This is a genomic window from Pseudoalteromonas sp. PPB1 (assembly GCF_015356275.1).
Taxonomy (GTDB): domain Bacteria; phylum Pseudomonadota; class Gammaproteobacteria; order Enterobacterales; family Alteromonadaceae; genus Pseudoalteromonas; species Pseudoalteromonas rubra_D.
In genome coordinates, this window is sequence record NZ_JACEQV010000012.1 from 1 (window position 1) to 57,671 (window position 57,671).

The following is a 57,671-nucleotide window of genomic DNA, read 5'->3' on the forward strand; positions in this document are numbered from 1 at the left end:
AAGCGAACATGAATATCCACAAATGTCTCCTTGGTTAACATAAAGTTCCCGCACAAATGTACGGATAATACCAAGTGGATCAGTTTTCGATGATCGTTAGTGGATCAGTTTTGCATGATCGGTGACAGGGTCGGCCCCGGCCGATGATAGTGTGTGGGGCGGACGGCGAGTCTTTCCCATGTGAAAGTAGGACATTGCCAAGCTCCAAATAAAAGAAACCCGTTGCAGAAATGCAGCGGGTTTTTTGCTATGTGCGATTTAAAAAGCGCCGATGAGCTGTAGCTGTAGATAGAATAGCATCGCCTATTCACCATGAAGCTGGGTTGGATAGTAAAACTTGTACTGAACAACCTTTGGGGACACTTCCCTGTGGAGGGCTCCCGGCTCGGCGTCCATGCCTCGCGTTCATTGCGCTGCGAAGCGGTGCTTCGGTCACCGTTCACCCATGTGAAAGTAGGACATTGCCAAGCTCCAAATTAGAGGTCGACGAAAGACATTCGTACCTCCTTGTACATCAAAGCCCGATTCGAAAGAGTCGGGCTTTTTTTCGTCTGGAGTAGTTTAAAGAAGCTGTAGATAGAATAGCATCGCCTATTCATCCATGAAGCTGGGTTGGATATAGTAAAGCTCGTACTGAACAACCTTTGGGGACACTTCCCTGTGGAGGGCTCCCGGCTCGGCGTCCATGCCTCGCGTTCATTGCGCTGCGAAGCTGTGCTTCGGTCACAATTCACCCTGACAATCATATCGAGGTTCATCATGCTAGAAAGCGTGCGCTCACTGGAAGGTACAATGAACTAAGTATTCACCCTGATGTATTTTTTGTTTTAGTCCGCCAGTGAGTTGCTGTGCAACTAACTCTGGGCTACCAGCAACCGAGTGGAGCGTACAGTCACGTGATTTCAAATAGCTTGGCATTTGGCTACTGTCTATATCCCACACGATTGGCTCTCCCAGCTTTTCCAAATGGCGATACAGTAATTTAGGTATCGTGTTTTTAAGGCTCTCCTGGGGTTCCAGGGTGGAAAAAATAAATTGAGTGTCCTTGCCAGATAATATTCGGATCGAATCAAAAAGTAGATTGACATCCTGTTCGCTTAAATACATTAAAACCCCCTCGCAGATAAACAGCGTTAAGCGTTCTGGGCTAAATGCGCTAAATTCAGCGAGTGCGGTATTTAACTTTTGTTGAGCAAAATCCACAGCTAAAAAATGGATATTCTGGCTCTGAGCAATTCCCTTTTTAAATGCTTTGACCTTGAGAGCTTGAGTGGAAGGGTGATCAATTTCAATAAAGTTAACTTCAGGGTAGGCTTTCTGAAGACGCCAACATAGCGAGTCAAACCCTGCGCCTAACACCACAACTTGAGTGACGCCATTTGAGATAGCATTCAGCGTTAGTTGCTCAATATGCCGCTTGCGCAGAACATAGTGCAGAGAAATACCCGGTAGCAACAGGCGCTCCTTTAATTTTGACAGTTTGCAAAACCACCAACTATCGAGTTGTTTGAGTCTGTGGCGGCCATGCTGGCTGCCTTGCAGTATCTGGCGTGATACGGAAATCACGTTCTCGTCGACTAAGTTTCCGTGTGGAGAGTTTTTAGCGGCAAATAAAAGGCCCTGAGCGACGGTAAAAGCGGTAGAGCTGGCTTCATTGTCTTTCATTATCTGGCCTCACTATAAAAAACAATGCTGTTTTCTGTTAAGCCGATACAGCCTGCCTGAGCCTGGCGTTCCAAAAATGCCTGGCTTTCATCACGCTTAATCCCCGAGATGACGGAAAACGCATGCCCACCCATTCTGACAACACGTTGATGCGGCTTTCGCAGCATAGGTTGTGCGGTTTTTGCCAGTTGCTCCAGAAAAAACGCTAATCTTTCTTCGTGCGAGGCATGTGCATAAATGAGCGCTCTGCGGCCGACATCTCGAAGTTTTTGCTCCATCACTTGGAGAACCACTTTCATATAGCTCTGATCTTGATTCACCTGGTGCCAGAAGTCTTGTTTCTTTAGTACCAACAGATCTGTGTTTACGATGGCTGTAGCGTTGACTGTGCGTGCCTGTTCATCGAACAAACACGATTCACCAAATAGCTCTCCGGCCGTTAAGGTGGCAAGGTCAAAGCTCTGTTGTTCGGTTGTTGTATCCATAGCGATGCTGATGGCGCCACTGCTAATAAGGTAAGCTTCATTCGCATTTTCATCAGCAGCATTAAAAATAGGTGTGCCAGCGCTGATCAGTAAGTACTCATAGCACTGTGAGAATAATTCCGTTAGTTTTGAGTGTGTTCTTGCACCACCAAATGCCCATTGGGTGATCTGTTCCATGGTGCAGTGCATAGGCACCATAGAAACCGAAATATGCTCATGACGAATTTGCGCCCCCAGGGCTTTCAGGCCCATGCGTTTGTAAAGTGCCAGCGTTTCTATATTCGCCGTCGTGATTATATCTGTGACGCCTTTTACTTCGCCGATATCACAGCTCAGCTTGAACAGAGCTCGAAATAAATCGCGACGATTTCTCCATCTGGCATCAATCGCAAACATACCAGAATTAGCCAGTAAGGGGTGGGGTAAGCCTTGTGACTGAGCTTGTTCAATCAGTTGCATCCGGTATTGGTTAAAGTCGTACATTTGATCTGCTGGCAGCCGCAGCGCGCCATCGATAACCACACGTATTGTGCCAACCGGTATCTCACCATCATAGGCAATAATATTATAACTATCAGGCATACCATCAAACATATCCATGATGATTTGTTGTGGATTAGCCTGCATGTAGGCGTATTCCTCCACGTAGACCCGATACCTGAGCTGGTATACATGATTAAGCTCAACCGGTGTAGTAGCGACTTTGACTTTGATAGACATCGAACGAGACTTTATATTATTTATTGCAAAACCGTATTGTAACCTTTATTTATTAAAATTATAAAACGATTAATGAAATAGTCGTGGGAAGGTGAAAGTTTAGTGACCTGATCGCAATGACTGCCGGGTATATTACTCTTGTAGACACAGTTGCGAAGTATGCTTTTTAATTGCGCACTTTCGAAGTCAGCAAGACCTGACAAATTGGAGTTGAAAATTTTACTGAAGGATTTAGTTGAAAAGTGAGGGTTATAATGTTTATTGGAAGCAATGGGTCATTCCCCCAACAAAGCAAGTTAGCAAAGGTATTCTGAATTAACCACATTGCTTTGATATACTAAATTGTCATCTAATATTTAATCGGTTTCTTGAGCTGACATTGCGAGTTCTTCCCGGCTCCGGTGGCCGGGAAGATGGTATTACTGACTATTTGGTTTTGGGTACCACTTTAAAGATCCCGCTGCCATCTATACCCAGGTAGAGATCACCGTTCGGATGCGTGGCAATACTACGAACGCGTCCGGCACCTTCAAAGAGTTTACTGTGACCAATCACCTTATTGCCATCGAGCTCAACTAATACCAGGTGAGCAAACTTCATTGCGCCCACAACCAGGTGACCTTGCCAGTGAGGGTATTTATCACTGGTAATGAACTCCATTCCCGAGGGGGCGATTGAAGGTACCCAAACCCAGTCGGGTTGCTGCATACCGGTGCGAGAGGTCTCATCGGTGATCTTGGTACCATTATAGTTGATCCCATAGGTGATGACGGGCCAACCGTAATTGCGTCCTGGCTTGATAATGTTTATTTCATCACCGCCGCGGGGGCCATGTTCATGTGTCCAAATCTCGCCGGTTTCAGGGTGCATAGCCATGCCCTGTGGGTTTCTGTGGCCAAATGAGTAAACACTTTTCCGTGCATCTTTTTGTTTTGCAAATGGGTTTGATTCCGGGATGGTGCCATCAGCATTAATCCGGTGTATTTTGCCTGCATCATGATCCAAACGTTGGGGATGCACGTCCCGGTTACCCCGGTCGCCGATTGAGAAATACAGGTAGCCGTCTTTATCGAATTCAATACGAGAACCAAAATGGAACGCACGTTCGGTATTTGGGTAGCCATCAAATATTAATTGCTTGTCGACCAGTTTCATGTCTTTCAGTCGGGCACGCATGATAGAAGTGTTACTGCCTTTTTCTTTGCCTTCAAAGCCCGAATAAGAAAAGTAGATCCAGCCATTTTTATCGTAGTTTGGATCGATCTCGATATCCAGCAGGCCGCCCTGACGCTCAGCATGTACCTCAGGGACGCCTTCAATGGGCTTGTCGATTAGTTTTCCTTCTTTGATCAGGCGGAGCTGACCTGATCTGTCGGTAACCAGCAGTTCTTTGTCATTTAGCCAGGCCATCCCCCAGGGGATCTGAATGCCTCTGGCTACCAGCTCCAGCTGATAGTTGTCCGCGCTCTTTGCCAGCTCAATGGTTTGCGGCTCCACAGCCTGAACGCTTTGAGCAGAGATAAATAATAAGCTTAACGCAATCTTGTTTAGTGTTTTCTTCATGCTTGTTCAACTTAAGTCCACAGAAAGATACTCACAGATTAGCGTGTTTTGGTAAAAAATGTCGGCAGGTGCGGTAAGTGACAGGTGTCCGTTTGAGCTAGGAGTATGGGGGAATTTTGCTCACTTAAATCAATTAAGTAGAAATGTTCGCTAGAGCTGTCCACGGCCCCACCATTCCTAACTTTTCTTTAACTTTACCTGTAAAAGTTAGAATTTGTACTTATATAACTTTATGATTATTATGTTTATTTGTTTTTCCTCTGTGTCTTTGTTTGCGTTTGTATAAAAACAGCTTGACTGCATTTTCACTACAACTTTTACAAACGGAAACGCGAATTCCGAAGTCTTTAACATGCCTTACATTCTTACGAATTTCTTTAATTTGAACGTGTCAGCGTTGTCATATAGGCTTGCGCGAATTTTTTAGATTTCCCCTGGAATGTGTATCTATGTCATTTAGTCGTCGACATACTGCTTTGCTTTCGAGCGCCTTACTGATTGGCTCTTCACCTGTTTTCGCCAACACCACAGAACTGGATAGACTCAAACATGAGCTGACTCACCTGGAACAAAAAGTGGCTCAGCTTGAGGCACAATCTGACAGTGCCATTACACGCACAGAAGCACCTGAAAAAGGTGTCCAGGTCGGCGGAGCAATTCGTTTTAACTATGGTATGAATTCTTATGATCAGGACAGTGAACGCCGCGGCGGTGACATAGATTTTGATTTGGTTCGTATTAATTTATCCGGAGAAGTCGCAGAAGTTGGGATTAATGCTGAGGTGCGTTTTCATGACTATATGCGCGTCGTTAAGTTCGCTTACCTGGACTATGACATCACGCCACAGTGGCAGGCTCAGTTGGGCTTAGCGCCGGTCCCGTTTGGCAATACACCGGTTGCGTCACACAGTTATTTTATGACGCCAAATTACTTTGTGGGTCTGGAAGAGGACTATGACTTAGGTCTGGTGTTTAAGCGCGCTATGCAGGACAACTGGCAGCTTGATCTGGCGTTTTTCAAGAATGATGACCATGGGGGGATTGACGGGTCGGCAGAAGATCGTCAAGACCGCTATTCAATAGATCTCGTTGGCCTGCGCGGAGCGGGTGAAGGGGTCTATGATGCGCCCGGTCAAAAACTGGCTGAGTACAATACACTGGTAGGTCGCTATGCATATCAGTTTGAGCATGCGCTTGGGCAAACCCAGGTTGGCGTGTCTGCGCTGCATGGTGGTCTGGATAATGGTATTTCCCGTGCTGGCGACTATCAGGCCTGGGCAGTGCATGCGTCCAATCGGTATGAGCAATGGTATTTCCACATTCAACATACTGAATATGATTATCAGGTTGATGAGTCAACGCAAATGGTTGTGGCGGCAAATGCCATGTATGACACCATAGCGGCAAAATCTTCCTCAACCACTTTGGGCGTGTCTTACGATTTGTCGGTGGCATTGGGGCCCATCGAAGATCTGACTCTGTATAATGATTTTGGTCTGATGCACGATAAGTCCGATGGCAGTGCTAACACCTGGATGAATATTACCGGCGTGTCTGTCGCTGCGGGTCCTATTTTTGCCTATTTCGATTTGGTGCACGCTCAAAATCAGCCTTTTGTTGGTGGCACGCTTGTGGGCGACAGTGACGACTTTGAGCGCCGTTTTAACGTCAACCTGGGCTATTATTTCTAATCCGGACACCATGAAACCTCTGAGCATTTTGCTCAGAGGTTTGGCCGGGTAGGCTGTATTAAAGCTTGCAGTGATCCTGCGAGCAAAGTAGTTTTGAACATTCCTGCGAGCAGTTCACCAGCGACGTAACCACACATAATACGCCTGCAGAAATAGACGCAGCTTGCTGACCGCCAGCAACCTGAGGTGTAGCGTTTTTTGCCAATCCAGCGTGCTTGTCTGATAAACGTTTTAATTGGGTCTTTTTAACCTTTAATTTCATAATTATTCCTTGTTGATATGGGTATTTCATAGTCGTGGGCAGCGTCTTTTTGTGGGTTGATTGTATGCGCCGCCCACAGTATTTAAGCGCATTGAATTTAATTGGTCAAACGTTTTTGCTAAATAAATATTTATGTAATAAATACAGATGTATAGTGTTTTTCGAGTCTGTATTTTTGATTGGGTTTGGTCTGTTTTTAAAGTGATTGGGAAGAAGGTTTCCCATGTGTTTAATTGCTCAAAGGCGAAAGATGTGGATATGTGGTTAGTAGAGTGATGTCTGTTGCGTGAAATAGGTTGGATTATCATGGCGCCGCATTTTGCACGGCGCCTGAAGTTAACTAGCTATCTAACCCAAACGGATCATCAATAGACAGCGCTGGTTGGGTAAACCACTTTGGCCCGTTTGATGTCATATAGAAATGATCCTCCAGTCGGATGCCAAACTCACCCGGTAGGACCAGCATGGGTTCATTAGAAAAGCACATACCGGCTGCCAGTGGCTGCGGATTGTCTTTTACCAGGTAAGGCCACTCATGAATATCCAGTCCAATCCCGTGTCCGGTGCGGTGTGGGCAGCCAGGTAGTTGATAATCTGGCCCCAGTCCTTGTTTGGCTAGATAGCTGCGGGCTGCAAAATCGACATCGCCACACGGAGTACCAATTTGCGCAGCTTCGAATGCGGCGAGCTGGGCATTTTTTTCGTGTTGCCACATGGTGCGTTGATGCGCTGTTGGCTCACCGAATACATAGGTTCGGGTAATATCACTCAGATAACCATGTAGCTTACAACCGGTATCTATCAAAACGACATCACCTTGTTTCAGTGTTTGTGGATCTTTCACGCCGTGAGGGAAGGAGGTGGCTGTGCCAAACAGCACAATACAAAAATAGTTGCCTGTGGCGCCTACTTTACGGTGCGCTTCGTCAATGAAGGCTTCTACTTCTGTTGTGGTGATCCCTTCGTGAAGTATTGAGGCTGCCGCTTTGTGTACAGCCAGTGTCATGTCCATGGCCCGCTGGATCAGGGCAAGTTCACTAGCAGATTTATGCATACGACAATGTGCTGTGACACATTTGGCATTGATCAGATTAAGTGCAGGCCCAGCCTGGCGTATACCATCGGCAATAAAAAAGGCCGCGCTTTCATCAATACCAAGTGTGGCATCAGGTGCTACGTTCAGGTCGTTCAGCACCTTGACGAGCAAACTGTAAGGCGACTGTTCTTCCTGCCAGGTATGCATGGGACCTTCAATGACCTGATAGTCTTTGATTGAGCCAACTTCGAAAAAGGGCACAATGAACTGGACGTCGCCTTGTGCTGGTAAAACAGCCCCGACCATACGCTCGCTTGGGTACCACTGCAAGCCAGTAAAGTACTTCAGGTTAGTACCCGCATTAAGATAGATTGCGGCAATCTTATGCTCGCGCATGTAGGCTTGTGCTGTTGAAATACGTTGCTGGTATTCTTCTGGTTCAATTGCAGCTACGTCCCGGGTCATGTCTGTCAGTGCAGCCAGTGCCGCTTCACGATTTTGGTAACCTATGCCTTTCATAGTGATTCCTGTTTGTTATTCGTTATTGAAAACGCGCAATACTGTACGGGCCAATATCCAGCGTTGTGGGTTGGTTTGCAATGCATTGTGCGATGAGCTCACTGGTGATTGCGGCCTGAGTAAGACCCAGGTGCTGGTGTCCCAGTGCAAAATAGATGTTTGGATGATCCGGCGCCTGTCCTATAACAGGTAAGGAATCAGGGAGTGAAGGTCTGGGACCCATCCAATGTTCGCCTTGCTCTAAAGTGTCGCTGCCTTCAAGCAAAGCCCGGGCATGTGTCAGTAACATATCCGCGCGCTCATAGTTGGGTTGGGTGTCCAGCCCGGCAAACTCCACCGTGCCTGCGAGGCGCAGACCCCCTTGCATGGGTGTCATAATAAATTGTCTGTCCGCCGAGGCAACCGGGCGGCTGAGATTGCTGGTGACGGGTAGCATATTGTGATAGCCCCGCTCTGCTTCGATAGGAAGCTTGTAGCCCAACTGTGCACACAGTGTTTTACTCCATGCCCCGGTGGCCACTACAAGCCGTTCAAAGGTATGGCAGCCATGTGATTGCGTGGTTACTTTTATCTTTGCAAGCTGAGCCTGTTTTGTATCCGTATTAAGTGGCGCTATCTTTTCAACTTTGGCTTTAACAAAGGTGCCACCAAGCGCGGTAAACTGTTGGAACAGGGCCTGGCTCAGCTGGTAAGGGTCCGGTGTGTGGCCAACTTGAGTAAAATAGAGTGCGTACTGAATACGCTGATCCAGGCCGGGTTCAAGGGCAAAAAGTTGTGTGCGATCCAAAAGCTCAACGGCAACGCCTTGTTGTTGGTATTTCTTCTGTAAAGCGCGGATCTGCTCAATCTTATCATGTTCAAAGGTCAGCAAGCTGCCACGCATGCTGATGTTGTTTTCGAAATCTTCTTGCAAGAGCTGCTTAAATGCGGGCAGGGCGGCTTCGTTCAGAGCGCGCAGTGCCCGAGTATGGCGTTTAAACCGGCTCGGTAACATATTGAGGCAAAAGCGGCTAAACCAGGGAAATGCTTTAATCAGGTATTTATGATCTATTCGTAACGGACTGAGCCTATCCAGCAGCATCATGGGTAAGCGGGGCAGCAGGGCTTTGTCTGCCAGCGGAAATACTTGCTCCGTTGCGAAATGGCCGGCATTACCCCGCGAACACTGCTCGCCAATACCTGCCGGGTCGTAAAGCGTGACGCTGTGTCCCTGACGGGCCAGTTGTAAGGCGTTACACAGGCCAACGACTCCGGCTCCCACAACTGCAATTTGAAGTGAATGTGTCATTTTTATTCTCGTTTGTCAGATTGCATTTTACCTACCAGATGCCCCCGCGAAGCATATAAAAAAATTAACCCTATAAATTTCATTGGTTTACTAATTTTATTGCCCCAATTTTTGACATTCTGATCATTTTCTTAAATTTGGATATTGATTATTGTATACAATATACCTATGATGGCAAGCACAAACTAAGTAGAGGACTTATCATGAAAGTAGATTGGCAGGGTGTTTATCCCGCAGTAACGACCCAGTTTAATGACGACGAAAGCATTAACTTTGAAACCACCAAAACCATGATTAACACCCTGATTGAAGAGGGTGTGCATGGCATCATCGTGCTGGGAACAGTCGGTGAAAACTGTTCACTACGTGCTGAAGAAAAGCGTGAAGTATTGCGTGCAGCGAAAGAAGTGGTTGGCGGGCGAGTCCCTGTGATTTCTGGTGTGGCCGAAACCACAACTGCACTGGCCGTTGAGTTTGTGCGTGATGCAGAGGAAATCGGGATCGATGGTTATATGGTGCTGCCTGGTATGGTCTACCGTTCGACAGAGCGTGAGGCTATTCATCACTATCAGCAGGTAGCTCGCAACACAAACCTGCCTGTCATGATTTATAACAACCCGGTGACCTATGGCGTGGATGTATCTATCGAAGGCATGAAAGTGCTGGCAGAGGAAGCCAACATTGTTTCAGTAAAAGAAGCGACTGAAGACACGCGCCGGATCAGTGAATTATTTTCTGCCTTTGGCGACCGTTACGTGGTGTTCGGTGGTGTGGATGACATTGCGCTTGAAAGCTTGATGCTGGGTGCGACAGGCTGGATCTCAGGTCTGACAAATGTATTCCCACGTGAGTCTGTCGCGATTTATAAGCTGGCCCAGCAAGGTCGTTACGAAGAAGCCCGAGAGCTGTGGCGCTGGTTCTTGCCTTTGTTGCGCCTGGATACGATCCCAACTCTGGTACAGTGCATCAAGTATGCAGAACAGCTGGCTGGTCGCGGCAGCGAAGTAACACGTTCACCGCGTTTGCCACTGACAGAGGAAGAGAAAACTTATGTGCGCCGTTTGTACGATGACGCGCTCACAAACCGGATTGATTTAAGCAAGTTTAATCTGGATTAAGCCTATGAATAAGGGAACATTCTTCTGCATTGACGGGCATACCTGTGGCAACCCGGTACGACTGGTAACCAGTGGACATCCGCAGCTTGAGGGCGCGACTATGAGCGACAAGCGTCAGCACTTTCTGGCTGAGTTTGACTGGGTGCGCCGTGCGCTGATGTTTGAGCCGCGTGGCCACGACATGATGTCCGGGTCATTCCTGTATCCACCTACCACTGAAGATGGTGATGTGGCTATTTTGTTCATTGAAACATCTGGCTGTCTACCCATGTGTGGTCACGGCACCATAGGCACAGTGACCTTTGCGCTACAACAAGGCCTGGTGACACCAAAAGAGCCGGGGCGGCTGCGGCTCGATACGCCTGCGGGTCGCGTGGATGCTTATTATTCAATGCGCGATGGCCGGGTGGAATGGGTCAAGCTATTTAATGTTCCCGCATTTCTGGCACATCGGAATGAGGTGATCTCAGTCCCCGGTATTGGGGAGCTGCAGGTCGATATTGCCTATGGGGGAAACTTTTACATTATTGTTGAGCCTCAGAGGAATTTTAAAGGCACACATGCTACGAGCGCAGCTGAGTTATTGGCAATGAGTCCTAAAGTACGTGATGCCGTCAATGCACAGCTTGCTTGCGTACACCCTTTAGACCCGACTGTATGTGGCGCGTCTCACGTACTTTGGACCGGCGACCCCAAACAGGCCGACTCCAGCGCCGCCAATGCGGTGTTCTATGGTGACAAAGCAATAGACCGCTCACCCTGTGGAACGGGTACCAGCGCACGGATGGCGCAGTTGTTTGCGAAAGGCGCATTGCAAAGTGGCGAGGATTTTGTCCATGAAAGCTACATCGGCAGCCAATTTATTGGCCGGATTGAAGGCACGACAGAAATAGCTGGTCACAGTGCCATATTACCCAGCATACAGGGTTGGGCCCGTATAACAGGCCATAACTGTATCACTGTAGATGACGACGACCCGTACGCGTTTGGGTTTCAGGTGCTTTAACAAAGTGAGGCAGTCAACTTGCCTCATCATCTTATTTGTCTTAAGGAGACAGCCATGACTTTGACAGGACAGAGTTTTATTGCCGGGCAATGGCGCGGTAACGCAGACAATGGGCAATTTTTTGCGTTTTGCCCGCAAACCAATGAGAGACATCATCAGCCCTTTTTCAATGCAGAGGCCGGCGACCTGGATGCCGGTATTTTGGCCGCGCAACGTGCATTCAAGACTTACCGGCGTGTGCCTTATTCGCAGCGTGCGGCTTTTTTGCGCAAAATTGGAGAAGAAATCCTGGCGCTGGGTGATGGCCTGATCGAAACCACCATGCTGGAAACCGGACTGCCAAGAGCGCGTCTTGAAGGTGAGCGAATGCGCACGGTAAATCAGTTGAATGCTTTCGCAGCTGCACTGGAAGCAGATCTTGCGCCATTGGCACTGACACGTCAGGATGCTCCTGATCCGGATCGTGCGCCTTTGCCTAAGCCTGCAACCGAGCTACGTTACTTGCCCGTTGGTGTGGTGGCTGTATTTGGCGCATCTAATTTCCCTTATGCTTTTTCTACCTTAGGGGGGGACACCGCAGCAGCGCTGGCTTCAGGCTGCCCTGTTATTGTGAAAAGCCACACTGCACATCCAGGTACCAGTGAGTTGATGACACGGGCGATCGAACAGGCGATCCGTCACTGCCAAATGCCTGATGGAGTGTTTTCGATGATCCAGGGCACGGATTATGCCTTATCTCACCAGTTGGTGGGTGCAGCAGATGTGAAAGCAGTGGGTTTCACGGGGTCTTTGAATGTGGCTAAAGCACTGCTGGACACCATTCATCAGCGCGAAGAAGTGATCCCGTTATACGGTGAACTGGGCAGTGTAAACCCGCAGGTGATCCTGCCTGACTATGCACAGGAGCAGGGGAGTGAGCTTGCAAAATCTCTGGTGCAGTCGCTGTTGATGGGTAATGGTCAGTTCTGTACCAGCCCGGGTTTATGGCTAATACCACAAGGGCAGGTTGAGTTTGAATCCGTCGCGATGAACGCAATCCAGGCTGCACCATCAGATACTTTGCTGACGCCCCGTATTCTGGACAGCTTTAACAAAGCCATGGTTGAGCTGAAACACAATGCCCATGTTGATTTACTGGCAAGTGGTGAGCAGAGCCAGGCGTTCCATGCCAACGCGCATTTATTTGCTTGTGAGGCAGAGGATTTCATTCACGATGCCAGTTTGCATGAAGAAGTTTTTGGCCCTAGTGCCCTGATTGTGCGCTACCGTGATGAAGCGCAATTACTGCGTGTGGTGGAACAGTTAGAAGGTCAGCTGACAGCCAGTGTGCACGCTACCAAAGCGGAAATGGCAGTTCAGGAAACACTGCTGGACGAGTTGAGCTATAAAGTGGGTCGCCTCATTTTCGGCCAGATGCCAACCGGTGTGGAAGTGTGTGGCTCGATGAATCATGGCGGACCTTATCCGTCATCAACGGATGTGCGTTCGACGTCGGTCGGGACACAGGCCATGACGCGATTCTTACGCCCACTATGTGTACAGAGTTAAGCAAACTCAGAAGATAGAACTTCTGTAACCCCGTGGAGTGCGGTTGCACAGGCTTGTTCCTTGGCATGTGCAACCGCCTATTTGATCATGATATGATTTCATAGACTGTGAACCTGTTCCCTCACAACGTGCAATTTATGGCAATGCACGTATAATGTATCCCAATGATAATAATTAATTAACCCTATGGCGATTGTACATAAAACCCGAACTCAATTGGTTGCGGAAGCGATCCGAGAAAAAATCCTGTGTGGTGAAATCAAAGCCGGTGAACCATTGCGTCAGGCTGCCCTTGCTGAGGAATTGAACGTTAGCCGTATCCCGGTCAGAGAAGCGCTATTGCAACTGGAAGCCGAAGGCCTGGTAAATTTTGAAGCGCACAAAGGGGCCACTGTCACTCGGTTGAGTGCTGAACAAATTGATGAGATCTTTGATTTGCGCGCCATACTGGAAGCAGAGCTACTGAGCCACTCTATTGATAATCTCACCAAACGCGACCTGCTGGAAGCTGAAGCCATTTTGGCCGATCTGGAAGAAGCAACAGATGCAGGTGATACCCAGCTGGCAACCGGTAAACTAAACGCCGAATTCCACAACAAATTGTACAGCCGTGCTGAGCGCCCCCAGACCCGAGAACTGGTCGACGTGTACAGTAAAAACTCAGAGCGTTACGTTCGTATGCATATCTTGCTTGCCGGCGGTTTAAAAACGGCGCCAGAAGAGCACCGCACTTTACTTAAGCTGTGTCACGAAAAAGACAAAGCCGGGGCCTGCGAATTTCTCAAAAAGCACATCATAGGCGCAAAAGACGACATTAAAGCCTTGCTCCTGCGCCTTGAGCAGGAAGCACAATAAGCCTCAACATATTAATGCGTTATAACTAACGCGTTATTTCGCTGTGCACACCGGACGCGTCTTTTTCCTCCGGCGCGCAGCGTTTGTTGCCAGTCTCATGGCGGGCTTTCAGTCAGCCTGGCCTCTGGTACTTGCTTTGGCAATGCCAGGCCATTTATGACAATACACCATGCTGACGCAAATACTGCTGTGCGGCATCGGTGTGTGGTGCAAAGCGTTTCCAGCGCCCGATAGCGCGGCGGTTAAGCGGTTCACGCACCTGTACTTTACTCGCTGTTGATACAGGCGCATCGTTAAGATGAAAGTGCATACAGCTGTCCTGCCAGGGCAAATCACAATAATCCAGTAGTTTAGCGATTTCCTGCTCAGGATTATCAACCAGGGATTCGTACTGCATCATATAAAACTGCTCACCATGAAGCTGCTTCCAGTGCTGCATCAGCTCATAAAATCGGCTGTAGAAGCGTGCTGTATCCATCAGATCTAACGAATACGCGTAATACGGGTTGTTGATAGTAAACAACTGGCGGAAGTTACCAATGCAGGTATCCATCGGGTCACGCATCAGACAGATGATTTTGGCATTGGGTAACGCCCGGCGGATCAGATCAACATAGAAAAAGTTAAATGGCAGCTTATCGACAAAGTGTGCATGGCTGCCGGTAACCACCCGGGTTGCATTCAGATAGGTCAGTCCGAGTTGGTGTGGGTCGCACTGATAAGCTTGCTCGAGTGTGAGTGGGTCGAGTACGGTCTGGCTGGTGGTCTGAGCCAGGCGTTTTACGCTGATCCCAAAATCCTGTAGTTCCCCGGCTGACATCACATCGCTGTGACTGGATAAGATCCTCTCTACCAGGGTGGTGCCAGAGCGCGGCATCCCGAGTACAAAAATGGGCTCGTGGCTGCTGTGACCAGCCTTTGGGTCGACTGTACTGGTGGTGCTGAGTGCCTGAATACGCTCGAATAAGGCCTCGTTGTTTGCATGATCAAAGGGACGTGCACGGTGTAATGCCGTTTTACCCTGTTTAAGTGAATAGAATGCTGAATCAAACTCACCCAGATCCTGATATTCTTTTGCCAAAGCATGGCCAAGATGGAGCTGAGATTCGGGTGTGTTTGCCCGCGCAAAGGCGCTTTGTAAGCGTGTCAGGTGGTTGTTGTCTGTGCTGGCTTTTTTCAGGTCAGACAGAGCAAAGTGCGCTCTGTGATGATCTTTATCTAATGCCAGCGCTTGTTCAAAGGCTTGCTCTGCGTCATCAAATAAGCCGACAAACTTCGCACTAACCCCAAAGTTATAATAATATTGCGCGTTGCTCTGAGTGAGCTTGAGTGCCTGGCGAAAAAATGCCAGGGCGTCATCGTGCAGGCCAACATGGCTCAGTGCTACCCCAAAAGTGTCAGCATCAAGTGCTCGAGTCAACGCAGCAGGACTTGTCTGCTCTGCGGTTTGCCTGGCCAGTGTCAGCTCACCCTGCAAGGCATAACACTTAGTCAGCTGAGCCCGGTATTCATCACTGTTATGCAGTCCCAGCGCCTTTTCGAGCAATTTGATTGCTTTTTTTAACTGCCCAACCTGAAGGTTGATCACACCGAGCAGAAAGTAGCCGTCGGCATAGTCTGGCGATGCATTAAGCAGTTTGACCAGGTATTGATGGGCGGTTTCGAGCTGGCCCTGATTGAGTGCGCTAATGGCGCTTCTGTGTAATTGCTGGATAGACGTCATTGTGGGTTGTCACTTGTTATATAAAGGCCCATCACAATGGATGGGCCTCAGCGGGAGAGTTCAATTTACTAAAGTTCGAACTGATAGTCGAACTTAATGCCGACTGTCAGTGGTTTGTTCAGGTAGTGGCCATAGTTACGCTGGATCTCAGCGCCGTTGGCGGTCGTAATATCCCGTACATCGCGACGCACCGAGGTAAAGGCGTATTTATTGAACAGGTTGTTGACGTACAAAGTGGCTGACCACATATCGCCGGTCAGTTTGGCAGACAGGTTGCTGATCCCATAACCCGAGAGGGTTTCACCACTGTCACGCAGACCCACTTTGGAGATGATATCGCTCTGTGCCGTCAGGCCATAGTTGATATCCAGGGTTTTATCGCCCAGGACTTCAGTTTCGTAATTTATACCCAATGAGAACTGATGTTCCGGAGAGCCGGGCAGTCTGTCTCCATCTTGACCGCCATCGGTGCCATCGGCATTAAATAAGTAAGGTGCATCCGAGGTTAACTCTGCTTTAGTGTAGGCATAGGTTGCATACGTGCTGATAGAGTCACTGAGGATAGCACGTGTGGAGATCTCAACCCCTTTGGCGTTGGCTGTTCCGGCATTAGAGGTATACGGAAGCTGGCCAACCACAGTGGCACCGGCAATTTGTGCATCATCCCAGTCAACATTGAAAATGGCCGCGTTGAAATGCAGACGGTTCTTTAACCAGGTGCTCTTCAGACCCAATTCATAGTTGGTGGTGGTGTCTGCGGTGTACAGCATTTCGTCGGACATACCACAACCGATCTGTTTGTCGGGCAGGGGATCCGGACAGGGCGCCAGACCGTTAGAACCACCAATACGGAAACCTTCACTGGCCGTGATATACGCCATGACTGAGTCTGTAAACTGGTAATTGGCGTTGAACTTAAACAGGTTACCATCGTCTTCAGCATTGTTTTGCTTAAAGTCCAGAGTTATGTCGCTTGGACCTGCGCCGCTGTATAGCGTATTGGCCAGCGGGAAGTCAACGGCGGACTCCGCCTTCACTTCATATTCATAAAATCGTGCACCCAGGGTAATGGTTAGCTTGTCATTGACCTGATAACCCACTTCCCCGAACAGGGCCTGCTCTGTGATTTCACTGCGGTCGACCGAGAAATACTCGAGGTTGTCCGGGCGGGTTTGCTCGCCACCAAAATTAGCTACGGCAAATTCCCCAAAGCCTGGGGTGAACTCTTTACTGCTGGCATCACTTTCGAATTTGTTGTAGAAGCCACCCACAATCCAGTTCCAGGCTGAGTCGCCCTGCGACACCAGCCGGATCTCCTGCGTGAAGGTGTCTTCTTCTTCCTCTTCGCGGGTAAACGCCGAGAAGGACGGGAATTCTTCATAGCCATAATCGAGGCGGATCAGCAGATCGGTCTGGTCGCGCTGACCATCGGCTTCAAAGCTGGACCAGCCCGATGCAGAAACCAGTTCTGCAAATCCCAGATCGGCTTTTAATTCCAGGCTCAGCAGATCATCTTCTTTGTCTCTGGGCTCTTCATAGCGATAGGCCGATTCATATTTGCCGATGCGATCATTGAGTCCGTTTGCCGGGTTGAGTGCCTGATAATGTACTATCGAGCGGCCCTCACTTTCTTGTTTCTGGTAAAAATAGTTCAGCGTGCCATCGAACCAGTCATTTGGCTTCCAGCGCACAGAAATACGGCCGGTGGTGGTGGTTTCGCCATTGGCATCGGCCACGCATTTGAGGTTGTTATCAACGTCACTTTGACTGCTCCAGTTGGGATCTGCCAAAGAAGCCCCGCCTTCGCGGACCACATAGTTGTAATCAATAAATCCGGGGTCTTCATACTGGTTCAGGCTGGCACGCAGCGCCAGTTCATCTTCGATGATGGGGGTGTTGAAAATAAAGCCGCCTTCACCTCCAACTGAATCACTCTCTGAGTTTTGAAATAAGTCGCCATACAGTTGCACTGTGGTGATGTCTAACTCTGGCGCTTTAAGCATATAGCGAATAGCGCCGCCTAGGGTACCCGCGCCGTACAAGGTACCTTGTGGACCGATTAATACCTCTACGCGTTCTACGTCAGTCAGGCGCATATCCAGTGAAACGGGGATCTCATTCACATAGGTTGCAACGGTGCCGCCATCCTGATCCGGACCTGATGAGTTGGTGTTTAGGCCGCGAACGATGATCGGTGAGCCAGAGCGACCACCCTGATCGGTCACAGTCAGACCTGGCACCCAACGCGCCACATCGGCCAGTTCACCAATGTTTTGATCTTTCATTATATCCGCATCGAGTGCGGTGATGTTTAAAGGGGCTTCCTGCACAGAGCCACTACGGCGAGTAGCTGTGATCTGGATAACTTCCAGAGACTTCTCTTCGGCACCTGCTTCATCGGCCTGTGCTGTTGCACTGAGCATAATTGAGCCTGGCAAAGCCGTAGCTATGGCCAGAGATATGAGTTTTGGTTTTAGCATTATTTTACATCCCGGATGTGTTCTGGTTGTTGTTTTTATGCAAACTAAGAAAGCATAAAGTGAATCTCGTAACAAGATTATCAAAAAAGGTACGAAGATAATTATTTATTATATTTGCAAAAATATTCACTATCAATGGGTTTTTAGTCAGAATTGTGCATGAAATTGCAGTAAAAAAATTTTTTGCGTGATTTTAGTTTCTTTGGGTTTTTTAGTTGGTTTTTGGGGTTCTATATGCAGTATTTTAAATTGAATATGCATTTTTAGTTATTGTTGTATCACCTTACAGCGTTAGAAAGGTGAAAGTTTATGCGTTAAATAGCCGGGGTTAACCAATTCTAGAGGTGCTGAACTGTCGGTTATGCTGCTGTTTTTCTGACTGATGGCGAATTTTGTTTGGATTGGCGGAATTGAATAAGTATGCGGTGTTGAAAGAGGGAGATGATTTGAAGGGTATTTGCACAGTGAATAGAAGTGCAGAATTACTCATTCCGTGACGGTTTTTTCTGCTGAAGGCCGTGCGCCTTATTTGAGACACACGGTTCCGCTTAATTGCGATTTATGAATGAGGGCGGGTTACCTTTTAACGTCGACCGCGTAAAGTTTGCAGTAGTGTCGGCCTGGAGACCCGTTCCATTTACTGGCACTGTCATCCAGCCCGACGATGCTTACGGCTTTTTCGCTATAGAACGACGCCAGTAATGTAGAGAGGGCGGCATCATGACCTTTTGATCCCGTTTCAATCCAATACCCGTAACAGGTATTACCCCGATTGCTCAGTTCGACAATGGTGTTTCCGTTGCCAAAATCAGGATAGGTAACCATTCTGTCGATATGACCCGACATGGTTTCACGCGCAGCAAGGCTCTGAGTTGATGCCAAAGCCAAAAGTGTAAAGATAAGTGTTTTTCTCATATAGTTAGCTCCTTTTATTGAGATGTTCCTATTATAAGGCTTAATCAAAAAGGTAACACTCTGTTTTTGTGTGAAATACAAAAGATGTTGTACGCTGACTTTTACCTGTATACACCCGAAGAGGTGCAGCAATGGGGAATTTTTGGATACTGATGGGTGTAAAAGGGTGTACAGGGTGAATCTGGCCCTTTTCATTTTATAAATATTGCAGTCAACACTTTGCCGGCGCCATATTTGGCGGCGCCATATTTGGCGGCATACTGAGCCCGGTTGTTTTTACTTGTGAGCCCACTATGCGACTCTTATCTTTGTGTTTTTTCAGCGCCTGTTCTTTTGCTTCTTATAGTGCCGAGCTCTATCCCGGCGCACCAGCGGCGGCCAGTGACTATGCTTTTTTGATTGGCCACTGGCAATGCCAGTATGAGCAGCTGGACCCGCAAGGGAAAGTGCTATTCTCAGCCCATGCCGCTGGCAAGCTGAATACGCCTTTGATAATAAGATGGTGGTGGACGACTTCAGCCTGCTCGATGCGCAAGGCAAAGTAACTTATGCAGGCAGAACACTCAGAACCTATTCATTGCAAGACAAGCGCTGGCATCAGGTATTTCTGCCCGTGCAAATGAACGCAACCCTCAACCCGTTTACCGCACATCGGGATAAAGACGGCGTGCACCTCAAGGTTGAACAGCGCCTGCCCAGCGGCGAGCTGCAACCCGCACGGTTTCGCTTCAGCCAGATCAGCGACAAGGGCTTTGTCTGGGAAAGCAGCAAGCAACTTGATGGCAGCGGAAACTGGTATGTTGATATGCGGATCAGGGCTACGCGGGGTGGGGAGTGAGTAGAATTGATGTTGGAAAGTTCGGGCGTGCAACATAGATGCTGTTGCATACATTCCAAAACGTAGTTTTACGATAGCTCTTTAAGTAGCTCAACGATGCAAGAGAAAGCAGCTCTTTTAAATAGCCATTTGCTTGCCACCCACCCCTTGCTAGTTAATTTTTCTAGCCATGTATTATCTGCACTGTTTGCTTTGTTATCGGTATTGTTTGCATTGTTATCAGCATTGTTTGATTTGCAATTTGTGGTCTTTGAGTCTTTGTTGTTATTCATTATTTTACCTTATATATATGTTTTTATTGACCTAACAAAACCAACTGCTACCGACATAAAGCATAAAATGAACGTGTAAATACGTTTGTTTTTAAATGACTTGAGCACACTTATCGAATTTCACGCAGCAAAAAGCCCGCAAGTTCATGACTGAAATTGCAGAGATAAATCGGAGCTTGGTTGGTGTTAGTTAGGGGTAGTGATCAGCTTAATGATTTTAGTTTTTTGTTAGCTGATATATTATAACAGTAATGAGAATCGTTATCAAGTGCGTGGTTTAATCCAGCTTTTGGGTTTTAATTATTTGTTGGCTGAGATTTTATTATAACAATAATGAGAATTATTATCGAGTGCGTGATTTGATCCAGCTTTATCCTCCTCAGCATTATTCCATTATTCCATTGGTTACCAAAGGTGGGCACATTGCTTTTGCTCAGAGATTGGCTAATCTATATCGCATACATTGCTATATGGTTTATGCAACGATAGATGATAAGGCAGATTTTTACAGATGATCATATTCGTCTACTGCTTACGTGCGTGTGCAGGCAAGTTCAAAATTAAAGATCAGTATCTAATTACGCAGCTTGCCTATGTTCCGCTGTAACTAACTGAGCACAACCAGTTAAAAGTACATCAGCTTATTGATGTGCATGGCCATGCCTATAAGAAGTGGCTGTTACCTGGTGCTTATAGTCGAAACGGTAAAGACAGAGAGATAGAAGTACCAGAGGTTTTTTGTCAGTCACTTGAGCGCTACTTGAATTGGTACGTTGAGCAGGAGTTACCGAAAGAGTTCCGGCACAATCTAAATACATACTTGGGGTTAAGTGAGTATGCCCCGGTGTTGTCAAATGATCGGCTGCATGGTTATTCAATGAGTGAACGCGTGGTAAAATCGAGTTTGAATAAGCAGCCTACAAACTTAAGAGCCAAGGTTAATAAACTACTCTCAAACGCCGGACTTGATTGGGCAACGGCAAAAACGTTTGAGGACTCATTAATAATTCACCTGGCTAAAAATGTTGATCACGGTGTTGTCGCTGATTTGTTTGGGTTTAGCTCGCGCCAAGTGGTTACGGACAAATACAACGGTAACCTGTTGCAGTTGTCAGAAGCGCTGAGCGGCGTATATGCACGCATACAAGCCAAAGGGCACAGACAATAAAGGAGATATCATGAAGCTTTTTAGTAGGTTGAAAAATCATCCCATCTTATCCCTGTCTATTTGGAACTGTGATGAAAACTTAACACCAAAGGAGTGCATGGAGCGTGATTTGAATTGCTATGTAGACCAAACCCATGAATCTACAGAATGAGTTCTTTGGAAAATATATGATGTAATGAGAGACAACGATATTTCCTATCAAGAGGCTATTGCAACAGACGCTGGCCGAGAAGCGCTTCTTGAGTTACTTCTTCATCGACACTGGATAGGCTTTCATGCTGAAAGTCTAAGGATTGTAAGTGCTGAAGAAAAGAAAATATCAGGGCTTTGTTCGTTGAACCTTTATCGTGAGGAAATTGAAAAGAAAGTTGGTAAGCAAGCCATGGATAAATTGCTTGATCAGTTCTCCCACGAAACAGAAAGCTACTTTAGTGAGCTGATAAAAAAAATGTAAAAGTAACCTAAGATATACAGCAGCAGAAAGAAGGAAAGCGGGAACAATAATGAGAGTAAAGCACAGAGTTTCAGTTTATTCAGATGGCAGCTACATTGGTAGCTTTATAAAAACTATTGAAATGCCAGGCTTGCCAGTATTGGGGTCAAAAATGAGGTTTGGTTCAGGTGTTCATAAAGTAACAACCACTGTTGACTCACAAATTTTTGATGAGGAATCGAGCTTGTTTATAACTAACTCCTCAATAGATATCGAAGAATACTCTCGTAAGGTCGCAGACTACATACCACCAGACAGGTTCCCAATTGAATTGGTTAAACGCTGCGGCTTTAATGTGGAGAGTCTGGGTGATGAGTTTGAACATATCTATGAGAAGCTTGCATAGCTGCGTTGGAATAAAGTACTGAGACAGGAAATTTGGAGCACATAGTATGGCCAAAAAGCTGACCAAAGAACAATTCAAAGAATGGGTTATGCAGGAGAAAGTTGAAAATCATTCAGGTCAAAAGTATGTATATGCAGCATTTTCTGCTGCTGCATTCACGTTAATTATAACGTCATCAAGCTTTGCTACTTCTCGGCCAAATCTGTCTGATGAAATAGAGCTGTGTATCATACTTTCAATGCTTAGTATGACAGTAAATGTTTTTCTAACTTTCTGTTATACAAATAACAAGATGCTGCGTGAGTTTCTTTACTTTATAGGGCATAAGAAAAGGCAAGCTAGACTACTAATTGCTTGTGGCCCGATGTCGATGGTGATTGCTCTTTTTAGTTTTTTGTATCTGGTGAGTGGTAAAGTTGCATTATTTGGGTATTTAAAATTATTACTATTTTTCGTTTTAAGTTACCTGGTCAGGTCGTGTTACCGTAGAGGTACAGAACAATATCATTGGAATAGAAAATAGCGGTAAATGACTAATATAAAGTTTGGTTAACCTCTGAAAAAGAGAGTCAAGCTATTTAAAATATCCATAGCGTTGAAATATTTTTCAGAAATTTCTACAAGGACTTCAATAGGGTATTATGAGCCAACAAGAGTTAGAGGTTGAAGAGCAAGGTAAGGAGGGTGGTGGTACCTACTTCTTATGCCCAATTGAGAAAGTTATACCTGCTTTAGTCGAAAGTAAACTAATTTTGGCAAAGCGTGGTGTTAATACTAGAGAGCTGGATGATGTTTTTGATTCATCTGTCGAATTTGTTAGATTGGTTGGGGGGGATTTAGGCGCAAGAACGGATAAACCTTCTCACAGAAATAATGTTTTGAATGATATTACAGAGTTTCTTGAGAAAGAAGGCTATATTGGCAAGTCCACTAGAAATAAAATGTTTTTAAACCAGAAGGGTACATCTCATTACGTGCAAGTTACTAGTTTTTACTTAACTGGAAAAGGACTTGATATTTATTTAAAAGTCCAAGCGCATCGAGATGCTGAAAAGCGCCACAATGACACTCAGCGGCATAATTCAATGATGAGATATATGTCGTTACTTTCATTTGTTTTAGCTGGGATTTCAGTGGTTGTAGCTACTCAAACAGTAAAAACTGCTAAAGAAAACTTAGAACTTGCAAATAAACGCTATGAACTTTCAGAAAAAAAGTTTGAACTGACATCACAAGAACTCCTTAAAAGTAAAAGTGAAGCAACTAAACCCGCAAACTTAGAGGCATTAAAAAGTACAGCAGCCGAAGGCGAAACTATGAATGTCAATTTAACGAAAACCCGCTAATTTAACCGTTTTTTTGCATTGGAAATCAAGGAGAGGATTGTTGAAATATTATGAAGCGTGCGAGAAATTACGCAATGAACACCCCAAATTAATTGAGCAATTAGCAGCTACAGATAATCTTGAAAAGTGGGGTGAGATCTCTAAAATTTTTACTAAAGAAGACAAAAAGAAAATCTATGACATGGCAGAGCCCAAATGGATTGAAAGAAAAATTGAAGAAGGAACTTTGTTGCTAAACCCCGAAGTCAAAAAAGAGCTTGAGACTCGTGATTATAAGCCGCTAAGTATCCTTAGAAAGATGATTTGGGCAAGTGTATTGGTAATGTTGGAAGGGGAGGACAGCAAAGAGAATTTTAGTCGTATTAAAAGGAAAATTATTAAGAAGCATACAAATAAGTGGTGGTTCGATGTTTATAATCGATTAAAACCAACCTATGCCGCTAAAGCTTGGCTTGATAAGGAAGGTTTAGGTCTTGCTGTGTCATATGCCGTACAAAATAGCTCTTTCTTAGGGGGAGTGGCGCAGAGCAAACGAGATGATATTTTAAGGATGATACCAAGTGGAGAAGTATCGGATTCTAAAAGAATAAAGAGAAAAGGGCAGAAAAAAGTATCCCCTAGCTCCTGCCCGGCATGTAGTAGCTTTTTTGTTACAGGTACATTTAAAGGCTGGATCTGTGCTGATTGTGGGGCGACTGATAAAAGTCCTGTTAGTAGAGAAAAGGGTTAATAGGAGAAATTGTAGTATTTAGACGCTTACAAATCCTAGTCTAGAACTTGGGAAAAACTAATGTTGGAATAAATGAGAGAAGTGTATGACGGCTGGTTAGATTTCATCGAACGCTGTGCCGCATGATCTTCTTGCATTTGCTTTGGAGAGAGGATAGCCTTGATGTCGGAATGGCGCTTTTAGTTAGCGTCGGCAGGCAGGTAAAACTGGCTTGGTTGTGGCCGACCATCAACAAACATATACCCTCATGAAGTTTCATTCATTTTTTGAATGCATTGGAGTTTAAACGGCCACCGGAACTGATGCAGAGGAACAAAAAATGAAATTCGATAATGTATCTCTAAAAACGACCGCTCATGCTTTTCATGCATATACAGAAGAGAAATCTTTATCCCTGAAGTCAAAGTGCAGAACTTTTGATTTGTGGGCGCAGATACTTGCTGGTAAAAATTACTCTTCACTTATGGCGCAATTGGCAGAATCCCCTGTGGAGCTCGAGCTATCTGTAGAAAGCGCTATCTGTATGTTTAAGGCTAGAAACCGTGTCATAGATGAAGGTTTGGCTACAGAAGTTTTCGCTAACACGATACAAACCTGTTTATATGATTTGTGTCCAGTTTCGTCGGCAGTTGTTGATGTGTTGAAGAACCAGTCTGACATGAGCCTAATGTGTGTTGATACTAACAGAGTTGCATTTATTAAAGAGAATAACCCAGGTTACGGACCTATAAGAGATTTGGAGTTCTCGGGTTATATTGCGGCAAGCGATCATCGAAACATTCTTTTGAAATTAGCGTCACAATCATTTGAGCGACAACTTACAATTTTCGGTTCAAATTTGCAGAAAAGAGCTCTAATAAATGAGCAAAGGTTCGAAAGCCGTGTTCGTGAAGATCGAGTTGGTTTCAGTGAGTTTTTATCTGAATATTTGTACAAAGAGCTCAAGTTAGACATGGAGTACGCAATTGTTGAAGCGTACGTATATGACGGTACTATAGCATATTTCAATATGGTGCCAGAGGAATCGAGACCATTCGATTTTGAATTAATCAAAATTGCTGACTTTATTGAAAGTATTGCTGGTTCAGCTGCTTCTACCTTAGATGATTATTTAAGTTTCATGGAAGAACCTTTGGAAGCCAAAGATTTTGAAAATTTAATCATGAGAAAGCTCGATATTTACTTCCCGGACATGTAAGTAACATCGCCCCGAGTAAATAGGAGCGATGCGAGATAGTTACAGGGCGGCTTCCCAATCGTCAACTTCTTGTCGAAGGTAATGATTGGGTCTGCTCTGTATTTTAACCTTTGGGAATAAAGCTCGGTTACCCTGCTTTTTAATTTGCCAACGGTACAAGGTGATAGCGGTAATATCAAAGCGTTCCAGTATCTCTGGAGTGGTCATATATTTTTTATTAAACTCGCTTTTCTAGATTTTATGCTGCTATTTTGATGGCGTTTAGCCTCCAAAGGGTAAGCAAACAAGGTTATTGGACCTTGAACTGTGGCAGTTTATAGGGGAGTTACAGATGGACAACATAAAAGATCCTTCTATATTGCATGTTGGGTTCCATAAGCCAATGTTGGAATCGAACTTCGAATCACATGCAAAGCAAATACCTGATTGTCTGGAGGCACTTCTTGTCGATATTCGCTTTACAAGGCCAACATAAAACAAAACCCCGGATTACTCATTGGTACCCTCTGCCACTTGGTGATAAAATTTAGCTCACAAGTAATGTGGTCACGGCTTATCTAAACTGTGACCAACACTGAGACCAGAAAGTAAGAAAGAGAATGTCTCAGGTTGATATATTTGATATTTAAAGGCTTTTTATTCTATGTGTGAACTTTTGGGCATGTCTGCCAATGTACCCACGGATATTTGTTTTAGTTTTTCCGGGTTGCTGGAGCGTGGAGGGAATACCGGGCCGCATAAAGATGGCTGGGGGATCACTTTTTATGAGGGTAAAGGGTGTCGGACGTTTAAAGACCCTGAGCCAAGCTGTCAGTCGGAAATTGCCAAACTGGTGAAAGCCTATCCGATCAAAAGTGTGTCGGTGATCAGCCACATTCGCCAGGGCAACCGGGGCAGAACGTGTCTTGAGAATACCCATCCATTTACCCGTGAGCTTTGGGGCAGGGAAATTACCTATGCACACAATGGTCAGCTGTCTAACTATAAAGATCTGACCACTGAGTTTTATAAGCCAGTGGGAAATACCGACAGTGAACTAGCATTTTGCTGGATTTTGGACAAAATCCGTGAAAAATACCCGAAAAGACCCAAAAACATGGCCTCTGTGTTTCGTTATGCGGCTAAGCTGGCGAAAACCCTGATGGACAAAGGGGTGTTTAACATGCTGCTGACCGATGGGGTGTTTGTGTTGGCGTATTGCTCTAATAATCTGCACTGGATCACGCGTCGTGCGCCGTTTGGAAAAGCGACGTTAATCGATGCGGATATGGTGGTGGACTTTCAAAAAGAAACGACCCCGGATGACGTGGTGACTGTGATTGCAACCCGGCCGCTGACGAATGATGAGCAGTGGAATAAGATGGAACCCGGCGAGTCTGTGCTGTTTAAGCTGGGTGAGAAAATCTAGCGCTCATCCCGAAAAGCCAGTTCACGAAATGAATGACATAAAAAAGCCCTGATGATCAGGGTTTTTTTATTTTATACTGCTGGGATATTACTCAGCCGACTTTTCTGCATCAAAGCTCTTCAGCTGGATCATAAACTGCTCCACGCCATCTTTGCCTTTAAACATTTGCACTACAGAGTAGTGGTATGCCGGTGCCAGCCAGGCCATTGCCTGACGCTTATCGTTGTCGTACAGGCGCTTCACTTTAATGGTTTCGACATTGCCGATGGGCAGGGTGATGGCTTCGGTGCCAACCACTTCAAAGTCATAGCTGCGCACATTGCCTTTTTTATCGACAATGGGGTAACTCATTTTGGTTTTACCGGCTTTGACATCGTTGCGCAGGGCTATCTGGTAAGACAGAACATCATGACGCTGTTCGTTCCAGTCTGCATTGATGGGGTATTTCTCATCGTCTTTAAACAGCTGTTTGTTGTCTCGGTCAAAGCGGATCTTATAGCTTTTGTCTGGCCCGGTGCCTTCGCGCTTGAGTGTGTAAAGCAAAGGTTTGGGGTGCTTATCATGGTAAGTGAACAGTGAGTTTTCTGTGCGTTCGTCGGAGAAAATCATCCATTCGATGTTACTTTCGTAATTCAGGGAGTAAGTGTCGTTTGAGACTTTTGACAGCTCTCTGATGGCGTTGCCGTGCACTGAGCCTTTGCGCAGTACGTCATATTCTGCGCGGTAGGGAACCAGATCACTGGCCAATAAGGAAGAAGAGAAAACAGCGCTTAAACCAAATAGTAAAGCGCTGTATTTTTTATTCTTCTGGGTAGGTTGCGCCTTGAGCTGGAAGGGGTTGATTGTCAAAAACGGCATAGTCTGCTTCCATCGTTAGTCTGTGTTCGCTGAACCACTTGACCACCAAAGGATAGATTATATGTTCTTGTTCATGAACCCGCTGTGACAGCGTGTGCGCAGTATCATCAGCCAGGATTGGCACCTTGGCTTGTACGATGACCGGTCCACCATCTAGTTCTTCTGTCACAAAGTGAACACTGGCGCCATGAAACGTTTCTTTTGCATCAATCGCTCTTTGGTGGGTATTCAGCCCTTGATACTTAGGCAACAAAGAAGGATGAATGTTCAACATTTTTCCTTTAAATTTTTGCACTAAGTCAGCAGTTAGAATACGCATAAATCCAGCTAATACAACTAAATCTGGATTATAAGAGTCAATTAATTGTGCTAAACGTTGGTCATAGGCTTCACGGCTGTCAAAGTCTTTATGACTTAATACTTGTGTGTCAATGTTCGCTTGCTGGGCGCGTTGCAGCCCGTAAGCTTTTGCTTTATTACTGATGACGGCACAGATCTCGCCATTGATTTCGTTGCGCTGACAACTGTTCATAATGGCCTGTAAATTAGAGCCACTACCTGAGATCAGCACAACAATCCGAATTGGAGATCGTTCGGGTGCCATTACTCGGCACCGCCCAGGATTTCAACTTGTTCTTCACCTGCGTTTGCAGCTTGAATTTCACCAATGTGCCAGGCGTTTTCGCCCTGTGCTTTCAGGATTTCCAGGCTTTGTGCAAGTTTATCAGCAGGAACAACCAGGATCATGCCCACACCACAGTTGAAAGTACGGTACATTTCATGGGTGCTGATGTTGCCGTTTTCCTGTAACCAGTTGAATACGGCAGGCCATTCCCAGCTGTCGCCTTTTACAACGGCTTTTGCTGATTCAGGTAATACGCGCGGGATGTTTTCCCAGAAACCACCACCTGTGATGTGCGACAGTGCATGCACATCCACCTCTTTAAGTAGTTCCAAAATAGGCTTAACGTAAATACGGGTTGGTTCAAGCAAATGCTCGGCCAGAGGCTTACCTGCGAACTCTTCGCTGGTATCAGCACCAGAAACTTCCAGTACTTTACGGATCAGCGAGTAGCCGTTTGAGTGTGGGCCGCTTGAAGCCAGTGCGATCAGCTGATCACCTTCGGCGACTTTGGTGCCGTCAATGATTTTAGACTTTTCAACCACACCAGTACAGAAACCAGCCATGTCGTAGTCTTCGCCTTCGTACATGCCAGGCATTTCGGCAGTTTCACCACCGATCAGGGCACAGCCAGCTTGCTCACAACCAGTGCCAATACCTGTCACTACGTCAGCAGCAGTATCAACATCCAGTTTACCAGTTGCGTAATAGTCAAGGAAAAATAGGGGTTCAGCACCTTGAACTATTAAGTCGTTTACACACATGGCAACCAGGTCGATACCTACGGTATCATGTTTTTTCAAATCGATGGCCAGACGCAGCTTAGTGCCTACGCCATCTGTGCCAGCAACTAAGACAGGCTCTTTATATCCGGTTGGTAGTTCGCATAATGCGCCAAAGCCGCCAATACCGCCCATCACTTCAGGGCGACGCGTCTTTTTAACTACCCCTTTAATGCGCTCAACCAATGCATTGCCCGCATCGATATCAACGCCTGCGTCTTTATAGCTCAGAGACTGTTTTTGTTCGCTCACAGGTTTTCCTCAAAAATAACATAATGGATTTGCTTAGAAACGCGCGTATTTTACATCAAATGCACGAGTGCGGCTAGTCGATTTGGTTCGCATACACGCTGATTTCGTGTGTCAGAAGTGGCTACAAATGCATCGTCGGCGCTTGGCTGTACCTGTTATCAATCGCGCAGGGTGGGGGATTCTTCACTATACTCTTTACATTTTAGTCTGTGTGAATGTGATCTATGTGGAAAGCCTGAGCTTAAGTTTCATCTTAGTTGGGTTCTTGCTGCTGGTGGTGGCACTGCTGCCGGCACTACAGATCTGCCAGATCACTCAAAATCGCGGCTGGCGCGTTTTGCTGGCATTGATCTTTTTCTTTGTATGCGGATACCTGGCCTTTGCTTATCATGTGTATCGCACCGCCGATGCTTCCCCCATGGTGCTTGGTCTGTCAGTGATCCTGATGCTAGGCGCGGTATTTGTGATTGTGGTCGTACAGTTAAGCCGCTCCAGTTTGTTGCTGTTGCAGGAGATTGCACAAAGTGAGCGCCATCTTGCCCGGCATGATTCTTTAACTGAGCTGGAAAACCGCCAGCAGTGCACTAAGTATGTGGAGCAATGCATACAGCAAGGCAAAGCGTTTAGCGTCTTACTCCTGGACATCAATAACTTCAAGCAAGTGAATGATGCGCTGGGCCATTTCTTTGGTGACAAGCTGCTGGTTGCCTTTGCTGGCAAATTGCGTTCACTAGCCAAACAGGGCAGCAAGGTATATCGAATGGGGGGCGACGAATTCGTCATTGTGACGGACGCGGCGAGCGAAACTAAGTTGTTTTCACTCAACAACGGACTGCTGAAGGCCTTTAATGATGGCCTGGTGATCGATGAAGTTCACGTGGATGTATTTTACAGCGCCGGTGCGCGTATCTTTGATGCCGACGAAAAGTCGTCTGTCACAGAGCTGATGAAGCATGCAGATATTGCCATGTATGCGGCCAAAAACAGCCGGCAAAGCCTGGTGATATTTGATCAGGCGCTGCACGACGGCGTGGCCGCAGAGTTTGAACTGTTTAATGCCTTAAAAGTGGCTTTAAGCGAGAAAAAACTTAAGGTGTTTTATCAGCCTCTGGTGTGTGGGCACAATAACGAAGTGCATGGGCTGGAAGCCCTATTGCGCTGGACTGACGGGCCGGGCTCATACATTAGCCCGATGCGGTTTATCCCCATTGCTGAGAAAAACAATTACATCAAGCAGATCACCAGTTTTGTCATTGAACAGGTATTTAAAGATCTGGATAACTTTTTGACCATAGAGCCGGGAGTCACGATACACATAAATCTGTCTTGCCAGGACTTTCATGGCCGTTACCTCATCAATCAACTGGTTGAGCTGCAATCTAAATATCAAATCCAGCCGAGTTGTATTGTGTTCGAATTAACAGAGAGTATGGTGATGGTTGATGTTGAGCAGGCCAGGTATATGATAGGCGTGTTGATTGATATGGGATTTGCGGTGAGCATAGATGATTTTGGCACCGGATTTTCATCCTTTTCAATGCTCAGAGAGCTGCCTATTTCCCAGATCAAGATTGACCGCTCATTTGTGAGTAGTTGCCTGGACAGTGACAAAGATCAGGCCATAGTCGAAACAACCATTTACCTTGCGAATCGCCTGGGATGTTCGGTGGTTGCTGAAGGGGTGGAGGACAGTAAAACTGCAGCCTATCTCAACAGTAAAGGATGTCACTACTTACAAGGCTACTATATAAGTGAAGCACTGGAGAAAAATAGCGCAAAACAGTGGTTACACTCTCATCGTATGGTGAAAAAAGTACTTAAGCGGTAACTTTCCCAGTAACTCTTTAATCGCAAAGTTTAATAGGGTCCGCAGAGGTATGCTGACTGGCTACTGAATCCGATATATTTTCATACATTTTCTCACACATTCAGACGCGTTTTAGCGTTACATTATTAATCTCGCACCATCCGACCCCCATAGCTCTGGCGGGGCTGGACCAGGACGTCATTTTTTCAAGTATCGAGGAACGAACGTGAACAAATTAATTGCTGGACTTTTTCTGTTGCTGTTTTCATCACTGACTCTGGCATCAAAACCACCGTTAGAGTTAATCCATGAAGTAGGTGACTCACTATTTTCTGACATTAAAGCCGTTAATCAGGATGGCAATGCCAGCCCTTTGGAAATGCGTCAGATCGTTAAGGCACATCTGATGTCACACATTGATATTCGCTTTGTGTCTTACAAGTTATTGGGTAAGCATATAAAAGGGTTAACCAAACCGCAGGCGCTGGCGTTTATTGCTGCTGTTGAGCATTATCTTGAAGTGAGCTACGCCAGTGCACTGATGCAATATAAAGGACAGCAAGTGACGTTCGAAGCCCTGCCCACTGACAGCAAAAGTAAATATGCTACGGTCAAAGCTGTGGTGAGACAGCCTTCAGGTCCGGACATCGACATCCACTTTAAGTTTCGCAAAAGTAGCAAAGGTGAATGGCGCGTATACGATCTGGTCGCAGAGGGGATCTCCCTGTTAAGTGCTAAGCAAAAAGAAATTTCTGTACGGATCTCTGAGGTGGGGTTAGCGCAGGTAACGGCGGAGCTTAATGCTAAAAGCTAATCAAAGTGGCCCGTATAGGCCACTTTGTTAAGATACAGATTAAAAGTTTCTCGGGGAGAGGAATTCTCCATTACTGATTTCTTCCCAGGTTTTTGTAGCCAGCGTATCCAGTGCACCTAAGTCTTTACCACTGGCAGAAAGTTTATGTTCCACAGGCAGAATATCAATATTCTCAAAGCCAGATAGCTGCGCCACCCGGGCAAATGTATAAGCATGCTTATATTTTTGTTGTTTGTAAAAAATACTGACCAGGCTCGCGAATACTTCCGGGTCTGGGGTTTCGCCCGCTTTATTCAGTTCCAATACACGATATAAAATGTCTATGGTCTTGTCGTCATCAATCTTGGCATAGAAGGTTGCCAAAAAGAGTTGTATCTCCCGATCACTTTTTACATGTTCCTGATCCTGCATATTAAGTAGCTTGTTTAATGCCATGCGGTTGTTGCGTCGGGACCAGTGATAGTAAAGTAAGCCCGGATGTTCAGTATTAATCGTGTCCTGATAGATGCGCGTCATTTCTTTCAGGCTGGTGAGATGGCCTTCAACCCGTGATGTGGTTTTTTCTTTTAGTTTGATGTGTTCAATTTGTGCGGCGAGCGAAACACACTCATTATACTGTTCAAAATCTTTTAGCAGCGTGTATTTATTCTCGTCAGTTGGCGCTTTGTATTCGCGGTAACGTGAGAATATGACTGATGCACGCTCTTCTTTGCAATGACTGTCTTTATTGAGATCTGCGCAAAACCCCGGTGTATCCGAGCAAATTTTACTCAGCGTTATCGTGTCATCGCAGCCACTGAGCAGCGCTGTTGTGATACACAGGCTTGATATTAGCCACCACCTCATTGTTATCCGTACTCCAAGTCTTTGTTGTTGCTTGCGTATAGTACCAATTTCGACAATTCTGGACACCCTTTATTTAGGTCAAGTGTAGCAAGGGATCACGCGCCTGGCAGATTAGCGCAGAATTTCTTGTGTCGTGTGGGTTCTGAACCTGAAAATCTGCGTTGAGATTAACTGTGCAGTTAATTTTACAGCAACAATTGTCAGTAAATGGTGGAGAATCCGAGCCAATTAAATTAAAATGTCGCTGCCTTGGGGCCTGTTGACTCTCAAATTATGCAATACATCAGGCTCGGTTAGGCTATCCGTTCAAAAATTGTTTATTAGGCAGAAAAAATGACCTTATCTCACGAGCAAGAATATCAAAACAGCTGGCAAGAACGTCAAGACTACGCAGAAAGCATGCAACCGATCATCGGTCGTTTGTATCGTAATCTGGGTGTAGAAATTGCGGTTTATGGCCGCCCTCTTGTTAACACCAGCACTATCGATGTTATTAAAGCCCATAAAACAGTCGCACGTTTTGAAGAAACTAAATTGCGTCTGCGCGAGAGCTTCCCATTCTTAGAAGCAATCAGCAAGATGGAACTGGCTCCAGGCCGTGTTGACTTAGGTAAACTAGCCTATGCATATATTTACAAGAACGCAGGCGAAGGCCGCTCAATTGAGGAATACCTCAATGCTGAGCTGTCTGCACTGCTAAATACAGGTAACCGTCCGGCCCCTCGCGACGTGGTACTGTATGGTTTTGGTCGTATTGGTCGTCTACTTGCTCGTCTATTGATTGAGCGCGGTGGCTCTCACGCTGATTTGCGTTTACGTGCAATTGTTGTGCGTGGTGGTCGCGATGGCGATCTTGAGAAGCGTGCAAGCTTGTTACGTCGTGATTCAATTCATGGTCCTTTCAACGGTTCAATTACTGTTGATCACGAAAAAGGCGCTATCAAAGCAAACGGTAACTACATTCAGATCATCTATGCTAACTCTCCGGAAGAAGTAGATTACACACAGTACGGCATTGAGAACGCACTAGTTGTAGATAACACGGGCGTGTGGAAAGACGAAGATGGTTTAGGTAAACACCTACAATCTAAAGGTGCGTCTAAAGTACTTCTGACTGCCCCTGCGAAAGGCGATATCAAGAACGTTGTATACGGTGTTAACAATGCTGACATTTTGTCTGAAGACAAAATTGTTTCTGCAGCAAGCTGTACAACAAACGCCATTACACCAGTATTGAAAGCGTTGAATGACAAGTTCGGTATTAAGAACGGTCACGTTGAAACGGTTCACTCTTACACCAATGACCAGAACCTGATCGACAACTACCACAAAGCTGAGCGTCGTGGTCGCAGTGCTGCACTGAACATGGTTATTACGTCTACTGGTGCTGCAAAAGCAGTTGCAAAAGCATTGCCAGAGCTGGCAGGTAAATTAACGGGCAATGCAATCCGTGTTCCTACGCCAAACGTTTCTATGGCTATTTTGAACCTGAACCTGAAAGCAGAAACGACCGCAGAAGAGCTAAACGAGTTCCTGCGTGACACATCTTTGCATTCAGAATTACGTGATCAAATTGATTACACAGCGTCAACTGAAATTGTATCAACTGACCTGGTTGGTAGCCGCTACGCTGGTGTGGTTGATTCACAAGCTACCATCGTTGACGGTGATCGTGTAGTACTTTACGTATGGTACGATAACGAGTTTGGCTACAGCTGTCAGGTTGTACGTGTAATGCGTGACATGGCTGAGGTAGAATTCCCAAGCCTGCCGCGTTAATTCTCGGTTTGTCTAAAAAAGCCAGCGATTGCTGGCTTTTTTTGTTTTTGTCTCGCACCAGGTGTGTTAGGCTTGCAGCTGATTTATTGCTACAAATCACTAACAAAAATCATCAAGGTTAAAACAAAGTTCCTTGACTATGTACTGCGCTGTTAAGTGCTTTGTACATAACACCTGGCGCAATGAGATGGTTTTTTTATTTAGGGTATATGATGAAGATCACCAGTAATTTTGACAGCGGAAATATCAAAGTGATTTCTGCTGAGGCTCCACTCGACATTCAGCTGGAAATTAACCACGACAACGAATCTGAATTCTTTCAATGGTTCCACTTTCGTCTCGAATCAACACCATTTGTAGAACACAAACTTCATATTAATAATCTGCAAAATTCAGCCTACCCAGAAGGGTGGGATGATTATCAGGCTGTTGCTTCCTATGACCGACAAACCTGGTTCCGGGTGCCGAGTACTTATCAGGATGGCCAGCTGGTTATCGACTTTGAACCTGAATGTCATCACACTTATTTTGCTTACTTTGCGCCGTATAGCTACGAGCGTCATTTGGATCTGGTTTACTGGGCCCAAAGTCATGATGCGTGCCGGGTTGAAACTCTAGGTGAAACACTAGACGGTCGTGACATCAGTTTATTGTGCATCGGTGAGCCGGGTGATGAAAAGAAAAAAATCTGGATCACAGCACGTCAGCACCCAGGCGAAACCATGGCTGAGTGGTTTGTAGAAGGTCTGTTACACAAACTACTGGATGATGAAGATCCGCATGCAGCAGCGCTGTTATCAAAAGCGGTGTTTTATATCGTGCCAAATATGAACCCGGATGGCAGTGTGCGTGGCCATTTGCGTACTAATGCGAAAGGCGTGAACTTGAACCGTGAATGGCAAACGCCATCACTTGAAAACTCGCCTGAAGTGTACCATGTCCTGAATAAGATGCATGAAACGGGGCTGGATTTGTACCTTGATATCCATGGTGATGAAGCGCTGCCATACAACTTCGTTGCAGGTAGTGAAGGGATCCCAAGTTATGATGCTCGTCTTGAGTCGTTGGAAGAGCAGTTTAAGCAAGCCTTATTAACTATCACTCCTGAGTTTCAGGATGAGTTTGGCTACCCTAAAGATGAGCCAGGTCAGGCTAATCTTACGGTGGCTTCTTGTGCGGTAGGTGAAGCCTTTAAAGCGCTTGCATACACCATTGAGATGCCATTTAAGGACAATGCTAATTTACCTGATCCGCATTATGGCTGGTCTGATCGCCGTTCATATCAGTTTGGTCAGGATACCTTAGCCGCCATCGTAAACGTGGTGGATAATCTGAGATAAACATCATCGCAGGCAACCTCATTGGTTGCCTGTCGCATATAATAACAACGAGAAAGAGGAAGAGTCGTGGACGCGTTAGGAAGTTTTCTGGATAGTCTGGATGCCTTGTTGGGGGGCTCCTGGTGGTTCCCTTATGTATTACTTGGGGTGGGTCTGTTTTTTACACTGTACTTAAAATTCCCACAGATCCGATATTTCAAGCATGCGTGCAAAATTGTTACGGGTAAATACGACAAGAAAGGACAGGAGGGGGACACCACGCATTTCCAGGCGTTGTCCACAGCCCTGTCAGGCACGGTAGGTACCGGTAATATCGGTGGTGTTGCACTGGCCATTTCAATTGGTGGTCCGGCAGCTTTATTCTGGATGTGGATGACCGCATTTTTCGGTATGACGACTAAGTTCGTTGAGGTAACCTTATCTCACAAATACCGTACTAAAGCAGAAGATGGCACTATGGCTGGTGGTCCCATGTACTATATGGATCGTCGCCTGAATATGAAGTGGCTTGCTGTATTGTTTGCCATTGCGACGGTTATCAGCTCGTTCGGTACGGGCAGTTTGCCGCAGATCAATAACATCGCGCAGGGTATGGAGGCAACCTTTAACATTCAGCCTATGGTCACCGGTGCGGTACTGTCTATCCTACTTGCCCTGGTTATCCTGGGTGGTATTAAGCGTATTGCTGCGATTACCTCTCGGGTTGTGCCTTTAATGGCTGCTGTATACATTATCGGTGCACTGGCGGTTATTCTTTATAACGCTGAAAACATCATCCCCTCTTTTTCTGCCGTGTTTGTTAATGCATTTAGTGGTTCGGCTGCGGTTGGTGGCTTCCTGGGTGCGTCTTTTGCCTATGCCTTTAACCGGGGTGTAAACCGTGGCTTATTCTCTAACGAAGCTGGTCAGGGGTCGGCACCGATTGCGCACGCCTCAGCCAAAGCTGATGAGCCAGTATCAGAGGGCATGGTGTCTATTTTGGAGCCTTTCATCGATACCATAGTGATTTGTACGCTGACAGGCTTGGTGATCTTGTCATCCGGTGTATGGACAGAAAAATTCGAAACCACTTTTGAGCGTTCGTCAATGACGATAGTTCAGGGCAACTATGTTGAATCAAACGACAGCGACCGGGAAGAGTTGTACAAATACCTCAATGGTATTGATGGTCACAGTGTTGAGGCCTACAACGGAAATATTCGGGTAGTCGAAGGGGTTGCTGTGAATAAAGACTTCACGGTGATCCATTCGCGCTCGATCGGTGAAGACATTCGTTTTGGCATCACCGATAAGCATCGTTACACAGGTACGGTTGAAGTCAACAAAGGCATGCTAGTTGATACCAGTATCAGTATTAAAGGTAAGTCTTTGGTGCACTCTGCTGAGCTTACAACGAAAGCGTTCACCCGTGGCTTTTTTGGTGACAGCGGTCAGTATATTGTTTCAATCGGTCTGTTGTTATTTGCGTTTTCCACAGCGATCGCCTGGTCATATTATGGTGACCGAGCTATGACTTATCTGCTGGGCTCTCGTTCTGTTATGCCGTATAGGGTGTTCTATGTCGCGGGCTTTTTCTGGGCATCATTTGCTGATACTACGTTGATCTGGAAGCTCGCAGCAGTTGGGATAGTAGTAATGACACTACCAAACTTGTTCGGGATTATGTTACTTCGTAAAGAAATGAAAGAGTCTATTGACGAGTACTGGGATAAGTTCGATAAAGAGCAACGTAGCTCGGAAGGAAATGTTGAGGTACAAAAAGACAATTCTATGCATTTCCAAAAAGACAAACCTGAATAAACCAAGTAGAATAGGGCGCCACATGGCGCCTTATTTTTTGGTCTTACTCTTTTAGAAGCAGTCATACCTTTTTGCGCTTATTTGTTGCTTGATATGCCAGCAGGCCTTTTGTTCAATCAAGATGACACTAAGCACACTGGGTTCAGCACTCTAAAGGTGACCGGCGTGTAAATGCTAGTTTTTCGTTAGGAGTCACTCGAGTATGGCGATTGCCCAATGCCCCAGTTGTAACAAGCCCATTTCTTCTATGCACAAAACCTGCCCACACTGTGATTTTGATCTTGCGAATATGGATGAAGAGTCTTTGCACAGAGAAACCGTTCGCAGGCGAATTAAGAAACAGCAGACCATCATGAATTATTCATTTCTGGCACTGATTTTGTTTCTGGGTGGGTTTTTATACTTATATTGGCAGCAGCCGGTAGAAGGGACATTAGAAATGCTGGCAGCCAAGAGCGCAATTGGCGTAGGCTTGGTTTGGTATTTGGTTAATCGGGTGATTTTAGTCGTACTGAAAAAGAAAAAGTGAACATGAATATAGACAGTTTAGTTAAAAATATTACTCCGGAACTTTATGAGCGATTGCAGTATGGCGCCGCGACCGGACGCTGGCCGGATGGCACACCACTGAGTGACGCACAAAAAGAACAAACCGTTCAGTTGGTCATGTTATATCAGGCAAAAGTCGCGAACAGCACTGAGCAGTTCACCATCAACAAAGAAGGTGAAATGGTGCAAAAGTCAAAACGTGAGTTACAACAAGAATTTAAAGCAGAAAATGAAATAGCCAGGTTTAGTGAAAATGATCTTTAAAAACCTTTTTACCCCTAAATGGAAGCACCCGAAAACACAGGTGCGATTAGCCGCAATCGATAAACTGGACATGAGCAAAGACGCTGAGGTGTTACAGACCTTGGCACTTGAAGATGACTCAAGTCAGATCAGAAAAAAAGTGCTGGATAAAATCAATGATTTGAGTCTTTGGTGGAAGGTATATAAGCAAGACCAGGAGTTGAAAGAACTGGCCGAGCAGCATATCTCTCAGGCAGTTTTATCCGGTTCACAGTCGCTGAGCAAGGCAATTCGTGATGAGTACATCGATCGTTACGCACCGGCAAAAACGCTGGAAAAGGTGGCTTTTAGTGATATTGCGAACGAGCAAAAAGCCAAGTTATTAAAGCGTCTTGCCAATGCCAAGCTGATTGAAAAGGCATTTAAAGAAGGCAACGAGGCACTCCAGAGCCTGTTATTGCCTTTGATTGCTCAGTATCAGCTAGAAAAAACCGTGCTAAAAGCCGCTAAGGGTGAGGCTTTTACTGCGCTTGAGCAGACCCTGGAACAACAGCGACTGAGCCAGGTTATGCCAGAGCAGGTCGCTCAGGAAGCAAAACTGGTCTTGGCCAAGCTCAACGCATTGCGTGACAAACAGGACTACCAGGTGGTTGCTAATCAGTCTGATGTACTACTTGCGCAATGGCAGGCGTTGGAAGTGCAGTGGCTAAGTGAAGAAGCCCAGCAGGTCAATCAGGAAAAATTCACCACTATCTCGGAAAAACTTGGTAAGCACCGTGACGCATTAAAGTTGGCGTTTGATCAAGCGCAGCAACAAGCTGAACAGGCTGCCAATAAAGCTAAAGCGATCGGTGAATTTGAGTCCGATTACCTGGCACTGGAGCAAGCTCTGTCAAGCGCCGTTGATGCCTTGAACTTGTCTGCTCAAGAAACTTTAGAAGCACAGTTATCGCAGCTTCAGAGCCGCTTAGAGGCTTCTCCTTATCAAGCTGATGCTCCGCTTCAGAGTCTACTTGGAAAGTTACGTGCATGTGCCAGACAACTTGAGAGTTTGCCTGAACTTGTCAGTGCGAAAGCGCAATTCGATGATGCGCTGAAAGCGCTGGCCGAGATAGCTCCGAGTGAAGCTCTTGAGCAGTTGGATGCCACTATGGCGCAACAAAAACAAGCCTACCAGCATGCTCAGACTCAGTTACGCCAGTTGCCGGGGGAGTTGAAAAAACAAGCTTCAGAGCAGCTTAAAGCTGTCAGTGGCCAATTTAATCAGAGCATGAAACCTCTGGTTGATGGGCAGGAAAAGCACCTTAAGGAAGCGCGCAAGAAGGCAAGAGACGTACAGCGACTGTTGGATCAGGGTCGTTTTAATGTCGCGTTCGGCGTATTTAATGGTTTCATTGAGAGCTATGACTTGCTGAGCGAAGGATATAAACAGCAACTGGCCAAACAGCATACGACTTTGAGTGAAGCGCTCGAAGAGCTCAAGGACTGGCAAAAATATGCGTCTCAGCCGAAGCGCGCTGAGTTGCTGCAACAGTTGGATGACATGCTCACAGAGCAAGAGATTGACCCTAAATCTCGTGCAGCGCAGGTAAAGTTATTACGCGTACGCTGGAATGAGCTGGGACGTGTAGAAAGCGATGAAGAAAAAGCGCAGGCTGCTCAGTTTGATGAGAAAATTGAGCTGCTATTTGCCCCGTGTCGTGCTTATTTTGCAGAGCAAGATGCACAGCGCAAAAAAGTCATCGAGCAGCGTGAGGCGCTGGTTGGTCAAATGACAGAGCTGATGAAGCAGGCGCAAACAGCAGAGCCTGATTGGCGCCAGGTTGAAAGCGCGTTTAACCGTATCAACAAGCAATGGCGTGGTGCAGGCAGCTTAGATGCAGCGACTTATCAGGCACTTAATACGCGTTATCGTCAAGCCTATACTCAGGTCAATGAGCTGTTAAAATCTCGCCACCAGGCCAATGCTCAGCTGAAGCAACAACTGGTGACAGAAGCACAGGCTCAACTTGAGTTGGAAGATGTCATGCAAGCTTGTGACACCTTGAAAAGCTTGCAAAAGCGCTGGCAGGAAATTGGCTTTGCTGGCACCAAGCAGGAACACACATTGTGGCAGGAGTTCAGAAAACACAATGATGCCGTGTTTGATAAACGTCAGGCGCAGCAAAATGCTGAGCGTGAACAAGCTCAGGCACAAGAAGCGCAGCAGCGTCAGTTATTGAGTGAGTTAGACAGTCAAATGATCGATGCTAAGACGCAGTCAGAGCTGCTGAGTGTAAAAGAAGCCATCATTGCAACAGACGTGCTTGGTCCTCTGAGAAAAACCAAACAGCAGCTTCTGGAGCAGGTAGAAGCCAAATTAAATGAACTTTTCTCAGCTCAGAGTCGTGAAAAGTTTAATGAACTGGTAGAAGCTGTGCGTGCGGGTGAGAGGCCATCGGATAACTGGTTAAGGGGCAATGACTCAGGGCTGTCTGCTGAGCAGTTGTTGCTGCGCCTTGAAATCATGACCAATAATGAGTCCCCGGACTCTTGTGCAAAGGCACGAATGACAGAGCAGGTTGCTTTGTTAGAAGCCAAGCTACAAGGTGGTGCTCAGTCGCTTGAGTATTATCTGACTTGTTACCTGTCACAGGTAGTCAGTGACAACGAGCAGGTTGAGCAGGCGCGCTTAATTAAGGTGTTAACCGCGTAATTGAACAGATAAAAAAAGCGCCGCTAGGCGCTTTTTTTATTTCTGAACCACACCAACATCAGTGAAACAATTGCTGAAGCGCTTCATCCAAGTTGGGGTAGCGAAAACGGTAATTTGCTTTAAGTGCCCGGCGGGGTAGTACGCGCTGTCCGTATATTAGTAACTCAGACATTTCACCAAACAGTGCCTTGAGCACGAATTCTGGCATAGTAAACATGGCTGGACGTCTTAAAGTGATGGCCAGGCGTTCGGCAAACTCTTTGTTGGATACCGGGGCTGGCGCAGTTGCATTAAACACTCCGGATAGATCCTGATGTTTAATCAAAAATAAAATGAGCTGCACCATATCGTCAATATGGATCCAGGACATCATTTGTTCACCGCTGGCCATGGGTCCACCCATACCAAACCTAAAGGCAGGCAGCATTTTCTTCAGCGCACCGCCGTGCCTGGATAGCACCACTCCGGTTCTGATTATACAAACCCGGGTGGCTTCATTGTGGGCTGAGTTGGCCTTTGCTTCCCAGTCTTTGCACAATTGATGACTAAACTCCGGATAGGGGTCGTCGAAGTCTTCGCCCACCTTAACCGTTGCCGGCTGTCTGCCGTAGTAGCCAATGGCACTGCCTGAAATAAAGGTATGCGGTGGCGTGTCGCAATTGCGGATCCGCGCGCTGAGCGCTTCGGTCAGCAAAATGCGGCTGTCCATGATCCGGGCTTTTTGTTGCTCTGTCCAACGTTTGTCAGCAATGGGTTCACCTGCCAGATTGATAACCACATCCAGTTCATTGAAGTTGACCAAGTCTAGATCGTCAACGAGTTCAATTTTGCTGTCCAGCAAGCGCCGGGCTTTGGCAATATTGCGTGTCAATGCAATGATTTTATGTTTATTGAATAGAAACTTGCACAACTCTGACCCGATAAGCCCGGTGGCACCTGTAATTAATACCTTCATGTATAGTCCATTTTAATATTTTAGTGTTTATACTCAGCGTATTGCATTGTCGATCAATTTGTTAGTTCTTCGTGCTTTGATGCAAATTTCCGTTACAATGAAGTCGCCGGGCAATAATTAAATTAATGCGCTTATGGCAGCGACCCGGTGCCATCCCCCCCGCTTTTATAATGGGGTTTTGCAAAGTTAATGTAAGGAAAAGTCGTGTCTTCATTGTCTGGGATCACTAAAAGCTTAGTCGTTATTGCGTCATTGTTCATTGTTTTAGCCGGAATAAAACTGGCTAACGACATCGTTGTCCCTTTTGTTTTAGCAGCTTTTATCGCCATTATATGTAATCCACTTCTGAAGTTTTTTGCCAATTATCGTATTCCTAAAGGGCTGGCAATTGTCTTGATCATCATGATGGTCATGCTGATGGGTATGAGCCTGACAGGCTTGGTCGGCCAATCGTTAAATGACTTTTCGAGTCAATTACCGCAATACAGGGAAGCATTGCGCAGCAAGTTTATCTGGTTTGTTGATATGGCGGCCCAATATAATATCTTAATTGATAAACAACAGCTTATTGCGTTGTTTGACCCTGGTAAGATGATTGATGTGGCGACCAATATGCTGGCAGGGTTTGGCGGCGTGATGGCCAACATCTTTCTGATCCTGCTGACCGTGGTATTTATGCTTTTTGAAGCGCCCATGATCAGTACCAAGGTGCACCTTGCACTGGATGATCCGGATATGAAAATGAAGCAGATTGATCGCTTTTTGGACTCGATAAACAGCTATCTGGCTATTAAGACTTTGGTGTCATTGGCAACGGGGGTTCTTGCAGCGGTTTTTCTTTGGGTGCTGGATGTTGATTACTTTGTGCTCTGGGGTGTGTTTGCCTTTCTATTGAATTATATTCCCAATATAGGCTCAATTATTGCGGCGGTCCCTCCGGTGTTATTGGCGCTGGTGACACACAGCCCTATGGTCAGCGCGATTGTGGCAGCAGGGTATATCAGTATTAATACCATTATGGGAAATATTGTCGAGCCGCGCTTTATGGGCCGGGGACTTGGCCTGAGTACTTTGGTGGTGTTTTTGTCTTTAATCTTCTGGGGCTGGTTGTTAGGTACTGTGGGTATGCTGCTATCAGTGCCTTTAACTATGGTAGTTAAAATAGCCCTTGAAAACAGTGAAGATGGGCGTTGGCTTGCAACAATGCTAGGCGGTGAAGAGCAGCAAAATGCCAGATAATAATCGTTATCTGGCATTCAGAAGCAGGCCTATTGGATCATAAAGTCGGCCTGCAGCTCTTGTGTGTGTTGCTTGATAAACTCTATTTTACAGCGTTTGTATATCTTGGCTGCCATGGTGGCGTTAGGCATTTGCTTTAAGTAGCGCCAGCGACATGCGTCTTCCATGTATCTTTCCTGATTGATAAAGCTGCGCTGGATAATGGGCAGTAGTTGAGAGTTGCCGGTTTCTTTTTGCAGGTTTTCAGTGTCCATCACCAATTTAGTTACCCAGGTTTTTCTTTCACGTTCCAGCAACTCAATATTTCCATCCAGGCACATCAGGTAGCGCTTGGCTTTTTCAGGATGATCCGAATTGAGGTGCTCACATTGCTGTAAAGTCAGCCTGGCTGCTTGTGCAGACACGCTAAGCGTTAACAATGATAAGAAACACAGTGTTTTATTGGTTCTGTTCATAACTAAATTCTATTGTAAACTGGGCACCGCCCAGCTGGCTGTAATCTATGTCTATGCTTCCGTGATAGGAAGAGACGAGGTCGGATACAATGGCCATGCCAACACCGTGGCCATTTTCATAGGTATCCAGGCGCGTCCCACGTTGCAACAGGGTGCTTCTGTTCTGTTCAGGGATGCCTGGGCCATCGTCACTGATGATAAAACGCACGCCTTTGCTTTGATTATACTTCACGTTGATATCAACCTGCGACTGGCAGGCTTTACATGCATTGTCGATCAAATTACCTAAAATTTCCATCAGATCGGTTTTATCACCCAAAAATGCGGCCTCTTCTGGACACGCAGAACTAAACTTGATCTGCTTATCATGATAGACCTTGTTCATGGCATTGAGGATAGCACTGACCACAGGTTGCACCTGAGTTTGTTTTTTCCAGGTGTCCGATGCGCCCGATGCGGCACGTTTCAGCTGATGTTCAATCATGGCATTAATGCGATCAAGCTGCTCCTGAGCGTCGGCGTTTTCCGCCAGCGGACTTGATTTTAGTACCGCCAGAGGGGTTTTGAGTGCGTGAGCAAGGTCGCTCAGTGAAGCTCGGTAGCGTTCTTTCTGCCTTCTTTGCGAGTCCAGCAGTAAATTCAGGTCGGCTTTGATGGTATTGAGTTCAACAGGGTAGAGCCCACTAATTTTATCAATTTCGCCTGCCTCGACTGCTTTTATTTCTTTATCCAGCCTTTGCAGGGGCCTTGCACTCCAGATAAATCCCAGCGCCATGAGCGCCGCTATCATAATGCCCATTACCAACATCCAGTTGACCAGGGTATTACGAAACTGGGCCATTTGCGCAACCAAGGCAGAGTTTTTCTTCAGTAGTATAAATTTGGCCTGTTGTGAGTGACTGGCATTGCCCAGAATGACCGTCATACTGAGTTGCCAGTAGAGCTCCTGATTGTACTCAACCCGCTCGAATTCCGCCGCGCCGGCTTTACTTTGTGAAATGTCCGGTGTAACGGTTAGATTCATAGCCGACTCAGAGTGCCAAACCAGCGTATTCTGTTGATAAATAAGTGCATAGGTATCTGAATTAAGTCGATTTAATTCAGGTGCTAAAATACTGTTAGGCATCTCCATGGTCACGAAATCAACCTCAGATATAAGCGAGTAGAGATGGGCTTCCAGGGTTTTTTCTGTGGCGTCGACCAGGGTGGCGTAATAGGCACGGCCGATTGAGAAAAACAGTGCAGGCAGTGCAACGATAAGAACAAAGACAAGGATAAATCCTTGTCTTATTTTAAGAGAAATTTGAGCGCGATTTACCACTGGTTTTTAAACCTATAGCCTCGGCCTCTGAGTGTTTCAACGGGGTTAAGCGTACCGTCTGGATCTAGTTTTTTTCTCAGTCTGAGTACAAACACTTCGATTACATTTGAATCAAGATCAAAATCCTGGTCGTAAATATGTTCGGTCAACTCGGATTTTGAAATCACCTTGAGTGGATTGACCATCAGGTATTCCAGTACTTTGTATTCATACGCAGTGAGAGTGAGCTCTCTGTCTTCTACCCATACTTGCTGAGAACGCGTATGTATTTTTACCGGACCAATGCAGATCTCCGGGTTTGCTTGTCCGGCACTCCTTCGGATCAGGGCATTACAGCGGGCAATCAGCTCTTCTGTATGGAAGGGTTTGGTCAGATAGTCATCGGCACCGGCATCCAGCCCCTCGACTTTTTCCTGCCAGCGATCACGTGCAGTGAGGATCAAAATAGGTAACTTGATGCCTTTGGCGCGTGCCTGGCGAATGAGTTCTATACCATCCAGTTTAGGTAAGCCAAGGTCGACAACTGCTAAATCCAATGGATACTCAGTTAAGTGAAAAAGACCATTTTCTCCATCGTGACACAAGTCAACACTGTACTTCTCTTTTTCCAGCGCTGTACGCAGGTTTTCTGCCAGTTGTATATCATCTTCTATTACAAGAATTCGCATTGTTTAGTCCTTCTTCACTTCGCCCGTCACCTGGTGAACCTTTAAATCTATGATCCGGCCGTCATCGAGCAAAATTCTCACTACGTAATAGTCTCCTCGCTTGGAGATCTTGAGCGTTTTACCTGAGTACTGGTCGGTTGCAAGTTTAACAGCTTGCTTTTTGCTTATCGTATCTTGCTTTTGAGAAGCTTCAGTAGGCTGGGCACCCAGCAAACAGAAGGCTAATATGATCGCAAGACATCTTGGCAACTGCATTTAAAAGCTCCACGGTTAGGGTTGCTTAACATCTTGTCGCACAGGCTATTGGAAAACGACTTAACCCATGCTGAACTTGTTAAGGCAGCACTTTCTTGTATGGCTTGACGACACTGTTGGCATAAACACCGGCTGCGATATAGGGGTCTTCTGCAGCCCATGCTTCGGCCTGCGCCAGGGAATCGAATTCTGCGATAACTAAAGAACCAGAAAACCCAGCTTCGCCTGGATCTGGGCTGTCGATGGCGGGCAGAGGGCCGGCGGCGAACAAGCGCTGTTGCTGATCAAGCTCATTCAGTCTGGCCAGGTGTGCTGGGCGTGCTGCTAAGCGCTTCTGCAAAGAGTTTTCAACATCAGTTGAGTAGATCATGTAAAGCATAGGATGTAAAAATTATTGTGTTATTTGCGCCTATCATAGACTGAACTGACCCCGTGTGTAAATGCCGGAACCACTGACGAACGAAGACAAATCAAGGTGTCATGTATGTGTAACATGTTATGAGTGCGTTGTGTAAGCGTGCGAAGGTGTGAGGTTTACGTCAATGCGCACCGGATTAGACGTTTATACTTGAAATTCCGTGCTGATGGCTGGTAGAGTCCTTCGACTATTCTTATAAAATAATAATAAGGTTGTTCTTGTGAGCGCAAATCGTGAGCACTTTAGCTCGCGGCTTGGTTTTATCCTTGCCGCAGCGGGTTCCGCAGTCGGGATTGGTAACCTGGTTGGGTTTCCCGTGTCTGCAACAAAAAATGGGGGCGGTGCGTTTCTGCTTACTTATGCCCTGTTTGTTATCTTTATTTGTCTGCCGGTGATGATGGCAGAAATGGCGATGGGGCGTAAGGCGCAAAAAGACCCTTATGGTTCCTACAAGTCTCTGACGCAAGGAGATAAAAAATGGTCCCTTGCGGGGGCGATCGCCGTATTAACGCCGTTTATGATAGCCGTGTTTTATATGGTGATTACTGTATGGATCTTTGGTTATCTGGTGCAAACTGTACTTGGGAACCTGGATATGCTGGCAAATCCGGGTCACTTTGATGCCTTTGTAAACGAATACACTATGTTTATCTACATGGTATTTGTTGGCCTGTTCGTTAACCTTATTCTGGTAGGCGGTGTGAAAGAGGGCATTGAAAAAGCCGCTAAGTTTATGATGCCTGCGCTTTTTGTGTTATTACTTGGCCTGGTGGTCTATGTATTGACGCTGGACAACGCCATGGCTGGTGTGCGTTATTATCTGGTACCAGATTTCTCTAAAATGAATGCCAGCGTGCTTAACGGCGCCTTATCGCAATCGTTTTTCTCCCTGTCTCTGGGAATGGGTATCCTGATCACTTATGCCTCTTACATCTCAAAGAAAGATGACATTGTTGGCAGTTCTAAAATGGTGGCAATTACAGACTCTTTGGTCGCATTCATCGCAGGTCTGATGGTGCTGCCCGCTATTTTCAGCTTCAACCCGGATACCGATCCTGCCAAGCTAAGTGATTCGTCAGTGTCTATGATTTTTGTCTATCTGCCAAAGCTGTTGCTGGCATTGCAATCTGACATTGGCTACTTCGGCGCTTCTGCGGTTGCTGCGTTGTTCTTCCTGCTGGTCTTTTTTGCTGCGATTACCTCACTGGTGTCAATCATCGAAGTACCAACTGCTGCGTTAATGGAAGAGAAGAACATTAGCCGTAAAAAGGCGCTGGGCCTGCTGGCATTGACAACGGGCGGATTGACGGTGCTGTGTACCATGTCTTTTGGTATGGTTGGTTGGCTGACCGATTTTGTTAACTATGGCGGTGCCAGTCAGAGCATGTTTGCGCTGATCTCGGATGTATTCTACGAAACCATTCTGCCTTTTAACGGCTTACTGGTTTGTTTGTTTGTGATGTACCGTTGGAAAAAGCATAACTTGTCAGAAGAGCTGGCACAGGGGTCACCAAACTATAAAGGCAGCCTGATGGAAAAGTACGTGAACTTCTCGTTATCTACCTTTATCCCAGTGATCCTGACGGTCATCTTCGTTAATACAGTAACGACGAAGTTCTTTGCATTTAGTTTATTTGGCTTCTAGCCGTACTTAGAATGCCACAGGGGCACCTCAGGTATGTGGTGCCCCTTTACTAAAACGTTACGCCTGAATCCAGGTACTGACCCAGCCCCAGGGTAAAGACCCACAACCCCCAAAGACTATGTTCGAGTACACAGACGGCCAAAGAGCGACTATGTGCGTAGGTATAGGCAAATAACAACCCGCCGGCAAAGGAAAGAGCGATTGCCACCCAATTGTCATACACACAATGGGCCAGCGCGAATACAGCAGCACTCAGCACAACCCTGATTGTCTTCCTCGGTAAAATTCGTTTGTAGCGATGAAAAAAGTAGCTGCGGAACACCAGCTCTTGTGGTAGCACCGATAATATTGGATAGGCTATTAGCAGGATCAACCAGTCATTGGTGGAGTTGAGTGGCATATCAAACCAGCTTTCCTGATTCACCAGGCCATAAAACATGGCAGAAAACAGGGCACCGATAAAGAAGGTTGAAAACAGCCGTCGCTTTACTGTGGAAAAGGTGCCCAGACTGGTCAGGCGAAATCGTTTGAAATGTGGGTCAGTGAGTAACAAATATGTACACACAGCTGTGAGTATAATTAGTGCCGGAAATAACCAATTGGCGAGTTGATGGCGAAATGCATAGGCAATAACAGGTAGCAGGAAAAACACCAGGAATAGTTCGCACCAGCGATATTGGTTTGCGTTCAATGTGGCCTCTGGTATGTCTGTCAGCGTTAGCCTAACTATAGTCAAGGCATTTCAACTCGGGTATGGCAGGACAAGGAAAACTTTGTTTATACCAATTTGCTTAATGTCGCGTTCCATTTTGAGGCAAGCAAATATTGTTGATAACCAGCTAAGAATTTTCAACGTTACAGTTTTAAATGAAAATTTTAACGCTGCTTGCATAATAATTGTGCCTTCAAATTGAACAGGTATGAAGTGAACTTGGTATTTATCCACTCAGGATTGACTTTTAAGACAGAACTCCTTAGCCTGCCGGGCTTTGTTGTATAAAGACGGATGCATGATGAATAAAAGTGAACTGGTTACAGCCATGGCGGCGCATAGTGAATTGACCAAGAAAGACACGCAGGCTGCACTGGGTAGTCTTATAAAACTTATCACCAAACGTCTCTCTGAAGGGGATCAGGTCCAGCTTAATGGTATGGGCACCTTTACGTTAAGCTATCATCCGGCCAAGCCGGGCAGAAACCCCAGAACAGGGGAAGAAATCATGATTGAAGGGCAAAATAAAGTACTATTTAAGCCAGCCAAAGCTCTCAAGGATGCTCTGGCTGACAAATAGCTCTGATGTTAGCGCGCGGTAGCGGCTTTCATGCTACGTACAAAAGCGCTCAGGGCCTGATACATCGCAGGCTTGTCATCCAGGTGCTGCTCAATAATTTTGACCACAGCAGAACCTGAGATGGCCCCAGCGGCACCTGAATCCAGTGCGGCTTTGACTTGCTCAGGGGTTGAGATACCGAAGCCCAGTAGTGCAGGGGCTGCATGGTACTCGGTGAGCTTAGTGATGATCTCGTCAGTTGGCATTTGCACCTGGCTTTCTGTACCGGTTACACCAGCGCGCGAGAGCAAATAAGTATAGCCTCTGCCGTAACTTGCACATTCGCGCAAGGTATCATCACTGGCATTAGGCGTTGCGATGAAAATTGGCTCAATGCCTGCCTCTACCGCTGCTCTGCGGAACATTTTTGATTCGTGCAGCGGCACATCTGCTACCAATACCGAATCGACGCCCGCGGCTTTGGCCTGTTGATAAAATGCATCCAGACCACGTGCGAAAATCAGGTTTGAATACAGTAGCAGCCCAATTGGGATATGAGGATATTGCTCACGCACCGCACGGATCACGTCAAAGCAATCTTCTGTGTCTATGTGCTGTTCTAGAGCACGAATATTTGCAGCCTGGATAACCGGACCGTCCGCGATTGGATCGGAAAACGGGATACCCAGCTCCAGTGCATCCGCACCGCCTTCAATCAGGCTTTTGATGATTGCAAGGCTGGTTTCTTTGTCCGGGTCGCCAATGGTCACGAACGGGACAAAAGCGCCTTGTTGCTTGTCGTTTAGCTGCTGGAACATCTCATTGTAACGGCTCATAGTTCACCTCGCGCTTCTAATACCTGGTGGACATGGGCTAAGTCTTTGTCACCACGACCACTTAAATTGATCACTATCACTGTGTCTTGTTCTTGTGCTTCAGCATATTTCAATGCGTAGGCTAACGCATGACTCGATTCCAGCGCTGGAATAATCCCTTCATGTTTTGCTAATAACTGGAAAGCCGCAAGCGCTTCATCATCGGTTACAGCGACATACTGAGCCCGACCGGTCTCGTGCAGGTAGGCGTGTTGCGGTCCAACCGCTGGGTAATCCAGACCAGCAGAGACCGAGTATGACTCTTCAATCTGGCCGTCCTGGTTTTGCATGATATAAGTATAAGCACCATGTAAAATGCCTTTAGTCCCCTTACACAATGCTGCGCCATGTTCTTCGGTGTCCAGACCTTTACCAGCTGGCTCCACACCAATCAGTTTGACGTCTTTTTCGTCAATAAAGTCTGCAAACATCCCAATCGCATTGGAACCACCACCTACACAGGCCATGACCACATCCGGCAGTTTTCCTTCAGCTTCCAGTACCTGTTGTTTTGCTTCTTCACCGATCATTTTCTGGAACTCACGTACCAGGGTCGGGAAAGGGTGAGGGCCCGCTGCGGTACCAAGCAGGTAGTGGGCGGTTTTGTAATTGGCTGACCAGTCGCGCATAGCCTCATTTACGGCGTCTTTAAGTGTGCCTGAGCCTGCTGTAACCGGGATAACTTCTGCACCCATCAGGCGCATACGGAACACATTCGGTTGTTGACGTTCAACGTCTTTGGCACCCATGTAAACGCGGCATTTAAGGCCCAGCAAGGCACAGGCCAGTGCTGTTGCAACACCATGTTGCCCGGCGCCGGTCTCAGCGATGACTTCTGATTTACCCATACGTTTAGTGAGCAGTGCCTGACCAAGTACCTGGTTGGTTTTGTGTGCGCCACCGTGGAGCAGATCTTCTCGTTTCAGATACAGCTTCACCTTTGGGTTTTTAACCAGGTTTCTGGTAAGCGTGAGTGGCGTCGGACGCCCTGCAAACTCATTGAGTAATTGATAAAATTCCTGCTGGAATGCCGGGTCTTGCTGTGCTTTGTTAAATTCCTGCTCAAGCTGCTTAAGCGCAGGAACTAGTAATTCAGGGACAAACATGCCACCAAAATCACCGTAATATCCTGTATTCATTTTTTCCACCTCAGTATTTACGAATTGTGTTAAAAGCTGTATTGAGTTTGTCGGCACACTTTTTACCTGGGCTGATCTCGACGCCAGAGTTCAGGTCGAATCCTGCTGCGCCCAGGTATGAGGCCTGTGTCAGGTTGTCAGCGCTCAGTCCACCTGCCAGCATAAAGCTGCCCGGAGTCTGGCTAAGCAACTGCCAGTCAAATGCTTGTCCTGTTCCACCGAGCTGACCTTTGACCTTAGTGTCGTATAAATGTTTGTCGACGCCCTGTAATGGCTCAGGCAGATGATCACTGATCCCCTGAGCTTTCCAGATCTGGCAGTTAACGGGTAATTGTTTGCGCAGCTCATCGATGTAATCTTGCGTTTCATTGCCATGCAATTGCACAGCGCTGAGCTTGAGGATACGGACGTTTTCAACCACTTGTGCAAGCGGTGCATCGACAAATACGCCCACATAGTTGAGCGGTGCGCTGTCTACGACGGCTTTTGCACAGTCAATGTTGACATAGCGGGGTGATTTGGGGTAAAAAATCAATCCTCCGTATACCGCACCAGCCTCATAAGCGGCAATGGCGTCCTGGCTGCGGGTTAAGCCACAGACCTTGTTTTCTCCCAGAATCAATTTGCGACAAGCGGTCTCCAGGTCTTGTTCAGCCATCAAAGAGCTGCCGACCAGGAAGCCATTGCAAATGGGGGCAAGGCGTTTAACGTCTGCATGGGTATAGATACCGGACTCAGAGATCACGGTTTTATCGTCCGGGATTAATTTGCGTAACCGCTCGCTGGTCGCCAGATCTGTACTTAAATCCCTGAGATTGCGGTTATTGATACCTATGAGTCTGGCGTCTAACGCGAGTGCGCGATGGACTTCTTCTTCATTGCTGACTTCAGTCAGCACTGCCATGTTCAGGCTGTGCGCAAGTTCAGCCAGAGCTTTGTAACGCGCATCATCGAGTACTGATAGCATTAACAAAATGGCATCGCCACCACTTAAACGGGCCAGATACACTTGGTATTCATCGATAAAAAAGTCTTTACAGATGAGGGGTTGCGAGACCTGAGTTCTGACATAACTAAGATACTCAAAATTACCCTGAAAATACTTTTCGTCAGTGAGCACACTGATGCAGCTAGCGTAACGACCATAAACCGCAGTAATTTCATCCAGGTTGAAGTGTTGACGGATCAGACCTTTCGACGGCGAGGCTTTTTTACACTCCAGAATAAACTGAGTACCCGGGCGGCTCAGCGCCGCGTAAAAGTCCCGATCACTAGGCGTAATTTGATCAATAAAACTCTCCAGCGGGTGGTCTTGTTTTCTCTGAGCGACTTCGACTTCTTTGTCAGCAACAATTTTTTCTAACACATTAGCCATTGCTCACCTCCACTATTTCAGCAAGTTTTTGCGCGCAGCGTCCGGACGCCAATATTTCTGAAACCTGAGCACTGGCTGATTTAAGATCTGTTGCTTTGTCTGTCATGACCAGCAGCGCGGCGACATTGGCGATGATGGCAGCGTTATGTGCTTCTTTGCCTTTGCCATCAAGAATGTCCCGGGTTGCCTGGGCATTAAATTCCGGAGTGTCGCCAAAAATGGCTTCGAGCGGGTAGCGTCGCAGCCCAAAATCTTCAGGCGTAAGTGTGTAGTCTATCAAAACGCCCTGATTGAGCTCGGTTACCTGAGTTTCGCCATGCAGTGCAATTTCATCGCAACCTGAGCCATGAACGACCATGGCGCGCTGAGTACCGAGTTTTTGCAAAGTCTCAGCCATGGGGCGACAAAGTTTAGGGTCATAAACGCCAAGTAATTGCACCTGAGGCCTCGCTGGATTCGCCAGTGGGCCAAGGATATTGAACAAGGTGCGGGTTTTGAGTTTAGTGCGCACCGGCATCGCATGTTTGACACCAGCATGATAGTGCGGCGCAAACAAAAAGGTGAAGTTAGTTTGCTGCAAACAGCGTGCACCCAGTAACGGGTCCATATCCAGGTTTATGCCCAGTGTTTTTAACAGATCAGCAGAGCCGGATTTGCTGGATACGCTGCGGTTGCCATGTTTCACCATAGGGATGCCACAAGCGGCCGCAACGATTGCTGCTGTAGTACTGACATTGATGGTGTTGGTACCATCACCCCCAGTGCCACAACTGTCTGCGCATAGCAGGCCATGGGTGTCAAATGCGGTGGCGTGATCGCGCATCGCTTTTGCGGCTCCGGCGATTTCTTCGGCGGTTTCCCCTTTAATTTTCAGAGCAACCAGAGCTGCGGTTAGCTGTACTTCATCTAGCTGGCCTTGCATGACTGCGCTGAACAGATCTGTAGCCGCGGCGAAGTCCAGTGATTTCTGTTCAAGTAATAAATTTAAACTGTCCATGTCTACTCCTCAGATGTGAGATAGGCGATGCTTTGCTGTAATAGCTGAGCGCCGCATGGGGTTAAAATTGATTCCGGGTGAAACTGATACCCGATCACCTTATCGTCCGGGTGGTAAATCGCCATTGGGATTTCTTCATAGTTAGCAATGATTTCCAGGCATTCAGGTACCTGAGTTGCCATAAGAGAATGATAGCGAGCCACAGGAAATGACTTACCCAGTCCGTCAAAAACGGGGTGAGGTTTGACGCTAATATGGGATGATTTACCGTGCACCGTCTCACCGGCATGGCCTATGGTGCCACCATAACTCTGCGTTAGCGCCTGTTGACCAAGGCAGATCCCCAGCATGGGGTAGTGACCTTTGCACAATTCAATTAATTCAAGTAAACACCCTGCGTCTTTAGGCGCACCTGGGCCCGGTGATAAAACCAGAATTACAGGATCGGTTTCTTGCTGCATCTTGGCAAAAATGGTGCTGGCATCGAGGTGATTACGATATACCACGAGCTCAGCTCCAAGTAGTGACAGCTCATCGACCAGGTTGTAGGAAAAGGAGTCAAAGTTATCGAGAAAATATATTTTGGGGATCATGCCGGTGCTCCTGAATAAGTCGATTGAATGGCTTTGATGACAGCACTGGCTTTCGCCCTGGTCTCATCGGCCTCGGCTTGTGGGTCGGAGTCATAAACAACGCCTGCACCGGCCTGAACCAGTGCCTGGCCATTTTTGACAAAAGCAGAGCGGATCACGATACAGGAGTCCATTGCGCCATCCCCGGTCAGATAGCCTACAGCACCGCCGTAACTGCCACGGCGTTGTTGTTCTGTATGCCTGACCAGCTCTGCCGCTTTGACTTTAGGTGCACCGACCAGGGTGCCCATATTCATACTGGCCTGATAGGCATGCAGGGCATCCAGATCTGGTTTAAGCTGACCTACGACACGAGAAACTAAGTGCATGACCTGAGAGTATCTGTCTACTTTAAGTAGCTCTTTGGCGTGGCGGGTACCAGGTACGCTGATCCGGGCTACATCGTTGCGCGCCAGATCAACTAACATCAGGTGCTCTGCACGCTCTTTTTGATCGTCTCGAAGTTCAAGCTCGATGCGGCTGTCGAGATCCGGGTTAATACTGCCATCGGCAAACTTGCCTCGAGGTCGGGTGCCTGCAATCGGGTACACTTCGACCTGATTACTCTGCTCACAATATTTCAATGCCGATTCAGGAGAGGCACCAAATAAAACAAACTCCTCATCGCGCATGTAGAACATGTAAGGGCTTGGGTTTTGTTGTTTAAGTGCTTTATAGGCCGAGAGTGGATCGCCACAAGGTAAGGAGAAAGTGCGAGAGGGCACAACCTGAAAGATGTCGCCATCCACGATGTGCTGCTTCAGTTTTACTACCTGCTCTATATATGCTTCGTCACTGATATCAACACTGACCTCACAGCTACCTGCAAGCGGGCTTGGCGAGAATGACTCCAAAGCATCACACTGATGATTGAGAACTTCAAGCTGGCGGCCTACTTCAAAGCAGTTCGCATGAACATCGGGACCGTTGAATACATTACCTATCAACTCAGTCGTTTGAGCCTGATGATCTATGATCAGCAAGGTCTCGGCCAGGTAGAACACGTAGTCCGGACAGCTGTTTGCACCATCCGGCACGTCAGGGAGTTGCTCAAAATTAGCAACCATATCGTACGCAAATACGCCACCCAGAAACAGCGAGAATGGTGTGTCTGAGTTACACTTGATGCGGTTGATACAGGTTCTGAGCGCGCTGAACGCGTTATCGGCCTTCAGCTTGGCATACTCATCGAGATCGGCCGATGTGTCCTGATAAGTAATGGTCAGCACTGAGTTGTCGAGCGTTACGTCACAGTTTTCGACTTCCTGCGCCAGATAGGGCAGAAGCTGCTCGCCGTTGTTGGACATCGCCCGGACTATTACATTTTTGCCCGTACATTCAAAGCGCAGTGCTGTATCAACCAGGATAATGCTCTTTACATTGTCTTTGGAGTCTATTTCTGCAGATTCCAGCAACAATGAGTTGGGCTTATCCAGCGCCGCGAACAGAGACAAGGGGCTGGCGATGTATTCTCGCCGTAACCGAATACTGGTTACTTCCCCGGGCTGTGTCGTTATATGACTAAAAATCACACCTCATTCCTCGTAATTTTCATAAATTAATCTAAAAAAAACCCCCGAAAGCGATTTGCTTGCGGGGGTCTGTGTATTAGGTACAAAGATGCCGTCCCGCTAATTCAGGCACCACCACCAAGATTCTACTAGTAAAATAGTTGTTATATTATTGATCACTATACAATATCTTTGAGAAAATTAAGTTACAAAAAAACCCGCGTGTTTAGCGCGGGTTTCGAAAATCTTGCATGCACAACGACTCACCCGCTAATTACGAGTGCCACCACCAAATGTTGAAAGTTGTTTGTGTTTTCATTTGTTAAGTCGTCGTTATGTAAATTTAGTGACCACAGTAAACCGCACTATGGGACAAAGTGTCAAGGTCAAATTGGAAAAAATGCGGCCAGTTCCCAAAAATGGTTATTTTGGCCTAGCTGCTTGCTGCATTATCACTGTTTAGTGCGTCAGATAACCGCCCTTAGAAGTAAACAACATGGTATACTAAAATCCGCATTTTTTTAGAAGGTTATGAGAGTTTGATAAAATACGACTTACACAGTCACAGTACTTTTTCGGATGGTCGTTTGGCAGTCGGTGCCTTGCTTGAACGAGCAACCGAAAGAGGTGTGGACGTACTTGCCATTACAGATCACGACACCACCGCAGGTCTTGCTCCTGCAAGGGCGTATATCGCTGATCAACAGTTGCCTTTGTCACTCATCTCCGGGGTTGAGATTTCAACCAAGTGGGAGAGCTTTGAAATACACATTGTGGGTCTGAATATAGATGAATCGAACAATGCACTGAGCACCTTGCTTGCCAGTCAACAGCAGAAACGTCGTGAACGCGCTAAAGAGATTGGTGCACGACTGGCCAAGCGGGGTTATGAGGGTATCTATGAGCAGGCGCAAACCCTGGCTGAGAACGCTGAAATTACCCGTGCTCACTTTGCCAAAGCACTGGTAGACAGAGGGGTCGCTAAAAACATTCAGGGTGTGTTTAAAAAGTTTTTGGGGCGCAACAAAATTGGTTATGTGCCCAGCAGCTGGTGCAGTATGAGTGAGGCGATAGATGCCATCCATCAGGCTGGTGGCGTGAGCGTACTGGCACATCCGGGTCGTTATCAGATGTCTAATAAGTGGCTCAGAAAGCTACTGAGCGAATATAGTGCTGCGGGCGGCAAGGCAATGGAGGTCGCACAGCCACAACAGGCACCATCGGAGCGACAGTTTCTGGGGCAGTTGAGTCGTGAGTTTGACTTACTGGCTAGCCAGGGATCTGACTTTCATTATCCAACGAACTGGTTGGATCTTGGAAAAAATCTATACTTACCAAAAGATTGCCAAGGTGTTTGGCAATTCTGGGACGCGACAGAGGAGTGACAGCGTGAGCCAATTTTTCCATATCCATCCTGATAATCCACAAGGTCGTCTGATCCGTCAGGCCGTTGACATCATTCAGCAAGGTGGCGTAATCGTATATCCAACCGATTCTGGATACGCCATTGGCTGTAGTCTGGGTAATAAACAGGCGAAAGAGCGAATTGAGCGTATTCGCGGTATTGAGAAGCATCATAACTTTACGCTGATGTGCCGGGATTTATCTGAGCTTTCGACTTATGCGCGTGTCGACAATCAAATGTTTAGGATGATCAAAAACAATACGCCGGGCCCTTATACATTTATTCTTAAGGGAACTAAAGAGGTCCCAAGGCGGTTGCTTAATGAGAAGAAAAAAACCATCGGGATCCGGGTGACAGAACATCCGATCACGGCAGCTTTACTCACGGAATTAGGTGAGCCCTTGATGTCTTGTTCGTTAATTCTGCCGGATGAGCAATTTACCGAATCGG

At 46.6% G+C, this 57,671-nt stretch carries 56 protein-coding genes (1 of these 56 running past the window's edge); 29 read left to right on the plus strand and 27 right to left on the minus strand.

Annotated features, from left to right (window positions below):
• Positions 1-777 precede the first annotated feature (777 nt).
• The 3 genes from IY568_RS13270 to IY568_RS13280 form a co-directional block, all read right to left on the minus strand.
• On the minus strand, positions 778-1,665 hold the full coding sequence (locus IY568_RS13270) for a class I SAM-dependent methyltransferase (RefSeq protein ID WP_194867834.1): 888 nt from the start codon (positions 1,663-1,665) through the stop codon (positions 778-780).
• Entirely contained in the window at positions 1,665-2,870 is a 1,206-nt protein-coding gene (locus tag IY568_RS13275) for an N-acyl amino acid synthase FeeM domain-containing protein (protein WP_194867835.1), read from the minus strand. The genes IY568_RS13270 and IY568_RS13275 overlap by 1 nt, the downstream gene beginning before the upstream one ends.
• A 426-nt stretch (positions 2,871-3,296) precedes the next feature.
• Positions 3,297-4,433 (minus strand): PQQ-dependent sugar dehydrogenase, encoded by a 1,137-nt coding sequence (locus IY568_RS13280; protein ID WP_194867836.1) that lies wholly within the window; start codon positions 4,431-4,433, stop codon positions 3,297-3,299.
• A gap of 449 nt (positions 4,434-4,882) precedes the next feature.
• On the opposite strand from IY568_RS13280, the gene IY568_RS13285 reads away from it, so the two are divergent.
• The gene (locus IY568_RS13285) at positions 4,883-6,124 is read left to right on the plus strand and encodes a carbohydrate porin (RefSeq protein ID WP_194867837.1); all 1,242 of its coding nucleotides are present in this window, start codon (positions 4,883-4,885) and stop codon (positions 6,122-6,124) included.
• Between the two features lie 58 nt (positions 6,125-6,182).
• On the opposite strand, the gene IY568_RS13290 is transcribed toward IY568_RS13285, so the two are convergent.
• The 3 genes from IY568_RS13290 to IY568_RS13300 all read right to left on the minus strand — a co-directional run bounded on the left by IY568_RS13290 (position 6,183) and on the right by IY568_RS13300 (position 9,229).
• Entirely contained in the window at positions 6,183-6,386 is a 204-nt protein-coding gene (locus IY568_RS13290) for a hypothetical protein (RefSeq protein ID WP_125561554.1), read from the minus strand.
• 340 nt (positions 6,387-6,726) lie between these two features.
• Positions 6,727-7,941 carry a M24 family metallopeptidase gene (locus IY568_RS13295; protein WP_194867838.1) on the minus strand — a complete coding sequence of 405 codons (1,215 nt, stop codon included), beginning with the start codon at positions 7,939-7,941 and terminating at the stop codon, positions 6,727-6,729.
• A 22-nt stretch (positions 7,942-7,963) separates the two neighbouring features.
• Positions 7,964-9,229, minus strand: a complete 1,266-nt coding sequence (locus IY568_RS13300; RefSeq protein ID WP_194867839.1) for an NAD(P)/FAD-dependent oxidoreductase — start codon at positions 9,227-9,229, stop codon at positions 7,964-7,966.
• 203 nt (positions 9,230-9,432) lie between these two features.
• Here IY568_RS13300 and IY568_RS13305 point away from each other — a divergent pair, with 203 nt between their 5' ends.
• The 4 genes from IY568_RS13305 to IY568_RS13320 all read left to right on the plus strand — a co-directional run bounded on the left by IY568_RS13305 (position 9,433) and on the right by IY568_RS13320 (position 13,756).
• A complete protein-coding gene (locus tag IY568_RS13305) occupies positions 9,433-10,347 on the plus strand; it encodes a dihydrodipicolinate synthase family protein (protein ID WP_194867840.1) in 915 nt (304 codons plus the stop codon).
• 4 nt (positions 10,348-10,351) lie between these two features.
• The gene (locus IY568_RS13310; protein ID WP_125561545.1) at positions 10,352-11,353 is read left to right on the plus strand and encodes a 4-hydroxyproline epimerase; all 1,002 of its coding nucleotides are present in this window, start codon (positions 10,352-10,354) and stop codon (positions 11,351-11,353) included.
• Positions 11,354-11,407: 54 nt separating this feature from the next.
• Positions 11,408-12,901 (plus strand): aldehyde dehydrogenase (NADP(+)), encoded by a 1,494-nt coding sequence (locus IY568_RS13315; protein ID WP_194867841.1) that lies wholly within the window; start codon positions 11,408-11,410, stop codon positions 12,899-12,901.
• A gap of 186 nt (positions 12,902-13,087) precedes the next feature.
• Positions 13,088-13,756, plus strand: coding sequence for a GntR family transcriptional regulator (locus IY568_RS13320; RefSeq protein WP_125561541.1), 669 nt, complete (start codon positions 13,088-13,090; stop codon positions 13,754-13,756).
• Between the two features lie 154 nt (positions 13,757-13,910).
• On the opposite strand, the gene IY568_RS13325 is transcribed toward IY568_RS13320, so the two are convergent.
• The 3 genes from IY568_RS13325 to IY568_RS13335 all read right to left on the minus strand — a co-directional run bounded on the left by IY568_RS13325 (position 13,911) and on the right by IY568_RS13335 (position 18,874).
• Positions 13,911-15,479: a tetratricopeptide repeat-containing sulfotransferase family protein gene (locus IY568_RS13325; RefSeq protein ID WP_194867842.1), complete on the minus strand. Its 1,569-nt coding sequence runs from the start codon at positions 15,477-15,479 to the stop codon at positions 13,911-13,913.
• Between the two features lie 68 nt (positions 15,480-15,547).
• Positions 15,548-17,959 carry a TonB-dependent receptor gene (locus IY568_RS13330; RefSeq protein ID WP_194867843.1) on the minus strand — a complete coding sequence of 804 codons (2,412 nt, stop codon included), beginning with the start codon at positions 17,957-17,959 and terminating at the stop codon, positions 15,548-15,550.
• A gap of 576 nt (positions 17,960-18,535) precedes the next feature.
• Complete coding sequence (locus IY568_RS13335; protein ID WP_125561535.1) at positions 18,536-18,874, minus strand: hypothetical protein; 339 nt, start codon at positions 18,872-18,874, stop codon at positions 18,536-18,538.
• Between the two features lie 293 nt (positions 18,875-19,167).
• Between IY568_RS13335 and IY568_RS13340 the strand changes: the two genes are divergently transcribed.
• The 10 genes from IY568_RS13340 to IY568_RS13390 all read left to right on the plus strand — a co-directional run bounded on the left by IY568_RS13340 (position 19,168) and on the right by IY568_RS13390 (position 25,265).
• Positions 19,168-19,419: a hypothetical protein gene (locus tag IY568_RS13340; RefSeq protein WP_194867844.1), complete on the plus strand. Its 252-nt coding sequence runs from the start codon at positions 19,168-19,170 to the stop codon at positions 19,417-19,419.
• The gene (locus IY568_RS13345) at positions 19,380-19,712 is read left to right on the plus strand and encodes a hypothetical protein (RefSeq protein WP_194867845.1); all 333 of its coding nucleotides are present in this window, start codon (positions 19,380-19,382) and stop codon (positions 19,710-19,712) included. The genes IY568_RS13340 and IY568_RS13345 overlap by 40 nt, the downstream gene beginning before the upstream one ends.
• A gap of 96 nt (positions 19,713-19,808) precedes the next feature.
• Entirely contained in the window at positions 19,809-20,063 is a 255-nt protein-coding gene (locus tag IY568_RS13350; RefSeq protein WP_194867846.1) for a hypothetical protein, read from the plus strand.
• Between the two features lie 570 nt (positions 20,064-20,633).
• Positions 20,634-21,152, plus strand: a complete 519-nt coding sequence (locus tag IY568_RS13360) for a hypothetical protein (RefSeq protein WP_228553337.1) — start codon at positions 20,634-20,636, stop codon at positions 21,150-21,152.
• 175 nt (positions 21,153-21,327) lie between these two features.
• Complete coding sequence (locus IY568_RS13365) at positions 21,328-21,606, plus strand: hypothetical protein (protein WP_194867848.1); 279 nt, start codon at positions 21,328-21,330, stop codon at positions 21,604-21,606.
• Between the two features lie 49 nt (positions 21,607-21,655).
• The gene (locus IY568_RS13370) at positions 21,656-21,991 is read left to right on the plus strand and encodes a hypothetical protein (protein ID WP_194867849.1); all 336 of its coding nucleotides are present in this window, start codon (positions 21,656-21,658) and stop codon (positions 21,989-21,991) included.
• 46 nt (positions 21,992-22,037) lie between these two features.
• Positions 22,038-22,514 carry a hypothetical protein gene (locus tag IY568_RS13375; RefSeq protein WP_194867850.1) on the plus strand — a complete coding sequence of 159 codons (477 nt, stop codon included), beginning with the start codon at positions 22,038-22,040 and terminating at the stop codon, positions 22,512-22,514.
• A 118-nt stretch (positions 22,515-22,632) separates the two neighbouring features.
• Complete coding sequence (locus tag IY568_RS13380) at positions 22,633-23,337, plus strand: hypothetical protein (RefSeq protein ID WP_194867851.1); 705 nt, start codon at positions 22,633-22,635, stop codon at positions 23,335-23,337.
• Between the two features lie 40 nt (positions 23,338-23,377).
• Entirely contained in the window at positions 23,378-24,067 is a 690-nt protein-coding gene (locus tag IY568_RS13385; RefSeq protein WP_194867852.1) for a hypothetical protein, read from the plus strand.
• A gap of 319 nt (positions 24,068-24,386) precedes the next feature.
• Positions 24,387-25,265 (plus strand): hypothetical protein, encoded by an 879-nt coding sequence (locus tag IY568_RS13390; protein ID WP_194867853.1) that lies wholly within the window; start codon positions 24,387-24,389, stop codon positions 25,263-25,265.
• Between the two features lie 39 nt (positions 25,266-25,304).
• Here the strand turns inward: IY568_RS13390 and IY568_RS24795 are convergent, their stop codons facing one another.
• Positions 25,305-25,472 carry a hypothetical protein gene (locus IY568_RS24795; protein ID WP_228553338.1) on the minus strand — a complete coding sequence of 56 codons (168 nt, stop codon included), beginning with the start codon at positions 25,470-25,472 and terminating at the stop codon, positions 25,305-25,307.
• Positions 25,473-25,908: 436 nt separating this feature from the next.
• On the opposite strand from IY568_RS24795, the gene IY568_RS13395 reads away from it, so the two are divergent.
• Positions 25,909-26,673 carry a class II glutamine amidotransferase gene (locus IY568_RS13395; protein ID WP_010385515.1) on the plus strand — a complete coding sequence of 255 codons (765 nt, stop codon included), beginning with the start codon at positions 25,909-25,911 and terminating at the stop codon, positions 26,671-26,673.
• Positions 26,674-26,760: 87 nt separating this feature from the next.
• Here the strand turns inward: IY568_RS13395 and IY568_RS13400 are convergent, their stop codons facing one another.
• The 3 genes from IY568_RS13400 to purM are packed head-to-tail and all read right to left on the minus strand — an operon-like array spanning position 26,761 to position 29,187.
• Entirely contained in the window at positions 26,761-27,522 is a 762-nt protein-coding gene (locus IY568_RS13400; RefSeq protein WP_125561577.1) for a DUF3108 domain-containing protein, read from the minus strand.
• A complete protein-coding gene (gene purN / locus IY568_RS13405) occupies positions 27,473-28,135 on the minus strand; it encodes a phosphoribosylglycinamide formyltransferase (protein ID WP_194867855.1) in 663 nt (220 codons plus the stop codon). Before purN ends, IY568_RS13400 begins: the two co-directional genes overlap by 50 nt.
• Complete coding sequence (purM, locus tag IY568_RS13410) at positions 28,135-29,187, minus strand: phosphoribosylformylglycinamidine cyclo-ligase (protein WP_010385511.1); 1,053 nt, start codon at positions 29,185-29,187, stop codon at positions 28,135-28,137. Before purM ends, purN begins: the two co-directional genes overlap by 1 nt.
• A gap of 127 nt (positions 29,188-29,314) precedes the next feature.
• On the opposite strand from purM, the gene IY568_RS13415 reads away from it, so the two are divergent.
• Positions 29,315-31,015 carry a putative bifunctional diguanylate cyclase/phosphodiesterase gene (locus IY568_RS13415; RefSeq protein ID WP_228553339.1) on the plus strand — a complete coding sequence of 567 codons (1,701 nt, stop codon included), beginning with the start codon at positions 29,315-29,317 and terminating at the stop codon, positions 31,013-31,015.
• Positions 31,016-31,220: 205 nt separating this feature from the next.
• A complete protein-coding gene (locus IY568_RS13420; RefSeq protein ID WP_138538791.1) occupies positions 31,221-31,808 on the plus strand; it encodes an MlaC/ttg2D family ABC transporter substrate-binding protein in 588 nt (195 codons plus the stop codon).
• A gap of 39 nt (positions 31,809-31,847) precedes the next feature.
• Here IY568_RS13420 and IY568_RS13425 read toward each other — a convergent pair whose 3' ends face one another.
• Entirely contained in the window at positions 31,848-32,654 is an 807-nt protein-coding gene (locus IY568_RS13425) for a DUF2989 domain-containing protein (RefSeq protein WP_125561513.1), read from the minus strand.
• A 333-nt stretch (positions 32,655-32,987) separates the two neighbouring features.
• Here IY568_RS13425 and IY568_RS13430 point away from each other — a divergent pair, with 333 nt between their 5' ends.
• The 6 genes from IY568_RS13430 to IY568_RS13455 all read left to right on the plus strand — a co-directional run bounded on the left by IY568_RS13430 (position 32,988) and on the right by IY568_RS13455 (position 41,060).
• Positions 32,988-34,433 (plus strand): glyceraldehyde-3-phosphate dehydrogenase, encoded by a 1,446-nt coding sequence (locus IY568_RS13430; RefSeq protein ID WP_125561511.1) that lies wholly within the window; start codon positions 32,988-32,990, stop codon positions 34,431-34,433.
• A 212-nt stretch (positions 34,434-34,645) separates the two neighbouring features.
• Positions 34,646-35,773, plus strand: coding sequence for a M14-type cytosolic carboxypeptidase (locus IY568_RS13435; RefSeq protein ID WP_138538793.1), 1,128 nt, complete (start codon positions 34,646-34,648; stop codon positions 35,771-35,773).
• Between the two features lie 66 nt (positions 35,774-35,839).
• Complete coding sequence (locus IY568_RS13440; RefSeq protein WP_125561507.1) at positions 35,840-37,573, plus strand: alanine/glycine:cation symporter family protein; 1,734 nt, start codon at positions 35,840-35,842, stop codon at positions 37,571-37,573.
• Between the two features lie 202 nt (positions 37,574-37,775).
• Positions 37,776-38,102 carry a hypothetical protein gene (locus IY568_RS13445; protein ID WP_125561505.1) on the plus strand — a complete coding sequence of 109 codons (327 nt, stop codon included), beginning with the start codon at positions 37,776-37,778 and terminating at the stop codon, positions 38,100-38,102.
• Between the two features lie 2 nt (positions 38,103-38,104).
• On the plus strand, positions 38,105-38,386 hold the full coding sequence (locus IY568_RS13450; protein WP_125561503.1) for a YeaC family protein: 282 nt from the start codon (positions 38,105-38,107) through the stop codon (positions 38,384-38,386).
• Positions 38,376-41,060 carry a DUF349 domain-containing protein gene (locus IY568_RS13455; RefSeq protein ID WP_194867856.1) on the plus strand — a complete coding sequence of 895 codons (2,685 nt, stop codon included), beginning with the start codon at positions 38,376-38,378 and terminating at the stop codon, positions 41,058-41,060. Before IY568_RS13450 ends, IY568_RS13455 begins: the two co-directional genes overlap by 11 nt.
• 58 nt (positions 41,061-41,118) lie before the next feature.
• Here IY568_RS13455 and IY568_RS13460 read toward each other — a convergent pair whose 3' ends face one another.
• The gene (locus IY568_RS13460) at positions 41,119-42,015 is read right to left on the minus strand and encodes a TIGR01777 family oxidoreductase (protein ID WP_194867857.1); all 897 of its coding nucleotides are present in this window, start codon (positions 42,013-42,015) and stop codon (positions 41,119-41,121) included.
• A 204-nt stretch (positions 42,016-42,219) separates the two neighbouring features.
• Here IY568_RS13460 and IY568_RS13465 point away from each other — a divergent pair, with 204 nt between their 5' ends.
• Complete coding sequence (locus IY568_RS13465; protein WP_010385498.1) at positions 42,220-43,254, plus strand: AI-2E family transporter; 1,035 nt, start codon at positions 42,220-42,222, stop codon at positions 43,252-43,254.
• A gap of 29 nt (positions 43,255-43,283) precedes the next feature.
• Here the strand turns inward: IY568_RS13465 and IY568_RS13470 are convergent, their stop codons facing one another.
• The 5 genes from IY568_RS13470 to IY568_RS13490 form a co-directional block, all read right to left on the minus strand.
• Positions 43,284-43,709, minus strand: a complete 426-nt coding sequence (locus IY568_RS13470; protein ID WP_125561496.1) for a hypothetical protein — start codon at positions 43,707-43,709, stop codon at positions 43,284-43,286.
• Positions 43,693-45,030 (minus strand): ATP-binding protein, encoded by a 1,338-nt coding sequence (locus tag IY568_RS13475; RefSeq protein WP_125561494.1) that lies wholly within the window; start codon positions 45,028-45,030, stop codon positions 43,693-43,695. The genes IY568_RS13470 and IY568_RS13475 overlap by 17 nt, the downstream gene beginning before the upstream one ends.
• Positions 45,024-45,698: a response regulator transcription factor gene (locus IY568_RS13480; RefSeq protein ID WP_125561491.1), complete on the minus strand. Its 675-nt coding sequence runs from the start codon at positions 45,696-45,698 to the stop codon at positions 45,024-45,026. The genes IY568_RS13475 and IY568_RS13480 overlap by 7 nt, the downstream gene beginning before the upstream one ends.
• 3 nt (positions 45,699-45,701) lie before the next feature.
• A complete protein-coding gene (locus IY568_RS13485) occupies positions 45,702-45,953 on the minus strand; it encodes a PepSY domain-containing protein (RefSeq protein ID WP_125561489.1) in 252 nt (83 codons plus the stop codon).
• 79 nt (positions 45,954-46,032) lie between these two features.
• Positions 46,033-46,332 (minus strand): YciI family protein, encoded by a 300-nt coding sequence (locus IY568_RS13490; RefSeq protein WP_125561487.1) that lies wholly within the window; start codon positions 46,330-46,332, stop codon positions 46,033-46,035.
• Positions 46,333-46,591: 259 nt separating this feature from the next.
• Here IY568_RS13490 and IY568_RS13495 point away from each other — a divergent pair, with 259 nt between their 5' ends.
• A complete protein-coding gene (locus IY568_RS13495) occupies positions 46,592-48,016 on the plus strand; it encodes a sodium-dependent transporter (protein WP_049862992.1) in 1,425 nt (474 codons plus the stop codon).
• 49 nt (positions 48,017-48,065) lie between these two features.
• Here the strand turns inward: IY568_RS13495 and IY568_RS13500 are convergent, their stop codons facing one another.
• Positions 48,066-48,707, minus strand: a complete 642-nt coding sequence (locus IY568_RS13500) for a CPBP family intramembrane glutamic endopeptidase (protein WP_125561573.1) — start codon at positions 48,705-48,707, stop codon at positions 48,066-48,068.
• A gap of 322 nt (positions 48,708-49,029) precedes the next feature.
• On the opposite strand from IY568_RS13500, the gene IY568_RS13505 reads away from it, so the two are divergent.
• Complete coding sequence (locus tag IY568_RS13505) at positions 49,030-49,308, plus strand: HU family DNA-binding protein (RefSeq protein WP_049862994.1); 279 nt, start codon at positions 49,030-49,032, stop codon at positions 49,306-49,308.
• An 8-nt stretch (positions 49,309-49,316) separates the two neighbouring features.
• On the opposite strand, the gene trpA is transcribed toward IY568_RS13505, so the two are convergent.
• Genes trpA through IY568_RS13535 form a run of 6 tightly spaced genes read right to left on the minus strand, consistent with a single transcriptional unit; the run spans position 49,317 to position 55,837 of the window.
• On the minus strand, positions 49,317-50,123 hold the full coding sequence (gene trpA / locus IY568_RS13510; protein WP_125561485.1) for a tryptophan synthase subunit alpha: 807 nt from the start codon (positions 50,121-50,123) through the stop codon (positions 49,317-49,319).
• Entirely contained in the window at positions 50,120-51,301 is a 1,182-nt protein-coding gene (gene trpB / locus IY568_RS13515; RefSeq protein ID WP_194867858.1) for a tryptophan synthase subunit beta, read from the minus strand. The genes trpA and trpB overlap by 4 nt, the downstream gene beginning before the upstream one ends.
• Before the next feature lie 10 nt (positions 51,302-51,311).
• Positions 51,312-52,676 carry a bifunctional indole-3-glycerol-phosphate synthase TrpC/phosphoribosylanthranilate isomerase TrpF gene (gene trpCF / locus IY568_RS13520; protein WP_194867859.1) on the minus strand — a complete coding sequence of 455 codons (1,365 nt, stop codon included), beginning with the start codon at positions 52,674-52,676 and terminating at the stop codon, positions 51,312-51,314.
• Entirely contained in the window at positions 52,669-53,673 is a 1,005-nt protein-coding gene (gene trpD / locus IY568_RS13525) for an anthranilate phosphoribosyltransferase (protein WP_194867860.1), read from the minus strand. Before trpD ends, trpCF begins: the two co-directional genes overlap by 8 nt.
• A 2-nt stretch (positions 53,674-53,675) precedes the next feature.
• Positions 53,676-54,266, minus strand: a complete 591-nt coding sequence (locus IY568_RS13530) for an aminodeoxychorismate/anthranilate synthase component II (RefSeq protein ID WP_049862997.1) — start codon at positions 54,264-54,266, stop codon at positions 53,676-53,678.
• On the minus strand, positions 54,263-55,837 hold the full coding sequence (locus tag IY568_RS13535) for an anthranilate synthase component 1 (RefSeq protein ID WP_125561479.1): 1,575 nt from the start codon (positions 55,835-55,837) through the stop codon (positions 54,263-54,265). The genes IY568_RS13530 and IY568_RS13535 overlap by 4 nt, the downstream gene beginning before the upstream one ends.
• 518 nt (positions 55,838-56,355) lie before the next feature.
• On the opposite strand from IY568_RS13535, the gene rnm reads away from it, so the two are divergent.
• Positions 56,356-57,201 carry an RNase RNM gene (gene rnm, locus IY568_RS13540; RefSeq protein WP_194867861.1) on the plus strand — a complete coding sequence of 282 codons (846 nt, stop codon included), beginning with the start codon at positions 56,356-56,358 and terminating at the stop codon, positions 57,199-57,201.
• 4 nt (positions 57,202-57,205) lie between these two features.
• Positions 57,206-57,671: the 5' portion of an L-threonylcarbamoyladenylate synthase gene (locus IY568_RS13545; protein WP_010385480.1), read on the plus strand. The gene runs 155 nt beyond the window's last position; the window shows 466 of its 621 coding nt (coding positions 1-466); its start codon is at positions 57,206-57,208; the stop codon falls past the right edge of the window.

Bases quoted from the DNA above. Each gene is read 5' to 3' on its own strand.
- IY568_RS13395 (WP_010385515.1), top strand. From the start codon at position 25,909: ATGTGTGAACTTTTGGGCATGTCTGCCAATGTACCCACGGATATTTGT.
- IY568_RS13460 (WP_194867857.1), bottom strand. From the start codon at position 42,015: ATGAAGGTATTAATTACAGGTGCCACCGGGCTTATCGGGTCAGAGTTG.
- IY568_RS13415 (WP_228553339.1), top strand. From the start codon at position 29,315: ATGCATCGTCGGCGCTTGGCTGTACCTGTTATCAATCGCGCAGGGTGG.
- IY568_RS13445 (WP_125561505.1), top strand. From the start codon at position 37,776: ATGGCGATTGCCCAATGCCCCAGTTGTAACAAGCCCATTTCTTCTATG.
- IY568_RS13390 (WP_194867853.1), top strand. From the start codon at position 24,387: ATGAAATTCGATAATGTATCTCTAAAAACGACCGCTCATGCTTTTCAT.
- IY568_RS13450 (WP_125561503.1), top strand. From the start codon at position 38,105: ATGAATATAGACAGTTTAGTTAAAAATATTACTCCGGAACTTTATGAG.
- IY568_RS13340 (WP_194867844.1), top strand. From the start codon at position 19,168: ATGCGACTCTTATCTTTGTGTTTTTTCAGCGCCTGTTCTTTTGCTTCT.
- IY568_RS13480 (WP_125561491.1), bottom strand. From the start codon at position 45,698: ATGCGAATTCTTGTAATAGAAGATGATATACAACTGGCAGAAAACCTG.
- IY568_RS13375 (WP_194867850.1), top strand. From the start codon at position 22,038: ATGGCCAAAAAGCTGACCAAAGAACAATTCAAAGAATGGGTTATGCAG.
- trpB (WP_194867858.1), bottom strand. From the start codon at position 51,301: ATGAATACAGGATATTACGGTGATTTTGGTGGCATGTTTGTCCCTGAA.
- IY568_RS13485 (WP_125561489.1), bottom strand. From the start codon at position 45,953: ATGCAGTTGCCAAGATGTCTTGCGATCATATTAGCCTTCTGTTTGCTG.
- IY568_RS13305 (WP_194867840.1), top strand. From the start codon at position 9,433: ATGAAAGTAGATTGGCAGGGTGTTTATCCCGCAGTAACGACCCAGTTT.
- IY568_RS13455 (WP_194867856.1), top strand. From the start codon at position 38,376: ATGATCTTTAAAAACCTTTTTACCCCTAAATGGAAGCACCCGAAAACA.
- IY568_RS13325 (WP_194867842.1), bottom strand. From the start codon at position 15,479: ATGACGTCTATCCAGCAATTACACAGAAGCGCCATTAGCGCACTCAAT.
- IY568_RS13335 (WP_125561535.1), bottom strand. From the start codon at position 18,874: ATGAGAAAAACACTTATCTTTACACTTTTGGCTTTGGCATCAACTCAG.
- IY568_RS13320 (WP_125561541.1), top strand. From the start codon at position 13,088: ATGGCGATTGTACATAAAACCCGAACTCAATTGGTTGCGGAAGCGATC.
- IY568_RS13430 (WP_125561511.1), top strand. From the start codon at position 32,988: ATGACCTTATCTCACGAGCAAGAATATCAAAACAGCTGGCAAGAACGT.
- IY568_RS13380 (WP_194867851.1), top strand. From the start codon at position 22,633: ATGAGCCAACAAGAGTTAGAGGTTGAAGAGCAAGGTAAGGAGGGTGGT.
- IY568_RS13275 (WP_194867835.1), bottom strand. From the start codon at position 2,870: ATGTCTATCAAAGTCAAAGTCGCTACTACACCGGTTGAGCTTAATCAT.
- IY568_RS13315 (WP_194867841.1), top strand. From the start codon at position 11,408: ATGACTTTGACAGGACAGAGTTTTATTGCCGGGCAATGGCGCGGTAAC.
- IY568_RS13435 (WP_138538793.1), top strand. From the start codon at position 34,646: ATGAAGATCACCAGTAATTTTGACAGCGGAAATATCAAAGTGATTTCT.
- trpCF (WP_194867859.1), bottom strand. From the start codon at position 52,676: ATGGCTAATGTGTTAGAAAAAATTGTTGCTGACAAAGAAGTCGAAGTC.
- IY568_RS13310 (WP_125561545.1), top strand. From the start codon at position 10,352: ATGAATAAGGGAACATTCTTCTGCATTGACGGGCATACCTGTGGCAAC.
- IY568_RS13470 (WP_125561496.1), bottom strand. From the start codon at position 43,709: ATGAACAGAACCAATAAAACACTGTGTTTCTTATCATTGTTAACGCTT.
- IY568_RS13530 (WP_049862997.1), bottom strand. From the start codon at position 54,266: ATGATCCCCAAAATATATTTTCTCGATAACTTTGACTCCTTTTCCTAC.
- IY568_RS13270 (WP_194867834.1), bottom strand. From the start codon at position 1,665: ATGAAAGACAATGAAGCCAGCTCTACCGCTTTTACCGTCGCTCAGGGC.
- IY568_RS13350 (WP_194867846.1), top strand. From the start codon at position 19,809: ATGCAAGAGAAAGCAGCTCTTTTAAATAGCCATTTGCTTGCCACCCAC.
- IY568_RS24795 (WP_228553338.1), bottom strand. From the start codon at position 25,472: ATGACCACTCCAGAGATACTGGAACGCTTTGATATTACCGCTATCACC.
- IY568_RS13295 (WP_194867838.1), bottom strand. From the start codon at position 7,941: ATGAAAGGCATAGGTTACCAAAATCGTGAAGCGGCACTGGCTGCACTG.
- trpA (WP_125561485.1), bottom strand. From the start codon at position 50,123: ATGAGCCGTTACAATGAGATGTTCCAGCAGCTAAACGACAAGCAACAA.
- IY568_RS13285 (WP_194867837.1), top strand. From the start codon at position 4,883: ATGTCATTTAGTCGTCGACATACTGCTTTGCTTTCGAGCGCCTTACTG.
- IY568_RS13490 (WP_125561487.1), bottom strand. From the start codon at position 46,332: ATGCTTTACATGATCTACTCAACTGATGTTGAAAACTCTTTGCAGAAG.
- IY568_RS13365 (WP_194867848.1), top strand. From the start codon at position 21,328: ATGAGAGACAACGATATTTCCTATCAAGAGGCTATTGCAACAGACGCT.
- IY568_RS13330 (WP_194867843.1), bottom strand. From the start codon at position 17,959: ATGCTAAAACCAAAACTCATATCTCTGGCCATAGCTACGGCTTTGCCA.
- IY568_RS13290 (WP_125561554.1), bottom strand. From the start codon at position 6,386: ATGAAATTAAAGGTTAAAAAGACCCAATTAAAACGTTTATCAGACAAG.
- IY568_RS13425 (WP_125561513.1), bottom strand. From the start codon at position 32,654: ATGAGGTGGTGGCTAATATCAAGCCTGTGTATCACAACAGCGCTGCTC.
- trpD (WP_194867860.1), bottom strand. From the start codon at position 53,673: ATGGACAGTTTAAATTTATTACTTGAACAGAAATCACTGGACTTCGCC.
- purN (WP_194867855.1), bottom strand. From the start codon at position 28,135: ATGGCACCCGAACGATCTCCAATTCGGATTGTTGTGCTGATCTCAGGT.
- IY568_RS13280 (WP_194867836.1), bottom strand. From the start codon at position 4,433: ATGAAGAAAACACTAAACAAGATTGCGTTAAGCTTATTATTTATCTCT.
- IY568_RS13505 (WP_049862994.1), top strand. From the start codon at position 49,030: ATGAATAAAAGTGAACTGGTTACAGCCATGGCGGCGCATAGTGAATTG.
- IY568_RS13370 (WP_194867849.1), top strand. From the start codon at position 21,656: ATGAGAGTAAAGCACAGAGTTTCAGTTTATTCAGATGGCAGCTACATT.
- IY568_RS13300 (WP_194867839.1), bottom strand. From the start codon at position 9,229: ATGACACATTCACTTCAAATTGCAGTTGTGGGAGCCGGAGTCGTTGGC.